General features: G+C 41.9%; 50 protein-coding genes and 3 pseudogenes (2 of these 53 cut by a window edge). 12 read left to right on the forward strand and 41 right to left on the reverse strand.

The genetic code is table 11. The annotated features are described in order from the left end of the window. The 4 genes from CJU60_RS17435 to CJU60_RS17450 form a co-directional block, all read right to left on the reverse strand. Positions 1-855, reverse strand: partial view of an L-lactate dehydrogenase gene (locus CJU60_RS17435; RefSeq protein ID WP_095714450.1) — the 5' portion only. 111 nt of this gene lie to the left of the window's left edge; the window shows 855 of its 966 coding nt (coding positions 1-855); it begins with the start codon at positions 853-855; its stop codon lies beyond the left edge, outside the window. A gap of 367 nt (positions 856-1,222) precedes the next feature. Further along, positions 1,223-3,223 carry an alpha-amylase gene (gene amyE, locus CJU60_RS17440; protein WP_095714451.1) on the reverse strand — a complete coding sequence of 667 codons (2,001 nt, stop codon included), beginning with the start codon at positions 3,221-3,223 and terminating at the stop codon, positions 1,223-1,225. A gap of 265 nt (positions 3,224-3,488) precedes the next feature. Then, positions 3,489-3,980, reverse strand: coding sequence for a DUF6773 family protein (locus CJU60_RS17445; protein WP_024120139.1), 492 nt, complete (start codon positions 3,978-3,980; stop codon positions 3,489-3,491). Between the two features lie 115 nt (positions 3,981-4,095). Next, positions 4,096-5,529 carry a YfcC family protein gene (locus tag CJU60_RS17450; protein ID WP_095714452.1) on the reverse strand — a complete coding sequence of 478 codons (1,434 nt, stop codon included), beginning with the start codon at positions 5,527-5,529 and terminating at the stop codon, positions 4,096-4,098. A gap of 127 nt (positions 5,530-5,656) precedes the next feature. On the opposite strand from CJU60_RS17450, the gene CJU60_RS17455 reads away from it, so the two are divergent. After that, on the forward strand, positions 5,657-6,808 hold the full coding sequence (locus tag CJU60_RS17455) for a M20 peptidase aminoacylase family protein (RefSeq protein ID WP_095714453.1): 1,152 nt from the start codon (positions 5,657-5,659) through the stop codon (positions 6,806-6,808). Positions 6,809-6,845: 37 nt separating this feature from the next. Here the strand turns inward: CJU60_RS17455 and CJU60_RS17460 are convergent, their stop codons facing one another. The 3 genes from CJU60_RS17460 to opuAA are packed head-to-tail and all read right to left on the reverse strand — an operon-like array spanning position 6,846 to position 9,833. Continuing rightward, entirely contained in the window at positions 6,846-7,727 is an 882-nt protein-coding gene (locus tag CJU60_RS17460) for a glycine betaine ABC transporter substrate-binding protein (protein WP_024120136.1), read from the reverse strand. Next, positions 7,727-8,575: a glycine/proline betaine ABC transporter permease subunit OpuAB gene (gene opuAB, locus CJU60_RS17465; protein WP_095714454.1), complete on the reverse strand. Its 849-nt coding sequence runs from the start codon at positions 8,573-8,575 to the stop codon at positions 7,727-7,729. The genes CJU60_RS17460 and opuAB overlap by 1 nt, the downstream gene beginning before the upstream one ends. Position 8,576: 1 nt before the next feature. Further along, a complete protein-coding gene (gene opuAA, locus CJU60_RS17470) occupies positions 8,577-9,833 on the reverse strand; it encodes a glycine/proline betaine ABC transporter ATP-binding protein OpuAA (RefSeq protein ID WP_024120134.1) in 1,257 nt (418 codons plus the stop codon). 290 nt (positions 9,834-10,123) lie between these two features. Between opuAA and CJU60_RS17475 the strand changes: the two genes are divergently transcribed. Beyond that, positions 10,124-10,426, forward strand: coding sequence for an ArsR/SmtB family transcription factor (locus CJU60_RS17475; RefSeq protein ID WP_095714507.1), 303 nt, complete (start codon positions 10,124-10,126; stop codon positions 10,424-10,426). 683 nt (positions 10,427-11,109) lie between these two features. Here the strand turns inward: CJU60_RS17475 and CJU60_RS22225 are convergent. The 9 genes and pseudogenes from CJU60_RS22225 to dptF all read right to left on the reverse strand — a co-directional run bounded on the left by CJU60_RS22225 (position 11,110) and on the right by dptF (position 21,280). Further along, complete coding sequence (locus CJU60_RS22225; RefSeq protein ID WP_483294934.1) at positions 11,110-11,322, reverse strand: glycoside hydrolase family 2 TIM barrel-domain containing protein; 213 nt, start codon at positions 11,320-11,322, stop codon at positions 11,110-11,112. After that, on the reverse strand, positions 11,283-11,453 hold the full coding sequence (locus CJU60_RS22230; protein ID WP_483294935.1) for a glycoside hydrolase family 2 TIM barrel-domain containing protein: 171 nt from the start codon (positions 11,451-11,453) through the stop codon (positions 11,283-11,285). The genes CJU60_RS22225 and CJU60_RS22230 overlap by 40 nt, the downstream gene beginning before the upstream one ends. Before the next feature lie 7 nt (positions 11,454-11,460). Continuing rightward, entirely contained in the window at positions 11,461-11,730 is a 270-nt protein-coding gene (locus CJU60_RS22235) for a glycoside hydrolase family 2 TIM barrel-domain containing protein (protein ID WP_483294933.1), read from the reverse strand. Between the two features lie 64 nt (positions 11,731-11,794). After that, a pseudogene (locus CJU60_RS22240) lies at positions 11,795-12,010 on the reverse strand (glycoside hydrolase family 2 TIM barrel-domain containing protein). A gap of 48 nt (positions 12,011-12,058) precedes the next feature. Continuing rightward, a complete protein-coding gene (locus CJU60_RS22245) occupies positions 12,059-12,214 on the reverse strand; it encodes a hypothetical protein (protein ID WP_483294936.1) in 156 nt (51 codons plus the stop codon). Positions 12,215-12,465: 251 nt separating this feature from the next. After that, positions 12,466-12,795, reverse strand: coding sequence for a sugar-binding domain-containing protein (locus CJU60_RS22250; protein WP_095714455.1), 330 nt, complete (start codon positions 12,793-12,795; stop codon positions 12,466-12,468). A gap of 221 nt (positions 12,796-13,016) precedes the next feature. Further along, the gene (dptH, locus tag CJU60_RS17490; protein ID WP_176471087.1) at positions 13,017-18,143 is read right to left on the reverse strand and encodes a DNA phosphorothioation-dependent restriction protein DptH; all 5,127 of its coding nucleotides are present in this window, start codon (positions 18,141-18,143) and stop codon (positions 13,017-13,019) included. After that, entirely contained in the window at positions 18,124-19,527 is a 1,404-nt protein-coding gene (dptG, locus tag CJU60_RS17495; RefSeq protein ID WP_176471088.1) for a DNA phosphorothioation-dependent restriction protein DptG, read from the reverse strand. The genes dptH and dptG overlap by 20 nt, the downstream gene beginning before the upstream one ends. 1 nt (position 19,528) lies before the next feature. Further along, complete coding sequence (gene dptF, locus CJU60_RS17500; protein ID WP_095714458.1) at positions 19,529-21,280, reverse strand: DNA phosphorothioation-dependent restriction protein DptF; 1,752 nt, start codon at positions 21,278-21,280, stop codon at positions 19,529-19,531. Positions 21,281-21,470: 190 nt separating this feature from the next. On the opposite strand from dptF, the gene dndB reads away from it, so the two are divergent. Genes dndB through dndA form a run of 5 tightly spaced genes read left to right on the forward strand, consistent with a single transcriptional unit; the run spans position 21,471 to position 27,655 of the window. Further along, on the forward strand, positions 21,471-22,565 hold the full coding sequence (gene dndB, locus CJU60_RS17505) for a DNA sulfur modification protein DndB (protein WP_095714459.1): 1,095 nt from the start codon (positions 21,471-21,473) through the stop codon (positions 22,563-22,565). 2 nt (positions 22,566-22,567) lie between these two features. Beyond that, positions 22,568-24,139 (forward strand): DNA phosphorothioation system sulfurtransferase DndC, encoded by a 1,572-nt coding sequence (gene dndC, locus CJU60_RS17510; RefSeq protein ID WP_095714460.1) that lies wholly within the window; start codon positions 22,568-22,570, stop codon positions 24,137-24,139. Positions 24,140-24,157: 18 nt separating this feature from the next. Further along, complete coding sequence (gene dndD, locus CJU60_RS17515; protein ID WP_095714461.1) at positions 24,158-26,152, forward strand: DNA sulfur modification protein DndD; 1,995 nt, start codon at positions 24,158-24,160, stop codon at positions 26,150-26,152. Continuing rightward, complete coding sequence (gene dndE, locus CJU60_RS17520; protein WP_095714462.1) at positions 26,149-26,529, forward strand: DNA sulfur modification protein DndE; 381 nt, start codon at positions 26,149-26,151, stop codon at positions 26,527-26,529. Before dndD ends, dndE begins: the two co-directional genes overlap by 4 nt. 4 nt (positions 26,530-26,533) lie before the next feature. Next, positions 26,534-27,655 (forward strand): cysteine desulfurase DndA, encoded by a 1,122-nt coding sequence (gene dndA, locus CJU60_RS17525; RefSeq protein ID WP_095714463.1) that lies wholly within the window; start codon positions 26,534-26,536, stop codon positions 27,653-27,655. A gap of 186 nt (positions 27,656-27,841) precedes the next feature. On the opposite strand, the gene CJU60_RS17530 is transcribed toward dndA, so the two are convergent. Then, on the reverse strand, positions 27,842-28,141 hold the full coding sequence (locus tag CJU60_RS17530) for a 5-methylcytosine restriction system specificity protein McrC (RefSeq protein ID WP_141243799.1): 300 nt from the start codon (positions 28,139-28,141) through the stop codon (positions 27,842-27,844). Between the two features lie 290 nt (positions 28,142-28,431). Beyond that, entirely contained in the window at positions 28,432-28,716 is a 285-nt protein-coding gene (locus CJU60_RS21950; RefSeq protein ID WP_369679550.1) for an AAA family ATPase, read from the reverse strand. A 29-nt stretch (positions 28,717-28,745) separates the two neighbouring features. On the opposite strand from CJU60_RS21950, the pseudogene CJU60_RS17540 reads away from it, so the two are divergent. Further along, positions 28,746-29,807 (forward strand): annotated as a pseudogene (locus tag CJU60_RS17540) (MFS transporter); the annotation flags it as partial. Between the two features lie 113 nt (positions 29,808-29,920). On the opposite strand, the gene CJU60_RS17550 reads toward CJU60_RS17540, so the two are convergent. From CJU60_RS17550 to CJU60_RS17605, 12 genes are all read right to left on the reverse strand, one after another. Then, positions 29,921-31,274, reverse strand: a protein-coding gene (locus CJU60_RS17550; RefSeq protein ID WP_095714468.1) for an IS1182 family transposase whose coding sequence is annotated in 2 segments (ribosomal slippage) — positions 29,921-30,694 and positions 30,696-31,274 — 1,353 coding nt in all. Because the reading frame shifts where the segments join, the coding sequence is not laid out codon by codon here. A 126-nt stretch (positions 31,275-31,400) separates the two neighbouring features. Continuing rightward, positions 31,401-32,603, reverse strand: coding sequence for a niacin permease NiaP (gene niaP, locus CJU60_RS17555; RefSeq protein ID WP_024120131.1), 1,203 nt, complete (start codon positions 32,601-32,603; stop codon positions 31,401-31,403). A 121-nt stretch (positions 32,604-32,724) separates the two neighbouring features. Next, entirely contained in the window at positions 32,725-33,816 is a 1,092-nt protein-coding gene (locus CJU60_RS17560) for a toxic anion resistance protein (protein WP_010332934.1), read from the reverse strand. Between the two features lie 15 nt (positions 33,817-33,831). Further along, positions 33,832-35,445, reverse strand: a complete 1,614-nt coding sequence (locus CJU60_RS17565) for a YceG family protein (RefSeq protein ID WP_095714469.1) — start codon at positions 35,443-35,445, stop codon at positions 33,832-33,834. A 31-nt stretch (positions 35,446-35,476) separates the two neighbouring features. Continuing rightward, a complete protein-coding gene (locus CJU60_RS17570; protein WP_024120129.1) occupies positions 35,477-36,277 on the reverse strand; it encodes an HAD family hydrolase in 801 nt (266 codons plus the stop codon). After that, positions 36,274-37,383, reverse strand: a complete 1,110-nt coding sequence (locus CJU60_RS17575) for a cysteine protease StiP family protein (protein ID WP_095714470.1) — start codon at positions 37,381-37,383, stop codon at positions 36,274-36,276. Before CJU60_RS17575 ends, CJU60_RS17570 begins: the two co-directional genes overlap by 4 nt. 6 nt (positions 37,384-37,389) lie before the next feature. Further along, positions 37,390-38,700 (reverse strand): phosphoribosyltransferase family protein, encoded by a 1,311-nt coding sequence (locus CJU60_RS17580; protein WP_095714508.1) that lies wholly within the window; start codon positions 38,698-38,700, stop codon positions 37,390-37,392. Beyond that, positions 38,690-39,850 carry an HpcH/HpaI aldolase/citrate lyase family protein gene (locus CJU60_RS17585; protein WP_095714471.1) on the reverse strand — a complete coding sequence of 387 codons (1,161 nt, stop codon included), beginning with the start codon at positions 39,848-39,850 and terminating at the stop codon, positions 38,690-38,692. The genes CJU60_RS17580 and CJU60_RS17585 overlap by 11 nt, the downstream gene beginning before the upstream one ends. A gap of 62 nt (positions 39,851-39,912) precedes the next feature. Beyond that, on the reverse strand, positions 39,913-40,686 hold the full coding sequence (locus CJU60_RS17590) for a TerC family protein (RefSeq protein ID WP_024120125.1): 774 nt from the start codon (positions 40,684-40,686) through the stop codon (positions 39,913-39,915). Positions 40,687-40,737: 51 nt separating this feature from the next. Continuing rightward, positions 40,738-41,316, reverse strand: coding sequence for a TerD family protein (locus CJU60_RS17595; RefSeq protein ID WP_010332927.1), 579 nt, complete (start codon positions 41,314-41,316; stop codon positions 40,738-40,740). Positions 41,317-41,351: 35 nt separating this feature from the next. After that, a complete protein-coding gene (locus tag CJU60_RS17600; protein WP_010332926.1) occupies positions 41,352-41,933 on the reverse strand; it encodes a TerD family protein in 582 nt (193 codons plus the stop codon). A 22-nt stretch (positions 41,934-41,955) separates the two neighbouring features. Beyond that, positions 41,956-42,555, reverse strand: coding sequence for a TerD family protein (locus CJU60_RS17605; protein ID WP_010332925.1), 600 nt, complete (start codon positions 42,553-42,555; stop codon positions 41,956-41,958). Positions 42,556-42,842: 287 nt separating this feature from the next. Between CJU60_RS17605 and CJU60_RS17610 the strand changes: the two genes are divergently transcribed. Next, on the forward strand, positions 42,843-43,838 hold the full coding sequence (locus CJU60_RS17610; protein ID WP_095714472.1) for an LLM class flavin-dependent oxidoreductase: 996 nt from the start codon (positions 42,843-42,845) through the stop codon (positions 43,836-43,838). Between the two features lie 40 nt (positions 43,839-43,878). On the opposite strand, the gene znuB is transcribed toward CJU60_RS17610, so the two are convergent. From znuB to CJU60_RS17640, 6 genes are all read right to left on the reverse strand, one after another. Beyond that, positions 43,879-44,721 carry a zinc ABC transporter permease ZnuB gene (gene znuB / locus CJU60_RS17615; RefSeq protein ID WP_095714473.1) on the reverse strand — a complete coding sequence of 281 codons (843 nt, stop codon included), beginning with the start codon at positions 44,719-44,721 and terminating at the stop codon, positions 43,879-43,881. Next, positions 44,679-45,374, reverse strand: coding sequence for a zinc ABC transporter ATP-binding protein ZnuC (gene znuC / locus CJU60_RS17620; protein WP_024120122.1), 696 nt, complete (start codon positions 45,372-45,374; stop codon positions 44,679-44,681). Before znuC ends, znuB begins: the two co-directional genes overlap by 43 nt. 57 nt (positions 45,375-45,431) lie before the next feature. After that, on the reverse strand, positions 45,432-46,406 hold the full coding sequence (locus CJU60_RS17625; RefSeq protein ID WP_095714474.1) for a metal ABC transporter substrate-binding protein: 975 nt from the start codon (positions 46,404-46,406) through the stop codon (positions 45,432-45,434). A 191-nt stretch (positions 46,407-46,597) separates the two neighbouring features. After that, positions 46,598-48,286: a glycoside hydrolase family 13 protein gene (locus CJU60_RS17630; RefSeq protein ID WP_095714475.1), complete on the reverse strand. Its 1,689-nt coding sequence runs from the start codon at positions 48,284-48,286 to the stop codon at positions 46,598-46,600. Between the two features lie 26 nt (positions 48,287-48,312). Further along, positions 48,313-49,089 (reverse strand): SDR family oxidoreductase, encoded by a 777-nt coding sequence (locus CJU60_RS17635; protein WP_095714476.1) that lies wholly within the window; start codon positions 49,087-49,089, stop codon positions 48,313-48,315. A 110-nt stretch (positions 49,090-49,199) separates the two neighbouring features. Continuing rightward, positions 49,200-50,321: a response regulator aspartate phosphatase gene (locus CJU60_RS17640; protein WP_095714477.1), complete on the reverse strand. Its 1,122-nt coding sequence runs from the start codon at positions 50,319-50,321 to the stop codon at positions 49,200-49,202. A gap of 120 nt (positions 50,322-50,441) precedes the next feature. Between CJU60_RS17640 and CJU60_RS17645 the strand changes: the two genes are divergently transcribed. Beyond that, on the forward strand, positions 50,442-50,945 hold the full coding sequence (locus CJU60_RS17645) for a peptidoglycan L-alanyl-D-glutamate endopeptidase CwlK (RefSeq protein WP_024120117.1): 504 nt from the start codon (positions 50,442-50,444) through the stop codon (positions 50,943-50,945). 5 nt (positions 50,946-50,950) lie between these two features. Here CJU60_RS17645 and CJU60_RS17650 read toward each other — a convergent pair whose 3' ends face one another. Together CJU60_RS17650 and CJU60_RS17655 are read right to left on the reverse strand one after the other, a co-directional pair. Continuing rightward, positions 50,951-52,312: a YcdB/YcdC domain-containing protein gene (locus CJU60_RS17650; RefSeq protein WP_095714478.1), complete on the reverse strand. Its 1,362-nt coding sequence runs from the start codon at positions 52,310-52,312 to the stop codon at positions 50,951-50,953. 185 nt (positions 52,313-52,497) lie between these two features. Then, positions 52,498-53,919: a YcdB/YcdC domain-containing protein gene (locus CJU60_RS17655; protein ID WP_095714509.1), complete on the reverse strand. Its 1,422-nt coding sequence runs from the start codon at positions 53,917-53,919 to the stop codon at positions 52,498-52,500. A 164-nt stretch (positions 53,920-54,083) separates the two neighbouring features. Between CJU60_RS17655 and CJU60_RS21450 the strand changes: the two are divergent. Further along, a pseudogene (locus CJU60_RS21450) lies at positions 54,084-54,214 on the forward strand (hypothetical protein). Positions 54,215-54,237: 23 nt separating this feature from the next. Beyond that, complete coding sequence (locus tag CJU60_RS17660; protein WP_024120114.1) at positions 54,238-55,302, forward strand: DUF4352 domain-containing protein; 1,065 nt, start codon at positions 54,238-54,240, stop codon at positions 55,300-55,302. Positions 55,303-55,339: 37 nt separating this feature from the next. Here the strand turns inward: CJU60_RS17660 and CJU60_RS17665 are convergent, their stop codons facing one another. From CJU60_RS17665 to natA, 3 genes are all read right to left on the reverse strand, one after another. After that, positions 55,340-56,272 (reverse strand): aldo/keto reductase, encoded by a 933-nt coding sequence (locus CJU60_RS17665; RefSeq protein ID WP_095714479.1) that lies wholly within the window; start codon positions 56,270-56,272, stop codon positions 55,340-55,342. A 135-nt stretch (positions 56,273-56,407) separates the two neighbouring features. Further along, entirely contained in the window at positions 56,408-57,568 is a 1,161-nt protein-coding gene (locus CJU60_RS17670) for an ABC transporter permease (protein WP_095714480.1), read from the reverse strand. Beyond that, positions 57,569-57,671, reverse strand: partial view of a sodium ABC transporter ATP-binding protein NatA gene (gene natA, locus CJU60_RS17675; RefSeq protein WP_059292022.1) — the final stretch only. Its footprint extends 638 nt past the window's final position; only the last 103 of its 741 coding nucleotides appear in the window; its start codon lies beyond the right edge, outside the window; the stop codon is at positions 57,569-57,571.

Raw genomic sequence — 57,671 nt, forward strand, 5'->3', positions numbered from 1 at the left:
AGCGATTCCGCCGCGATTGACGACAGCCGGCACTCCGATGTACACGTCATCTGCTCCGTATTGTCCGTCCAAATATGTGCTGACTGTTAAAATGCTGTTTTCATTATGAAGAATCGCTTTTGTGATTCGCGCAAGGCTCATGGCTACCCCGTAATATGTCGCGCCTTTTTTCTCAATGATATGATAAGCGGCGTTTTTCACGTCATCCACGATCTGTTCAAGCTCTTCTTGTTTGTATGCTTCGTTTTTCTCAACCAGTTCACTGACCGGCACTCCGCCGATATTCGCGTGGCTCCAGACAGGAAGCTCAGTATCGCCGTGTTCGCCGATAATATGAGCGTGCACATTGTGTGCTGCTGCACCGAAGTATTCGCTCAGCATGTAACGGAATCTCGCAGAATCAAGTGTTGTGCCGCTTCCGATCACTCGCTCTTTTGGCAGGCCGCTGAATTTCCATGTTGCATAAGTCAGAATATCAACCGGATTTGTCGCGATTAAGAAAATGCCGTCAAATCCGCTCGCCATGACTTCGCTGACGATTCCTTTGAAGATCTTTAAGTTCTTTTCTACTAATTCAAGGCGTGTCTCACCAGGCTTTTGGTTTGCGCCGGCGCAGATGCAGACAATATCAGCATCCTTGCAGTCTTCATATGTTCCGAAAGATGTTTTGACCGGATGCGGCGCAAACGCCTTTCCGTGATTTAAATCCATTACATCGCCCATTGCTTTTTCTTTATTTAAATCAATGACCACAAGTTCATCTGTGATCCCTTGGTTAATTAACGCAAATGCATAACTGCTTCCAACAAAACCCGCTCCGATTAAAGCTACTTTATTTACACGTTCGTTCATCATTTATCCTCATCCTCCAGTGTTTGTTTATCTTTGGTGTTTGTTTGTGAAGTATTTCACATTTATATTGTGCAACATTTCACAAACTTTTGCAAGAGAAAAGATTTGTCTGATTTATGAACAAAAAAAGAAACTATCTATGATAGTTTCTTACCGTTTTCTTGGGTGATTTTCAGCATGAGAATCGCAAGACAAAGAAGGAATGTTTGTTAGTTTCTTTCGCTGCATTCCTCAAAAAGCATTGTATCGGGCAATGTGAATGCTCATTATTTATCATGATTGTGACGCATCGATCTGACATTGCCGGAGTCTATACATGGTGATCTCCAAACAGATAAAGTAAGCGATTGTTCACTTTAGGGTATTGTTGTTAACGAAATGTCCGGACTAAATGGGGCAAAGAACCATTTAAGCCAGAGTCATTATATAAACCATTTTGCACGTAATCAAAACCAGGTTGATTCTGGCCAGGTACTTGGGCGCTGCCGTTGTTAAAAATCACTTTGGCGTTTTTTGTATCAGTATCCGCCGATAACGTCAGAGTGTAAATGCCGTCTGCATTCTTACTCATTGCTTTTCCCGGCCAAGATCCGGTCAATTCTATTGCCTGCCCCCCATTCTCCTTGTATACATATGCATTAACTTGACCCCAATTATTTTGGTTTAGATAGCCTATTCTTTTCTCAGAAGATGGGTCTGTTTTTACAAAAGTGTATTCTTTTGTCCCAGATGCTCCATTACTGTTCGTTCCTTTTAAAGTGATCTTGTATGTTGTATTAAACGGTTCCCCTTTTCCGATCGTTAATTGATCTCCATCCTGAAACTGTGTCTTCTCACCATGATTTATTTGATAGACAGCTTTTGCGGTATGAGCGTCGGCACGCAGAGTTACCGTTAGCTGATCATCATAGAAAGAATGGGTTACACCTGTTTGATAATTCTCGAGGAAGACATTAGGTACATTTGCGGTATCTTCCGCATAAAGCACAACCACACCTCTGCCGCTGATTGTACCTGTCAGTGTGCCATCTGTTACTTTAAAAGAACCATCCCCGGCTTTATTATCGTAGCTGCCATCAGGTAAATCCGTTGAAGTATGAATGGAAACTGGTGATGAAGATGCATTTGCCAAAACAGCACCTTCAGGGCCGCGCTGATTCATGAATATCTGATTGTTTCCATCCGGGTTAGAGAGTTTCTCAGGCTGTCCGGCCATGCCATTATGAAATGTATTGACTGCAGCGATGGCTTGATCTTTAAATAAAGCACTCCCGCGATCACCTAATTGACTTTTCCCAGGGAATCTTACACCATTTCCGCCGCCCTCAGGTCTGGAGAAAAACAAGGGTGTACTTCCTGAACGAGAAGCAATAATCGCCCAGCCTAAACGAATATCATCATCGCTCATCCATGTAGATTCTTCATCATCATTGGCATACGTATCATGCGATTCCACCCATGTGACCAAATCATCCGCAGATACATGAGATGCATAATTGGAGATGTTCGATGTGCTAAAATTGCGATTCTTTAAAGCAGACCTTATGGAATGCCCATAGTTTGATGCTGTGACATTCATATAATTCGCATATGCAGCATCTCTGGAGGCACTGTCTTGTAATATTTCTCCATATTGGAATTCTGCAGAAGTATCTGTGATATTCGGCCAAAAATGACTGCCAAAATCACCGTCATCCGGAAGCTCTATATGCTTGGCCGCATCATACCTAAATCCGTCAGCACCGTCATCCAATGCTCTTTCCAGAAAATGTTTCAGATATGACTGTACTTGTGTATTCTGCGTATTCCAATCATAAAGCCCCAGCAATGAATTCTGCGTGACATCCCTTCGATCGGACCAATTTTTAATTTGTGTGTTTCCATGCGTCCAATTTGAAATACTTTTAATTTCATTTGAAATCGCAGCATAGTCACTGGTTGTGTGATTGATGACGGCATCGACAATAACCTTCACGCCATATTCTTCAGCCGTCGCACACATTTCTTTAAACTCTTCCTCGGAACCCAAGTACCTGTTGCCAATCTGGTAAGAGGTCGGCTGGTAAAGCCAATACCAGTTCCCCATGCTTTTATCTCCATTATTTCCTTCCTTTACTTGATTAATAGGAGACGTCTGAATGGCAGTATATCCTGCATCATGGATATCCTTCATATTATTTTTCAAGGTGTTGAACGACCAATTCCAAGCATGAAGAATGGTCCCGCTCTTTATTGATGGCGCTGTATATTCATTTGATTGGTTCGCGGTCTCTGCATTTACAGCCACCGGCCCTGCCAGAATCAAATGAAACAGCAATAATAATCCAGCGAATAACGGCAGTAAAGAGGTATTTAATCGTTTTTTAGACATTCTGGACACTCCTTATTTCATTTTTCATTTCTGAAGACTTACTGCGGAGTCAGAAATCCCTCTTACTCAATCCTTCCACTTCCTCCTTTCAGACGAATGTGAAGACTGGAGAATTTTGTTAACGCTTGCATTTTAAACTATCATACTCTCTCTATCAAAACAACTTGATAGAGTCATTTCCCAAACAGACATCTCGAGCCATTTTACATTCTTAAACAGCAAGTGGAGATATTGTCTGATTTATGAACAAAAAAAGAAACCATCTCTATGATGATTTCTTCTTAAACTCCTTTTTTACCGTTCTTCTGTAAGACAGCTTCACGATTCCGAATCGAAGCAGAAACAGAACGCCGCCGCAGACGATAAATAGGAGAAACATTTTCAGCCAAGCGAAGAATGTATGGGGAACTCCCCTGTCATACATCGTAAGCACCACTACCGCAAAGGCGACAGCTATTGATTCTATGAACTGCTGCTTCACCCGTTTATGCAGTTCTTCCTCGGTGTCTATTCTCGGCATCAGCATTCCAGAAGCTGATGCCCTGATGCAGTAATATAAGATGATAATGAACAAAAACACAAGGCTCGAGACCCATTCTTTAAACGGAAATTCAAACATAATGCCGCGGATGATCACATCCAGGAGCGCAAACGCCCCGGCTAACTTGCCGATATCCGACCAGATCTTTTGTTCTTTTTCTTTTACTCTCTTATTTTTCCCATTCACGCCTGAAAGTCTGTTATGCAGATTATTCATGACCTTCCTCCCGCACTTTTACGAATGGCTTATGGCTTACATGTTACAATAACAGCCTGCGCTTCTGCAACGAATAAATGAAAAGCCCGCCGTACAAGCCGGCGGGCAGCAATGTTTAAAACGGCCCCCAATTGATCAGGACACCGATACAAATAAACACAAGCCCGATTAAGAACCAAATCAGAGCGAGCGGCAGCATAAACCGAAGCCACTTGACGTACGGAATTCCGCTGGCGGCAAGCACTGCCATCAAAACGCCGGACGTCGGGTTCACACAGTTGACGACCCCTTCTCCAAGCATAACCGCTTCCACCGCGACCTGTCTCGTGATGCCCATCAAATCAGCGAGCGGCGCCAGAATCGGAATGAACACAACCGCTTCGCCCGATCCTGAAGAGATGAGAAAATGAAGCAGAGCGCTGGCGATATACATGCCGATTGCGCCGGCCATCGGACTGAACCCGTCCAAAACCGAAGCCAAAGCATTGACGACTGTATCCAGCAGCTTCCCATTTTCAAGAATGACAGAAATGCTCCGCGCCACCCCGACAATCAGCGCACCGTATACAAGGCTCTGACAGCCGGTAATAAAAGTTTTGGCAATATCGTTTGCCGCAAGTCCTCCAATGAATCCGGCAAGGACAGAAATAAAAATAAACGTCGCAGCCATTTGGGAATCTGACCAGCCGAGCTTCAATGCGCCGTACAAAAATCCGATCAGCGACAAACCCGCCACTCCCAAAATCAGCTTATGGCGAACGGTAAACGGCACAGACTTATCTTCTTCTTGATTCGCATCGCTCAATCCTGCCGCCGGGAACCAGTTTGTGCCTAACACACTGGCATCCTTTGATTTCTTTAATTTTCTTGTATACCAATAGATATAAATAATAGAAGACACCAAAAAGCATAAGTATATGACTACACGAAGGCCGATCCCCGAAAACAGAGGCAGCTCCGCAATCGATTGCGATAAGCCAAGCGGAGACGGTGATAAAATGGTAGAGTTAAACCCGGCATAGCAGCCAATATAAATAACAGCCGCACCCGCGACCGCATCCCATTTTAAGGAGCGTGCGACAATAAGGCCGATGGGGATGAATCCGATCACTGAATTCACGACAATTCCAGTCGTTCCAAGAATAGAAAACAACGCACCGACAATACAAATAAATAATAATTGCTTTGTGCGGAACTTGCTGATGACATTGTAAATCAGTCCGTTGATGGCACCTGTTTTTTCTAAAATAGCGATCGTGCCGCCTGTGAATAAAATCAGAAAAATAATAGGCGCTGATCCGACCATTCCATCCTGAAGAGAAGTGAAAAAGCTGATCAGGCTGACCGGAGACTGTTCAATTGAATGGTAGCTTCCCGGCACCGCAGTGGTAACCTCCCCCTTCGTCACACGGTCAAATTCTCCCGCCGGCACAATATACGAAGCAACGGCGCAAATGAAAGCGATGATAAATAAGAGGACATAGGCGTCAGGCATGTTAAAGGCGGTGCGTTTTTTCTTTGGCTGTGTTTCGGCTGCTGGCATACTCATATTTCGATTCATCCCCTCTTTTAGAAAATATCTATTATTCTGAAAAATATAAATATGTGCTATATTATAAACAGCCTATCTACCTGTTTCAATATAAAAAAAAGGAATGAAGGAGGTTTTTCTTCCCATGCAAAAACTCTCAGAAGAAATGAAACAAACCGTAATGCACATCTTTGAACATCTTCACGCCAACCCTGAAGTCAGCTGGAAAGAATATGAGACAACTGAATTTCTTAAACAAAAACTCGAAGATGCAGGGTGCCGCACGCGCACGTTTCCAGATTGTACCGGAGTTGTCGGCGAAATAGGTTCGGGTTCGCCTGTTGTAGCTGTCCGCGCTGACATTGATGCATTATGGCAGGAGGTCAACGGCACATTTCGCGCCAATCATTCCTGCGGGCATGATTCGCATATGACAATGGCTTTAGGTACGTTAATGCTGCTGAAAAAACAGCCGCAGCTTCCGAGCGGAACGATACGTTTTATCTTTCAGCCCGCAGAAGAAAAAGGCGGAGGCGCTCTGAAAATGATAGAGGAAGGCGTGCTTGATGACGTCGACTATTTGTATGGCGTCCATGTCCGTCCAATTCAGGAAACCCAAAACGGACGCTGCGCCCCATCCATTCTGCATGGGTCAAGCCAGCACATCGAAGGCACAATCATCGGAGAGGAAGCTCATGGCGCACGGCCGCATCTTGGCAAAAACAGCATCGAAATCGCGGCATTTCTCGTCCATAAGCTGGGGCTGATTCACATCGATCCGAAAATCCCGCACACTGTCAAAATGACAAAGCTTCAAGCCGGCGGCGACAGCTCCAACATCATTCCCGGAAAAGCGACCTTCAGCCTTGACCTGCGGGCGCAAACAAATGAAGCCATGGAGACGCTGATCGCTGAAACAGAAAGAGCCTGCGAAGCGGCTGCCGCGGCATTCGATGCGAAAATTGAACTTCACAAGGAACACAGCCTTCCAGCGGCAACACAAAATAAAGAAGCTGAAGGCATTATGGCTGAAGCAATCACAGACGTTATCGGAGCTGATCAGCTCGATGAACCGCTTGTGACAACCGGCGGCGAAGACTTTCATTTTTATTCTGTGAAAGTGCCGAACCTTAAAACGACCATGCTTGGCCTCGGCTGCGGACTTCAGCCAGGACTCCATCACCCGCATATGACCTTTGACAGAAACGCGATGTTTACCGGGATTCACATTTTAGCAAACGCCGTGTTAAAAACGTTCCAAAAAGCCGATACACTCGCATCAGCCAACGCTTCTTAAATCAAAAAAGCAGCCTGCGAACAGGCTGCTTTCTTCATTATTTCTTTAGATCTTCAATTGAGTTGACGTTTTTCATATATTGAGGCACAACAAGACCCATCTTCACGCCAGTTATACTGACGCCTACATCATCATATTTGCCTTTATATTTGACAGCGTATGGTTTATGGGTATTCGGCAGCCATGCGGAAAGGGATGCGTCCGCGCTTCCCGTCGCAATCGCCGTCCACATCGGACCAGCTTCTACCTGAGTGAGTTTCACGTCATAGCCCAAGTCTTCTAAGACTTTGCCCATAACGTTTGTACTTGCAATCTCACTGTCCCACGCCACATAGGCAAGGTTGATTTTGTCTCCCTTGACCTTTTGCACGCCTTTGGTCCACTCCGCGATTTGATCCTTGTGCTTCTTCACATACTCAGCAGCGGCTTTGGAAGGTTTCTCGCCTTCTTCCACCTTGATCATCACTTCACCCATGTCGTCTTGCGTCCATTTAAACTGGCTCAGAAGCTTAACGGCATTCGGCTGTTCTTTGCTGAAGCCTTTTCTGGTGATCGTATGAATCTCCTCAGCACTGCCGTAAGTTTTTTTCGGATCATCGAGATATTTTAATTTATATCTGGAGAACATCCAATGCGGTGTCCATCCTGTGATAATAATTGGTTTCTTACGGTCGTATGACTTTTTGAGCGTAGCAGTCATAGCAGCGCTTGACGATGAAATCAGTGTCCAGTCGTCCAGGTTATAATCCTTCAACGCTTGATCAGTCAGGCTCATAATACCTGAACCGGGGTCAATCCCGATGATCGTCTTATTCACCTGTTCAGCCGCGGACGCATTTTCGTCGTTTTCTTGTCCGCAAGCCGCAAGTGAGAGTGCCAGCATGGCGGAAACACCGATACCGATGATTTTTTTAAACATCAGGCATTCCCCCTGCTTTTCTTCTTCACTTTAATATTTTGTGTAATACGGTCGAGCGTAATCGCAACGATAACGATAGCGATACCTGCTTCTACACCGACCCCTGTTTTCAGCTGTGTAACGGCGCTGTATACTTCTGAACCTAGTCCAGGCGCACCGACCATTGCTGCGATAACAACCATTGATAATGCAAGCATGATACTTTGGTTGATCCCGGCAAGAATGGTTTTTGTTGCAAGCGGAAGCTGAACCTTAAACAAACGCTGAGCTGTTGTAGAACCAAACGCTTCAGTTGCTTCAATCAGATCCGCAGGCACTTGTTTAATACCGAGAACCGTCATACGGATTGTCGGCGGCATTGCGAAGATAACAGACGCAACAACACCCGGCACAACACCGATATTAAAGAAGAAAATTGCCGGCAAAAGATATACGAAAGCAGGCATTGTCTGCATTAAATCAAGGATAGGCGTTACGATACGGCGAACCGTTTCTTTCTGAGATGCCCAAATTCCGATCGGCACACCGACTACAATCGAAATAATGACGGACGTGACAACCAGCGCTAACGTTTGCAGCATTGGGTCCCAATATCCTAAATAGTCAATAACGAGAAAGCCAATTAAAGTAAACAGCGCAATTCCTCTCGTACTGATCCACCATGCAAGAGCTGCGAAAATAATCGTTAACAAAATAGAAGGTATAAATCCAAGCCCGCTTACAATCCCGTTTACAAAAATGGCCAAGCCATTTGCGATTCCATCGAGGAATCCGCCAAACGTTATCGTAATCCAGTCAACAAAACGGTCAATGATGTCTGCTAAAGGTATTCTAGGCAGTCTATCCAATTTACTTCACCTCCCGTACAGAAGGATCTTGTGTTTGCTCAGCAGTGCCTTCAACATTGATATAATCGTTATTGCCCGCAAGTGCGCCAATCAGCGCGCCTCTTACGACAATCCCTTTCATTCTTTGCTTTTCATCTACAACCGCAATTGGAATATTCGCGTCAGACACAACGTCAAAAATCTCAGTCAGATACGTATTCTCTGGTACAGTCGTAAATTCCGTATTCAAGATATCCTGAAGGGATAAATCAGACTCGGCTGCTTTTTTCGCATCTGCTGCGTAAATGACACCTAACAATTGTTTCTGTTTATCGACTGCATAAATAGATGAAATCCCTAGGTTTTTCATCAGTGTTAACGCAACGCGAGGCCCTTTATCAATCCGCACCGTTTCAGCGCGTTTCATAATGTGGCCGGCAGTTAATACTTTAGACAAATCAACGTCCTCAACGAATTTCTCAACATATTCGTTGGACGGATTCATGAGGATTTCTTCCGGCGTGCCGATTTGAACGATGTTTCCGTCCTTCATCAGCGCGATTCTGTCGCCGATGCGAAGCGCTTCATCCAGGTCGTGCGTAATAAAAATAATCGTTTTTCCGACATTATCATGCAGATCCAAAAGCTCATCCTGCATGTCTTTACGGATTAATGGATCAAGCGCACTAAACGCTTCGTCCATCAGAAGGATGTCCGGATTATTCGTCAAAGCGCGGGCAAGGCCGACACGCTGCTGCATCCCGCCCGAAAGCTGGTCAGGGTATTGGTGTTCAAATCCTTCAAGTCCGACAAGTTTAAGCGACTCAAGCGCTTTTTGCTGGCGCTCCTGTTTGTCTACACCTTGAAGCTCCAGTCCGTATTCTGTGTTTTCAAGTATCGTTCTGTGCGGGAACAGAGCGAACTTTTGGAAGACCATACTGATTTTTTTCCGGCGGACTTCCCGGAGCTGGTCTTTAGACATATTTGTTATCATGTCACCATCAATGTAAATTTTTCCGGCAGTCGGTTCAATAAGCCGGTTTAACAGCCGTACTAAAGTTGATTTACCGCTCCCTGATAGACCCATGATGACAAATATCTCACCATCATATACATCAAAATCTGCTTGGTTAACCCCAACGGTTGATCCGGTTGCTTTCAGGATCTCTTTTTTATTTTTTCCGTCGGCAAGCATTTGAACTGCTTTCTTGGTTTGTTTCCCAAAAATTTTAGAGACTTTCTCGACTTTTATCTTAATCGGTTTCTCATCTACACTCATATTTTCCCTCCATATTAAGCAATCTTTATTACCGTACCATTTATGTAACAACACACACAAACCGCATATTCTCTTTTATTCTGTACCATTTCATGATAAACATCCCTGTGACCCCAAGACCTTATTTATGCTTCTAAATACTCGGTAATCCTCCTTTATTATTGTATTTTACAGGTAAAATTAAGCCGTTTTTAAATTGTAAACGCTTTTATTGAACCAAAAATCCTTCTTCCTCTTATGACTTCAAGATCCTTTACTGGAAAAATAAGTTGCTTTTTCATCTCTATGTAATGTATTATAGTTTCATGACTATGAAACAATCAGAAGACCATATCAGAGCTCACATATTCAAAGCATTGTCTGACGAATCCAGGCTTGCAATTATTCGTACGCTTTATTACAGCGGAAAAGAACTCAGCTGCGGTGAAGTAGGTGAAAAATGCAATATCGTCAAAACCACAGCATCTTATCATTTCAAAACGCTGCGTGAAGCGGGATTGACTGCAACGCGAAAAGATTCACGGACAAAATTTGTCAGGCTGCGTGAAGACACCTTTCAAACATACCTGCCTGGCTTTCTGGAGACCCTCTAAAAAGGGTTTTCTATATACATATCTGTTTCATAGTTTTAAAATCAAGAAACTATAGGAGTGTTAAAAGGTTTACCGATTGCTGCGGCACATATTCTTTATGTGCTGAAACAGTTCCATGAATCCATCTTAGCCGCGCACCTTTTGACCGGTTACAGTAATTTTCAACTGGTCCTATCGCATACATGCATGCTGAACTGATCATGGTCAGCTGAGACTTTTAAACGAAAGTGCAAAAATCGGCATATTCGGAAGGCCGTTGCACCTCGGTACGCTGTTATCACATGAATGTTTCCATCTGGATCAACTTTATAACACACGCTTACTTCCACACTCACACTGATCGGGAGCTTGTATGTGAATACTATACTGACAAGCTCTCCTTGTTCTTTTAGCTCTATATGCGAACACTTTCTAGCTATGCTTGCGACAAGCCACCCGCCTGAATGAAATGCCTGTGAATAGCCTTTATCTGCCCAGCTTTCTTCAATAAAAGCTGCACATGAATGCAGTATTCCCCAGGCTGGTTCATTGACCCTTCTGCCCATTAAAATGGGACAAAACGAGTGCTTTGCGCTTAACATAAATGTCAGTTTTGTTTATAAACACTTTTGTGCCTTCATGGTACAAAACATAATGCAGTTCAAGGCCAGACATATCCGAAAAAAGCTACTAATTTTGTATCTTCACTTCATTTTTTTTTCGGCAATATTGATGTTCTGATATAGGAACTTCACTTCCTGCATTTTCGATGACAGCTTCCGGTCCGCCGTTACAATACCGTTTCCGCAGAAATTGTAATCCGTCGACCGGTCCCCAAAATCGCCTCCGTATGCCAGAAACCCCTTGCCGTAGCGGTCTATTTTACCAGTGACTGGTCTATGAAGTCCCGTATTAATTCACCTTGGTACATTGAATATTTATCCTCAAGCTCTGTGTATTTGTGCATGCCGTCGAGCGAGTTACCCATTGCATGTATGTATTCGCAGCTAATGTACGGCTTATCCAGTTTATCCGGCTTGTCCGACAGATAGGCTTCAACGTCCGTCGGCTTTGCAACATCCGGCTTTCCATGTCACTTGTATCATTGTAGTCGCGGTTATGGAAAACCCCTTCGTAATGACAAGGCGCCCCGGATCAACAGACTTAAAGTACTTAGACACCGATAAAATCACTTCACCGACATAAGATTCATTGCCGCACGAACAGTTTAAAATAGACGGATGATTTTTATCCCGTTCAAACATGGAAGTCGCGCGGTCCAGACGATATCCTACCACACCAGCTGATTTCCGGGAATATTCCACGAGGGCTCTACTTCCCCATTTTTCGCCATGACCCGTGCGTTTCAAGGTTCATTTCATCAATGACTCATATTACATATTCATCACAAAGATCACACCATTCACTCTGATTTGGATAATGAGACGTGCGCACAGCATTGATATTATTTTATTTTAAAGTCTTAATATCCCACAGCATATCTTGCTTTGTAATGGCCTTTCCTGTTCTGCAGTTAAATTCGCGGCGGTTAACGCCCTTGAAGATAATCCGCTCACCGTTTAAATACATAACATTTTTAATCATTTCAAACTTTCGGAAACCCACTTTTTGTGGAACGACTTCAACGAGATCTCAATTTTGAGCAAATAGCTTAAAATAAAGTGTATATAGATAAGGGGTCTCCGCACCCCATTTCTTTGGATTAGGAACTGTAAGAGCAAGAGAAGGTTTTTCTCCTAAGGAGGCACCTTCAAAAAGGAAAGATCTTTTATGGTTCCATCTGTATATGACGCATCTAAATCCACCTGAATATGTAAATCACTTACATGGATATCAGGCGATACAAATACACATCACGAAAAATGCCTAAAAACCGTCAAAAATCTTGATCCTCATACCAGCTGCCAATGCTTCTTTGGTACACTGCCAGCTTGTTTTCCCCTTTCTTTAAAAAGGACATGAACTCAAATTCGGCCGGCGAAATGAATCCTCGCTATAACCAACAAATTCACCGTTCAACCAAACAGAAAAAGCCGATTCTACTCCCTGTAATGAAATATATAGGGCCTGTTCTGCATGTTTTCCGGCACTTCAAAGTATTTTACATAACTGCCGACCGGGTTATCGTCTTCTGGAATATGAGGTGGGCGGATATCATGAACACCGTCCCATGGATACATCGTTTTTACAAATTGCGGTTTTCCATACCCTTGCAGCTGAATATGCCCCGGCACAGTGGTATCTCCCCAGCTTAAGCAGTTGAAATCAGTATGATAGAAATACTCCGGACGAATTGAAGGGTTTGTAGCATAATGAAATTTCCAACTTACATTTAGATCATACCTTAATGGCATTAAGGCAAATTCCATTGCTTCCTCCATAGTTTCATAATATGAATGATTGATCAGAGAGTTAATATTAGAGGCACAATGGAAACATGCAACTGAGAAAGATTATGAAGAAAAAATAAATCAATTAGAAGAAAACAGTGAAGGTGTTGAATAATAAATGAATCCCAATAAGCTGCTTTCTTTCAAACGAATAAAAATAGCACTGAACAAAGTGTAATACATTTGTTCAGTGCTATTTTTTAATTTATAAGCTTCCAAAAAGCCATGTCATCCATAAGTTCATACCTATTTTTAGTAACAGAAGTGACTAGACTTTTATGTTTTTGAAGCTGTGCAATCTTGTTTACGATCTGCTCTCCTTCTGCTTGGCTCTCAGGATTAAAGATCGCCTGTACCTCTTTTTTCTTAATGGTAGGCACTCTGTGTATGACCCAAGTTAAGATATACTGTGCATAGTCGTTGCCCGTAGTTGCAAAGTGGTCTAAGAATTGAGTGGACAGAATTACTCCAACACCATATTCCCTTCCCTCTTTCATGATTTTCTTTAAGGAAGAAAAATTTTGACTTAGGAAGTTATCTGCTTCATCAACAAGGATCATTTTTGTTAATTCACGATAATCACCCTGAATCGTACTGTGACCCTTAGTGGACATTTGGGAATAAAAAGTATCTAATGTAATGCCAACGATAAGGTTTTGAATGTTTGGATCGTATCCTGCCAAATGTACTACAGTGACTCCCTGAACCATATCATACAATGATTTTGTATTTTCACTATCTGGTGAAAAAATTTCAAAATCATATATTTGTTTTAAAGCCGCATACATGCTGTCTTCTTTAACATCTTCTCGGTCCATTAGCCGCTCAAAAACACTATTCATAGTAGGAGGCACCATGTCCCAGGTAGACATATTTGCCTTATGAATACCGGCACGTGCATAAGCTTCAATAATTAGGTCATTCAATAATTGTTGTTGTTTTATACCCAAATTAAATGCATTGGCTATTGTTTCTTTTATCGTATTAGCTGTATGAAGAGGCAGTAACGGTTTCGCCTGCTTTCCTCTGTATAAGGCCAATGGATTGAATGGAAGGTGGTAAGGAGCATAAATAGTAGCATTTGTTGCTGCCACAAAGTCATCTTTAATATAGTCACCCTTGTAATCAAAAATCAATATATCAATAGGTGTACCGTTCACGTTAGCGGCTGCACCATCATGCAGCTGTTTGATAAGGGCTTTCGTAAACTGTGTTTTACCCGTTCCCATTGTTCCTATAATCCCCGTATTTGTATGCATGATTTTACTTGTTGTCGTAGGATACCAATTCAATGGTTCATTGTTACTTATAGAGCTTCCAAACAAGATCCTTAAAGGTTCTTCTTCAGGAGATGGATCAAGTACAGGGATTGGTGGTACAGCTTCAGGTTCTGTCTCCTCCTCCCTATCTTTCTCTAGGTTTGTTATATTTTCTCCAACCTCGATAATGTCCTCTAGAAATGTTTTCAATAAGAGTGTTTCTGGGTGATAGTCTTCTTGAGATTCATGGATTCTGCTAAATAATTTATCCATAGGAAGTGTTAAATATTCATACCCATCTTGTTCGGTCAATTTGATAAGCAAAGTGTCCGATTCTCTTCCCGATTTTCTAAAGTGATTATCTGTTTCAAATGATATAACTGCTCCATTTCCAATATAAGATGATAGTTCATTTGAAAATGTATATTCTTCATTTAGTAACTTCGTTAGTACTTTTTCGCTTAGAAAAACATCCCATTCTTGATGCTCTAATACTCCGTAAATCTTCATTTTCTTTACATTCGTAATCGCTAATTGTACTAAGAAATCTTTGTATACAGAACTTTTAAATCTATTTTCTGATAAGTAGGTTTCTAAAGCATCGGCAGTTTGAGACACTTGTTCCTTGGCTTTCTCAATAATTCCTGTCTTATTTTTACCAATTTTAACTTCTATCGGATATAGATGAATTTTAATTTCCCCATCTAGAATCTCAAAACCCATTAATAGTAAATCATCATTTACTGATCCTTTAATACCTAAATTTTTTGCTGAGAATAAACCGTCTTTTTGATTTAACCCTACAGCACCAGAAACCCTTAAAATTTCTTCTAATGATAGTGGTACCCATATAATATTGCTATGTTGTAAATAGGCGAGTGAGAATTTTACAGCAGACAAAATACTGATCTTCTCACGTGGAAACTGTGAGCGGCTTCCAATCATTCGTAGTAACCAATCACCGTTTATGGTATTAAACAAGTTAATAATGTCTCTTGTTGTTTCCGAACTAACTTCCACTGATTTACTTTTCAGCATTTCTTCAATGATTAGTTTAAATTGATCCGACTTTTTTGTAACCGTGATAGCATCGTAACTACTAGAAGGTGTGTATTGATCACTATAATGAATAATTAATACGTCTTCTTCCCCTTTTGCACCAAAATAGTTTAAGTCAAATTTCGGTTCAATGAATGTAACCCAGTAAGAGGATTCGTATAAATGCTTTAGTTTTTTCTCACCTTGATTTGAGAAAGCTGTAACAATAGCTTTCCCTCTTTCAAAGGTATTTTGTCTTCCTGATGCTAATACTAAACTGTTATATAGCTTAATAACATCTAAACAAACGTTTCCTTCTTCTTTTAAATACTTTGTTCCGAAACCTGTACGATAAGAATCTCCTAAATATGTTGAAGTTAAAGAGGCAAACAGTCCAGATAAAGATAGACCTGTTCCAATCTTATCTGTTTGATCAATTGTCTCGTCTACATTTTCATCTGATTCAAAGAAAGAAATATGACAATAGTCGAATTCAGAGTCATGGTAACTTTTTTTATAAAATTCAACTTTAGTTCTGAAAGCATTTAAAATGTCTTCTGCAGCGTAGTTATCGTTTTGGAATTTTAATCCAAAATACGATTCAATTTCTTGTATATCATCATAAAATGATAATTCCTCGAAAGCATTAACAGTATTGAAATTATCATAAATAGTAATTTCAATTGGGGTTAAATCTTCCAAACCGCTTTTTTTCAACTCTACCATGTAATAATTAAAAATCCCTAGTAAGACCTCTTTGCAATCTCCTAAATTAATAATATTAATTTTTAAAGGAGCGTTTTTATTTAACATAAATAAGTAATGATAATGCTGTTTAAACTCTTTTATTTTGTCTGTCACAAGCTTAGAAACAAAAGAAGAAGAAAGATTATTTCGAGGCCCTTTGTAATCGTAATAATAAATCCATTCAGGTGAATGTCCTTGATTGACAGCTTTATATATTTTGTTTTCATGATAAATATAAGGAACCAAGTATGTCGCAGATAACCGTCTTAATATTTCTGGTGGAATTTCTGGATCTGTGACCCGCTTCACCAGAAGATATTTGTGAACTACATTAATTGGATGAAGTGGTGAACACTTCACAGCATGTAAGCTGTCTCTATTTTCCAATACACCTAACTTACTTAAATCTTGATGGCCAGTTGAGAGAGAAAAACCTTCTTCGATCTCATTTAAAATTTCAAAAAACGTCTCAATATATACCCTTGCTAATTCTGTAATTTCATCGTTCCAATAGGTTAAGCTAGGCAGAAGATTCCTTGCTTTGAAATAGCTTAAGTAGTTCAAATAAGCCTTTTCCAATTTTGCCGGTGCGTCTAATCGTTTTTTTGAATATAGTCCATTTTCCTGTTCTAGGCATAAGGCTTCTTCTTCTATGAAGCGCTTTTCCTCTTCTAGGTTACGGAAAAATTCTAGGTCATCAATTATATATTCATCATTCCCTAAAATTACTTTCTTTGTTTCTTGTAAGTAGAAATGTTGCTTCTGTTTCCATTTTAACTGAAAAGCTTTGTTTCCATTAATTTTCTTTGATTCGACTTTCTCACCAAGAAAAGCGATAGGAAATTCTACGTTGTCCACTTTTAACAAGACAATTTCATTATCTCTTTGGAAGTAATCTTCAAGAATATTAAATCTAACTTGTTCATTCAAATTGGTCCGTACCTCTTCGCCTTCACCATCAGCATCCACTTGAATTTCTTTTTCTTGTTCTGCTCCATTATTAAGAACAAGCTTTTCTCCACTGTATAATACTTTAATACACTGTATGTTTCTTTTTGTATCAATTTCAACTAAATAATTTAATCGGATAGAATCTAAAAAATCGCTAGTAAAAGGTACTACTGCTATTTTAAATTCAAAACTTGCTCCCGATTCTTTGTATAGAACTGAAATGAAATTTACTCTTTCAGATTCAAACCGGTGGGAAATTTTGATTTTCTTTCCAGAAATAGCTCCAGCATTACCGAGGACATTCTCCAAATTATCTTTCTTTAAGTACCTATCGAAACTAAAACTCAGCGAGATGTCCGTCACTTGAGAAGGGTTGAAAACAATAATATGTCTTTTTCTTTTCTTGGCTTTGCTCTCTCCTTTTCCTCTCTCCCAATACGCTAAACCCTCTTCTGTTTCTTTGTTGCTTTCTTCTATATATTCCGGCGGTACGACTTTCTTTTTGTTATCATGAAATTGCTTAATCTCTTTAAATTCAATTTTTCTCCAATCATTATTGAGGATTTTATTTATTCCTTCATCATCAAACTCTTTCTCTAAGTCATTAGACAAGTCTCCAAAACTCTCTGTTTCTTGAATAAATTTAAAAAGCTTATAGTTCTCACTTAATCTTTCTTCACGTGCTTTTTTGTCATAGCCCTCTAACGCTGCATCGTAAAATAATCCTAAATCTTGATAAGATTCCGGTTTAACACCAGCCGAAATAGCTGATAGTATATCTTCATATTCAAATATTGAGTAATGAAGATGGTTTATTATCTCTTCAATTTTACTAAAGGCAAACGACAGAACCGTTTTCGCAACGTCATCTAAATCAGATTCACTGATCGCTTTTGAAATAATTGATTCAATTGCTTTTCTTGATAAAGGCATACCAGCACGTTGAAGGTCGACTGATCCGCCCACAATGCTATCTAATGTTGTGTGATGGATAAAAAGGATACATGTTTTTTCAAAGTTGTTTTCCGATGTTCCCACTAAATTCCGTAACTTAGTCAAAAAATCTGGAGTGACCCCATTTAGAGTACTTGCCACAATGACATTAACCTCGTTTTTATGTATAGAAAATGATTGATACGGTTCATCTTCACCCCATACAAACTCATTATAAAGACCTTTTTCAGCTACAACTTTTTTTAATTCATTATATAGGTGTTCTACCTCGCTTAAATGTTCAAACTGTACATGGAACTTATCACCCGGGTTCAATGAGTTATTTTGAAAATAACTAACAATTTGATTCGAAATAAGTTTATAAAATATATTTGACATATTGCGCATCACCACTATCTGATTTTTTCTCTAAAATATTTAAACGCTCATACAGTAAAACTACTTGCTTTCTGGTATCACGATCAAAGTAAATTCCTCTTCTTTGAAGCTCTTTAAATAATTCCTTCAGAGACAGTTTCTCTTTATCCTTTATACAAATTCGAGTCAACAAAATTACAAAGTCTTGTGTTAAATTCAGTGTATATCCTAGAGAACCGCTTTTTTTTAAAAAATATGTTTTAGCTAATTCTTCATACCCTTCGTAATAACCTTCAGCAGCACGACTGCGGTTAGACGCTTTGAATTGGTAAGAAATAGAATGTTGAAGCTTCCTAACTTCTCTTAGTACAGGTGACTCTCCTTCTAAGAAAGGCAGCGGGGGCATCTGCTCCCAAATCACGTCACCTATATAACTTTTATAATCATTATGCCAAGCTTCTATATGGTCTTTTAATTTCTCTTGCTGTTCAACCGTTAGCTCCTGTAAAGAACGCTTAAACGATGTATAAGAGACAGGATAGTCATTTAAACCATTTACATGATTTAACATAATCGTACAGTTAATATGAGAAAATAAATTAGGCAGTTTTGATGAAATCATTTTCCACCCTTGCTTAAAACTATCTCTCGTTTTAGAACGTTTCTCCCACTCTAGGTTGTAATAGACTGGAATCACTTGATCATGGCTATTTTTAAATAACTGATCAAGATTTAAAATAACTTGAGTCGTATAAAAAAAGTAATAATACAGCAGTAAATTTTTAAATGATTTTATAAGTAAATCTTCATGTTTTAATAAAAATAATAAATCCTCTTCAAAAACTTCCACAATTTCTTTCATGTATTTCACATAGCTTCCAGACTTATTATGTTCTTGTTTTAGATCTGGTAAACACTCATAAATAAGTCTTAACAATACATTCTCAGGTTGCTTTTCAAATGCTTTTTGAAATCCTTCTGTTATATTTTCACTTGAAAAAATAATGCTTAAAAACTCTCCGACTTTTCGTTCAGCATTATCCCCTTCTGGGAGATGGTTAAAGAATGAGGGGTGCGATAATACTAATTGATTATTTTCATCAAAAAACAATTCATTTATGATTACATTCAATTTTTCAATAGAGTCAGTTGTCACTTTTGTCTGGATTTTCCGGAAAAGTTCTTCCTTTTCAAAGACAGTATAGCCTTTATCAGTAATAGACCTTGAATAATTACCTAGGACAGCATCGAAGTTAGAAATCTTATTATTTTTTGTTGAGTAAGGAAAAATTCTATAAGGACTTTGAACTTTTGCATGAGTTAGTCTTACCTTTTTTTCTTCATCCTTTTTTACTGCAAATTCTTTCTCAATACTTTCTCTGTTAAGGTTAACTTTTTCAATCATTTTACTTCTCCTTAAATTCATATCCAAACTCGTCCACTGTTAGGATATACTGTTTGGAATCTTGACTGACTTTTTCTCGAATTACAACATTATCTTGTTGTACGTTTTCTTTTATCATGCGGTCAGCAAAATTGGCGAAATTGATAAAGTTGTTTTTGTCCCTGCTATTTGGACGATATCCATTTTTCATTTTGACAATTAACTCAAAAAGATTAAAATCTATACTTATTGAATAAATTTGATCTGACCCCTCCACTTTAAATTTCAATACCATATAATTCAAGAACCTAGATAATCTTTCATCTAAATCCACTTCTTTTTGTTCTAAATGAGGTTTTATAACAATTTTTTGACTGATGGCATACTTTAGCTGATTTCTTCCAACAAACATATTGATTCTTTCTGTTTCCGTTTTTCCGTTCCAGTTGTAAATGGCCTCTATAACATCATAATATAGTGTTCTTAGTTCTTTTACGTTGTGGGTATTCCAATAGAATAAATACGTTAAAAACTTAGGAAATAAAGTACTCTGTTCATCTTCTCTCGCAACTCCAGAAATTGCCCTTAAACGCAGCAGTGTTTTCAGTATTAGTTCTCGACCTTCTTGTTTCTTATCAAATCCACCTACTGAATTGTTTAAATTTAGTTGTTCAAGAAGGCTTTCTGGTACAATATCTTTAGTTAAAGAGCTAATGTTATCTGTAATGAAAAATGAAATGATCCATTTATCTGATAGCTGGTTTCTCTTAGCCAAGGCCCCTAAAGTTTCTATAGGTAGAAAAGCTTCCGACCGTTTTCCAAGGTCAAATAATAAATTAGGCAACAAACTTTTGAGATAGCGTTCTCTTATTTCATCTTTGTTTTTATTATCTAACGCTTTAATAGCAGAGTCTTGTATATAATCAGGTACCAAAATGCGATAAATAAAGTCTAGAAACATACGTGGTGAAACGATCATTTTATACTTAATCATTAGCTCTGCAAGTAAGTAAACAATACTTTTTTGAACATCGCGATTCATCAATAATTCATAGTTTTTTACAACTGGACATTCATCTTTTAATGACGCTTCCTGACTGCATACCAATTTATATTTTTCATAAAACGGATTGTCTGGTGATTCAGCTGTGATTTTCTCAAATAATGCCTCTAAAAATCCTGATTGGACGCCATCCTTTGCTAATTCATACAAATGGTAATCACTCAAGTTAACAAATTGAAAACGCTCCTCGGATTCTTCACCACTTGAAGTCACACCTTCTTCTAAAATCTTCTTATCTTCCACGTATCTCTGTAATTCCATAAATTCCGAGCCGTACTCCGAGTGCAGAAAATTGTTTAGCGTTCCTAAGTTAATAGCCACAACAACATGATTCATATCATTTTGATCAATTGATAAATTATCATCCGTAAAGGGATTCAGTATGCTACGTAATGTTTCAATAGACGTTTTAGTTGGTGAAAAACTTTCTGTTGCATCATTATGAATAGTCACGTTATGAAATAGGCCTGGGTAGTTGTTTTTCAGATATGAAATAAGATGGGACTTCCCATCTCCAACACTGCCACACACCATTACCAAATGTGGACGTTTTTGTTCTCTTATTCTTTCCATTATATGAATAAGGCTTCTTTCAAATGGCCTTTCCACATGCATATATTGTTTAAATTTATTATATGACTCTATATTTTCAACTGCCTCTTTTGACGACTGCTTTAAACGACCTAATTCCTTAATTAGAGAATTTCCCATAAAGCCCACCTTATTATCATTTTAGATAGAAATTTAATAACAAAATTTTATTAATTTAATAATAACAAACTTATTTGTGAGTCATAAACAAGAAAACCCAGCCACATGCTTTTTTAATATATTTTTCATAGAATTTCTGTTATTCTTTATATAACGCATTAATATTACGTACGTAAAAAGGAGAATGAACGTGGAATTTGGGTTTAGTTACAACTTTCCGGCCTTGAGGGGAAAACAGGGTGGGAGTGAATATTATGTGGTCATGTGTCCTTTGCGCCTTATTCCAAAAATATTTCTATTCGATGAAGAAGAAATCTCACCTGAATATAGAGCACAACGCATTTTAAATAAGATAAGGATTCCCGAAATCACAAACTACATTGTTGAAAATCCGAACGATTACGTATTTTCATCTTTAACAGCATCTATTGATGGAGGTATTGAGTTTCATCCTTTTAGTAATAACCTTACAATGCAAGATTTGGGTCAACTCCAGATTTCGTTGGATGCTAAGTTTTTGATTAATGATGGTCAACACCGCCGTGCAGCCATTGAAGAAGCCATTAAGTTATCACCGGAATTAGGAAATGAGACAATATCTGTCGTTTTTTATCACGATTTAGGACTTAAAAAATCCCAACAAATCTTCTCCGATCTTAATCGTCACGCGGTCAATACTACTTCTTCCATTGGGATTTTGTATGATCATCGAGACCATTTAGCACTCGTGACGAAACAAATTGTAGCTGAAAATGAATTACTGACTCGGTATACAGATAAAGAAAGAGTTACGTTGTCAAAGAACTCACCAAAGATCCTAGCTCTTAACCATATATTCAATACCAATTGCCGCTTACTTGGAAAAGTAAAAGGAGACTCTCTGTCTGAAGACGAGATAAGCTTTTTAAAGGAATTTTGGAGTATGCTGTGTGCTACAATTATCGAATGGCAAAGAGTCTTTAACAAAGAACTAAGCCCGAAAGATTTGCGAGAAAATTACATCGTAGGTCATGGTGTCTTTATAGAATCTCTAGGTGTATTAGGCAGATATTTACGTGAATATCATCCTGATGAGTGGAAAGTCTACCTTAAAAATCTTGCGCAGATCGATTATAGCCGGACCAACATAAAAGATTGGCGCGGTAGAGCATTTGGCGCAAACGGCAGAATTCATAAGACGAAAGAGACGGTAACGTTAACTTCAAATAAATTAAAAGAATTTTTAGGTCTTCCACTTACAGAGGCAGAACAAAAAACGGAAGAAAAATTTCAGTTAGGAGTCTGAATATGCTTGATAATTTAATTGGAAATTTATTCGAACAACAAAATAACCAAATAGAGGAAACAAAAAAGCTTATTAAGGAAGTATACCTTTCTGATAATCGTCCTTGGGTAGTAGGATATAGCGGCGGGAAAGATTCAACCGTTGTTGTTCAACTTGTGTTCGAAACTTTAAGCGAACTATCTGTTGAGGAGTTACATAAAAAAGTGTATGTGATTTCATCAGATACTCTTGTCGAAACTCCCTTAATTATTAATTCGATTGATACAACTTTGAGACGTATACAAGAAGAAGCCTTAAAACGTGATTTACCTATTGAAACGCACAAAGTAAAACCACAGTACGAGCAGTCTTTCTGGTCAAATATTATTGGGAAAGGATATCCTTCTCCAAATCAGTCATTTCGCTGGTGCACGGACCGCTTAAAGATTGAACCGGCTAATGCATTTATTATGGACAAGGTTTCAAAGTTTGGAGAAGTTGTCATGGTCCTAGGTGTTCGTGAAAATGAAAGCCAAAGCCGTGATAATGTTTTAAAGTCTCATACAGTAGAAGGAAAAGAATTAATGAGACATACATCTTTAACCAACGCTTTTGTATTTGCACCGATCCGCAAGTTTAGTGTCAACGATGTTTGGGACTACTTGCTCTCTTATCCTTCACCATGGGGAAACGATAACCATGAATTAAATAAATTGTATCAAGATTCTAGCAGTGGTGAATGCCCTCTTGTTGTTGACAAAAACATTAAGGAAAGTGCTGGTTCTTGTGGCAATAGTCGTTTCGGCTGCTGGGTATGCACTGTGGTAAATGAGGATAAAGCATTAAACGGCTTTATTATTAGCGGTTCAGAATGGTTAAAACCATTATTAGCATTCAGAAATTGGTTAGCTTCTATCCGAGATGATCGAGAAATGAGAATGAAGTATCGCATGGGTGGACAAATTTATTTTAATCCGATTAAAACAGAAACTGGAGATGACGGACAAGAGTATGTCGTTATCCCAAAGAAATCACAACGTCCTAAACAATATATTGCTCTAGATAAATACACTATTGTGAAAAAAGAGAATTTAAAATCATATCTCGATGAGAATAATATTGATTTAAGCTCTTCATACGATCCAGCTATCTTAATTGAGGATGAGAACGGAGCTTACGGACAATTAGGTCTTGGCCCGTACACAATGGAAGCAAGAAAAGAAATTTTAAAGAGACTTCTAGAAGTTCAAAAAAACTTGCAACATCCTGAAGAAGAAAATTTTGAACTAATTAAAGAAGAAGAATTGCGCGTCATCCGACGCTATTGGCTTGAAAACGGAGATTGGGAAGATTCTCTCCCACCGATCTTCGAGGAAGTAATGGGTTACACCTTAGACTGGGAACAAGATGATCGGCCTTTATTTGATTCTGAACAACTCACGGATTTAGAGAGCTTATGTCAAAAACATAATGTGGATTTTAAATCGTTAAAGAAGCTTATTTCGTTAGAAAAAAACTATGCAGGATACAAAGTACGACGCGGTCTTATGCAGGATATTGAAAAAGTATTAAAACAGGATTACTTACACCTGTAATGCATCTGGGGGAAACTTATGTTAATTAAGGAATTACATCTAGAAAATATCGGGTCTTACAAGGACCAAAATCATTTTGATCTCTCACACCAATCATCCCAAAAGAATGTCACGTTAATAGGTGGAGAAAACGGAGCCGGCAAAACAACGTTTCTTAATTCGATTAAACTAGGCTTATTTGGATGTTATAGCTATGGTTATAAGACGGAAAACGATGAATATTACAGACGTGTTTATTCTTATCTTAATGCCCAAGCTAGAAAGCAAGAGCAATCCAGCTTTTCGATTACAATTGTATTTAGCGAAACCGAAAATTATATTACCCATACGTACAAATTTAAGCGTTCTTGGAAAACGAAAGGACAAGCTGTAAAAGAATATTTTGAAATTATGAAAGATGGACGCTTTTTGAACGAAGCTGAAACGGACATACAACGTTCCCGTCTTAGAGAACTATTTCCTCCAAAGTTATTTGATTTATGCTTATTTGACGGTGAAGAAATCTCTAGAATTATTATTGAAAACAAATTGGCATCTTACCTTCGAGAATTGTCTACAGTGGTTTTTAACCTAGACTTGTTTAATAGTTTGGAAGGAGATTTATTATCTTACTTAAAGCAGGAAATTGATGAAAAACAACTTTCTGCTCTAGAACAAGAGATTTTCAATTTACAAAATGAAAAAAAAGAAAAAACGCTATACATTATAAAATTGAAAGAACAAATAAATAAAAGTTTGTTAAGAATAGAAAAACTCCAAGAAACCTACGCTTCTATTAAGAAAGATTTTGAAACACACGGTGGGCTGGTAAAAGAAGAAAGAGACAAACTGAATGAGCAAATGCGTGCAATCGAAGCAGTACGCAAACAAAATTCAGAGAAGATCCGAGATTTTATTCAGACACTGTTACCATTGTATCTAAATAAAGATCTTTTAATAGCAGCAAAACAGCAAATTGAAGAAGAAGAAAAACTAGCCTTATATAATCAACTAGTACAAAAATTGACTGTTGAACGCCTTACTGAAGCGCTCCAAAATTCATCAAATAGTTTAATCAAAGAGCAATCTGCTACAGATTTACAGGAATTACTCCTTAATATGTTGAAACCAAATCAATCTGATGTCATTTATATTCATCGGGTCTCCCCTTCTCAACGGGCTGAAGTGGAAATGGTGCTCAATGCGATTGAAAAAGAAACATCAGAAAAATATATTGACCTAATCGACCAAAATAAAGAAATGCTTGTGAAATCGCAGTTATTACGACAACGGATGAATATAAATGACTCAGCTAATGAATTTATCGAAATGTTAAACCGGATGGAACAAATAAAAGCTGAAATCTTCACACTGGAAAAAGCGATCGAAGAAAGTAGAAGTGAATTAGAAGATAAAGAAAAAGAACTCTTAACACTATCACAATTAATCGAAGCAAAACAAAAGGTAGAAGAACAAGGTAATAAAAAACGAAACTCGTTTACCATTGCTCAAAATCTTATGAAGCTAAGTACAGAGTTTCAAAAGTTGCAACACCAAAAGAAATTACAGCAAGTTCAAATAGAAGCGACTCAAATGCTGAACAAATTAATGCGTAAACATCAATATATACCGGTTATCCGAATTAATCCTGAAACATTTGAAGTTACTCTTTATGATCAGGACCGGGAAATAATTTCGAAAGAAACCCTATCAGCTGGCGAGAAGCAGATTCTGTTACTTTCTTTAATCTGGGCTATGTTCAAATGTTCAGGACGGCGTGTACCTTTTATCTTTGACACTCTTCTTGGCCGCTTAGATAAAACACATAAACGAAATGTGTTAGTAGACTTTATTCCTTCTTGTGGAGAGCAAGTTCTCATTCTATCCACCAACTCTGAAGTAGACGAAGATCATTATAAATTACTGAAAAACCACGTATCACATCGCTATCTATTAGAATTTAATACTGAAAAGAGAAAAACAGAGATTTCTCATCAATACTTTAAGTTTCAAGGTGAGGAGCAAATGATATGAGTAATCGTTTAAAGATTTCAAAGAAAACATCTGATAAATTGGCCGAGCTGCAGAGTTATACAAATCATACCCGTAATGTATTAGTTCGCTTAGCTGTAGGGCTATCAACTAGAGAAGCATCAATGCCAGATTTGCCTAATGATAAAGCAGGTGGGGGATTTGAAATCGATCGAAGTGTGTTAACAGGAGATTTTGATTTTGCCTATAAAACGCTTATTGCACAGCACGCTAAAAGAGAAATTTCAGATGAAGAATACTTCCCTATCCTATTTAACGCTCACCTTGAAAGAGGGATCGTTCTTCTTGAAAACGAATATAAACACGCTGGAAATAATGAAAAATTTCAAGTGAATTTACTTCGCTACAACGAGGAGTGAAAAGATGCTTTATTTGGATAACAGTGCTACTACGCAAGTATTACCTGAAGTAAAAGAAGCGATGTTGCCATTTTTACTTGAAGAGTTTGGAAACCCATCAAGCAAATACTACTCCTTAGCTATCAATGCTAAAACCGCTGTTGAGACAGCACGTCAAAACGTCTCTCGACTCGTTGGCTGCGATGAAGACGAAGTGATTTTTACAAGCGGAGCTACAGAAAGCAATAATTTTATACTAAAGGGTGTTGCCCACTCCTTCAAAGAAAATGGAAACCATATTGTCACGTCAAAGGTCGAACATCCTTCTGTTCTCGAAACATGTAAATATTTAGAAAGTATTGGATTTAAAATAACGTACTTAGACGTTGATGCTTTTGGAAGAGTAAGTACCGAACAGATACAGGATATTATCTTGAATGAGAAACCAATCCTTATTTCGATTATGTGGGGCAATAATGAACTCGGTTCTTTGAACCCCATTTCAGATATAGCAGCGATTTGTAAAGAACATGGCGTATTTTTTCATACTGATGCAACACAAGTAATCGGTAAAGTTGCTATAGATTTATCTGAAATTGAAGGGATTAACTTTGTATCGTTCTCTGCCCACAAATTTCATGGTCCTAAAGGAGTTGGGGTATCAGTTTTACGTAAAGATGATCTTGGTTTACCTATTCAGATCACTCCCCTCCTCCATGGAGGTGGGCAGGAAGGTGATATTCGAAGTGGAACTCTGCCGGTCCACAATATTGTCGGTATGGGGAAAGCAGCCGAGCTTGCAACAAAAACTTTAAAGCAAAACATTGAGCAATTACAAAAATTAGAGCAAGAGTTAACTTCTATCCTTTCAAGTAAGTTTGAAGATAAGATAAAATTTAACAATGATACTAAAGACAAGATTCCAGGCATCTTAAGCATTCAATTTAAAGGGATTAATAATGAAACGTTAGTACGTAATCTTGCACCAGTTGCCGCTGTTTCAACTGGTTCAGCTTGCAGCTCCAGTAAACCAAGTCATGTTTTACAGAATATTGGCTTGTCACTTGAAGAAGTACGATCTACTATACGCTTTTCTCTATCCTCCACTATATCACTAGATGAATTAGAAATATTTAAAAGCTTGTAATACACACAGGACATTCTTTCTATTTAGATGAGATGTCCTTTTTTTAGATATAAGAATCTTAACTTCTGAAAAAATACACTGAAATTTCTTTTTGAATCAATACCTTTTCCTATTTCTCTCAATGTTTATTTTAACTTCATTTAAGACTTCAATGTCGAATAAAAAGCTGTATTGTTGTTTTTAAAATCAGATTTTATATGGTATTCTCGAGAAATTCATCATACGGCAAACCATACGCCGCATCATGAGCGTATTTTGCTCCACAGAACCCGTTACATCAATTTTCCCCCGCAAACTGTTCGTAGCTTCCGTTTGAACGAAATAATCTTTGTGTATATCGCGTTTAATCTGATTACTTACGCCTTTAATAAGGATAGCTACCATCAAGGCATGAAAATTTTTAAACTGAATGCTTTTAAAACCTGCTTCATTTAATGTTTGATAAGCATAAGCCATCATATAGTAGATATTTTTGATTTTAATCACGAACAGCACCACGCAGTTTGCCAGCCCAGTGTTCTATTTTCGACTGGTTAATCGAACCAATATTCTTGAATCAACGGTATTAATTCATATTCTACAACGTCTGACAACCAGTCATCTTCCGCATCCCCGCTGGAAGAAAAATAACTGTGGCCAATGAAGAACCTTTTCCTAATGAAGGATCTCCTGCAATAACGTTATTCAAAGCCATTACGGTATTTATCATGCGGTCAAGCTTTTCATTCGCTAGACTTGCTTGCTTAAATTCTTCACTTTCAAAAGTAGGTTCAAACTCAAAAAAGCGAACCGGCGGCGCAGTGCGTAATAAAGCAGGGCAAGACTTCTGTCTGCTTCATCATGCCGATAATATAGACGTTGTCAAGAACGGAAAACTGCTGATCGGAATACAGCAAACGGAGTTCTTTTCCGCGTTTGTGGTTTTCAATTAACATTAATAATTCACCAAAGATCTTGCTCAGGTTACCGCGGTTTACTTCATCAATAATAAAGAAATAGGGCCGGTCATCAAGCTTTGCTTCTTTGCAAAATTGATAGAAATGGCCGTTGAATAAAGAAATCCCTTTTTCGGTAGGGCGGTTCCCCCCGCTGGATGGTCAGTGCTTATGCGCTCGGTTATGCGCTGTTTGCTTTGGCAGCCGGTCCGATCTCTGACCGCTTTAATCGGAAAACAGTGATGCTGTCGGGGCTTGCGGGCTTTATCCTTTCCACGTTTTTATGCGGCATCGCTCCCTCCTTTGCCGCCATGTGTGCATTCCGTTTTGCCGCCGGTGTCAGCGCCGCGTTTGTAACGCCTCAAATTTGGGCATCCATCCCTGTCATCGTCCATGCCTCAAAAGTGTTAAAAAGCATGGGGATTGCAACAGCAGGATTAGCGGCTTCACAAATGCTCGGGCTTCCGATCGGCGGATTTTTGGCTTCCTTCACTTGGCACACGCCCTTTTTCGTTCTGTCAGCAGGCTCGCTGGTTCTCCTGTTCATTTTGGCGGCGGCCATGCCAGATATTCGTCCTGCAGAAGCGGCAGCACACCGTTCATCTATAGTCAGCCCTTATCGTGAGCTGTTTTCACTGCCAAAAACATCGATGATCCTGCTTGCTTATTTTCTCTTTCAAACAGGAAATTTCGCCACGTTCAGCTTTCTCGGCACCTGGCTTTATGCAGATTATCATCTAACCGTATCCCAAATCGGCGCTGCGATGCTTGTACTGGGGCTGGGAAATATGCTTGGAAGCCTTATAGGAAGCAAAATTGCATCAAAGCTCGGAACGTGTAAGACATTAATCAGCGGCATGCTGCTGATGGGCGGGCTCTATTTTTCCCTTCCTTTCTTCCCTACCTTATTTATTGTAGAAACCAGCTTTTTTCTGACTTTCTTTATAGCGGGGATCATTTTTCCGTTAATGATGGGGATATTCCAATCCATTTCACCGAACGCGCGCGGAACGATTGCATCTCTTTCCAATGCGGCTATGTATGCAGGAACCACTGTCGGCACATGCCTTGCCGGACTCTTATATCAAAACACGCATCATTTTGGGGCTGTCACGGCGTTTACGGCGATTTTATTTGTCCTGTCTATGGCCCTTTATCAAACAAGCAGAAAAAACAAACCGCAAGCTGCCGGTTTCCATGTAAAAAGCACCTCATGATGAGGTGCTCAGCTTGTAGAGAAAACGATGTTTTTTCTACAAGCTTTTTTGTTTTGTGCTGTTTCTTTGGGTTTTCAGCTGATTTCAGAAACAGAAAAAGAGCTCCCACATACCTAGCTCTGCTTGGCTAGGTATGTGGCAATCTTCTTCATGTTCTGGCATGCGGCTGTGAGGAGAACTTGTTCGCTCACATTCCGTTTTCCCCTCAACCTGCAATAGCGAAGCCCATGCAGCTGTTTTGAATCTGCAAAGCTTCGCTCTATTTTTTCTTTTCTTTTTTTGTAGAGGTTTTTTCCTGAAACAGTCAAGCGATTTTGCCTGATCTTTTCTTTGTGGTCTTCCCATACATGACGGGTGATGACTTTCTGATGTTTTTTTGATTTTGTACAGTTTTCAAGAAAAGGGCATGAGGAACATGTTTCAGGATTTGATTTATATGACCTGTATCCTTTTCGGTCAGTTGTTGAGTATGTAAGTGTTTGCTGGTTCGGGCAAATATAACTGTCTTTTTCACTGTCATAATGAAATTTCCATTTTGGAAACAAGCCTCTAGTAGGGTGATATCGTCTATGGGCAATGACGCCAAAAATATGACGGTCAGATAATCCTTTACAGATCGGAGTCGTTAAATATCCGGAATCAAGAGCGACGGCTTCTACTAGAAAACCAAATCGTGCGATTTGATGATCCAATCGGTCAAGATAGGGCACAGAATCATGGACATTTCCGGACGTGACAAAGGCATCGGTGATAATGTTGTATTTGATATCCGTTGTGCGGTGATCTAAATAAAAGAAACCCTCCGGTTTATTTTCACGATATAGATATCCACTTTCCGGATCGGTTGTACTGTGGCGGATCTCTTTTTCAGCTTTCACCTCCTCTTTGATTGTTAATGGCTTTTTTTCCGTGTTCCTCCCGATCTTCTTGAATGGCTTCATTTAAATCCTTGATATAGTTTTGGGTATCCTGCGCAATTGTTTTTCTTGTGTATTTATGCTTGTTGGCATTGGCTTTCAGATGAGTGGAATCGGTGAATAGGACACGTCCGCCTACCATGTCATGATTGATGGCCTGGAGAACGATTTCATCAAAAATGTCTTGGAAGATGGTTGTATCTTTAAAGCGTGTGCGTCTGTTCCAGCTGATGGTGGAGTGGTGCGGAACTGGGTCATTTATGTTCAATCCGAGGAACCATCTGTATGCCATATTGTAGTAAATTTCTTTTTCGAGCTGTCTTTCTGAACGGATACCGTAGAGGTAGCCGATAAACATCATTTTGAATAAAATCAGCGGATCAAGTGAGGGGCGTCCTTTGTTTTCACTGTAGTAAGGTTTCACCTTTTCAATGATAAAAGAGAAGTCTATGTATTTATCAATTTTTCGAAGCAGATGATCCTCTTCGACAAGTTGGTCGAGAAGAACAAATTCGGCTGCGTTTTGAGAAGAATTTCTTGTGTGGAACATGAAAAAGACACCGTCCTTTTGAAGTCTTTCTTTTATTTTATTACAGGAGAATGAATATTTTAAGAAAAAGTAAAGGCTGTCGAGATTTTCTCGACAGCCTGAGCACCTCATGATGAGGTGCTTTTGTTATTCAAGCTCAGTTTGTTTCGTTTCTTTTCCCATAATCAAAATACACGCGACCGCCAGTAAAATGGCAATGCAAAAGATTGTAAAAATCACTGAAAACGAAATATGGCGGGCGGCGAGTGTTCCGACGAGCAGCGGGCCGAAAATGCCGCCGATTCTTCCAAACGCCGCTGTGGTTCCTGAACCTGTCGCGCGAATCGATGTTGGATATTGCTCCGGTGTATAGGCATACAGCACGCCCCACGCACCAAGATTAAAGAAGGACAACAGCATTCCAGCCGTCAGCAGCAGACCTAAGGAATCTGCCGTTCCGAAGAAATACGCGCTTCCCGCTGTTCCGATCAAATAAATGACCAGTATCCATTTCCGGCCCGCCTTTTCGATCAGCCACGCAGCCGAAAAATAGCCCGGAAGCTGAGCAAGCGTCATCAGCAGAACATATTCAAAGCTTTGAATCATGCTGAACCCTTTTAACAGCATCACACTCGGCAGCCATAAAAACATCCCATAATAAGAAAAGACAACGCAGAACCAGACGATCGACAGCATTACCGTCGGCCGTACATACTGTTTCGCCCAAACGCTTTTCACGTTCTCCCACACCGATTTCTTTTTCATAGAAAGCGATTCGTACTTTGGCGAATCAGGCAATCCTGTCCGCAAGTACAGCGCATAAAATGCCGACAGTGCGGTTAAAAGCAAAGCCGCCTGCCAGCCGAAGCTTGGAATAACAAAATAGGAAATAAGCGCCGCTGCCAGCCAGCCCACAGCCCAAAAGCTTTCGAGAAGCACAATGACCCGGCCCCGTTTTTCAGGCACAACCGCTTCCGAAACAAGCGTTGAAGCGACAGGCAGTTCGCCTCCAAGCCCCATCCCAATTACAAAACGCAGAATGAGAAATGCCGATAAGCTTGTGACGAAAGCTGATATACCGCTTCCGATTGAAAAGCATAAAAGAGTAATGATAAATACTTTTTTGCGGCCGATTCGATCAGCCAGCAATCCAAACAAAAACGCACCCACAGCCATGCCGATGGAATTTACGCTTCCGATCCATTTCATTTCTTCAGGCGAAAGATTCCACTCCACGTGGAGCGCGGCGATAATAAACGATAATATTCCGACATCCATTGCATCAAACAGCCACCCTAAACCGGCGACACCCAGCAGCTTACGCTGGGATATAGGCTGTTGTTTTCCCATAGCCAACACCTCTGATATGCAAAATGATTACCGTTTAAGTTTACACCTGTCTTTACACATTGTCATTACCTAATTGATGCCAATCAAAAACCCCGCTTATGATTCACAAGCGGGGGTCTTTTTATTGCTGTAATGCTGCTTTTTTAATATTATCCTGCAGCTGGGCAATTCGTCTTGCGCCCTCTTCCCGAAGGCGTTTGTTTTCTTCTTCGATTTGTTTTGTTTCCTGCATGCCGCTGACAATCGTGTTCCAGGAGGATTCGATCGTTTCTATATCAATGCTTGGTCTGCCGGCCATTCTGGCAATTTCAACACTCTGGTTCGAGATGTTCTCCGCATTGCGTTTCAGCATCTCATTTGTCCGGCGGTCAAGCTCGCTCATAGAGTCAGCCACAAGCTTTTGGCGTTTCACCGTAACAGCCTGAATAATGCCGTTTTTGAAAATCGGAATGGTGATGATAAAAGCGGAGTTAATTTTCCCGATCAGCTTAGCGTTACCGCGTTGGAGCAGTCGGATCTGCGGTGCGGTTTGAAGCGCCACCATTCGCGCCATATCAAGATCATACACGCGTTCCTCAAGCGCCTGAATGCCGTTGCGCAGCGTATCGAGCTGCATTTGCGCAAGCTGGTTTCCGCTTGCCGCTTTTTCTTCATATGAAGGTAGGATTGACTGCATCTCTTCCAGCTTCATTTGACCGGCAACAACGTATTTTTCAAGCTCCATGTAGTAGTTGATATTGTTTTCATACATTTCATCGAGTGTGTAGTTTGTTTTTGTCATCTCATCTTTATATTTGGAAATCTCAACGTTGATTTTTTCAATTTCTCCGCCGAGCGTCTGGTACTTTTTAAAGATTTTCTCAATCATGCTGCCGCCGCGTTTGAAGATTTTGGCCATCAGTCCCTTGGGCTCGTCAAAATCATTTTTGTCAAAGCGGTCCATGATTTTTCCAAGCTGAGTCAGCATTGTGCCTGAGTCTGTCACGCTTGTTGTTTTCATCATTCCCAAGATGCGGTCAGAGAACTTGGAAATTTCAACAGCCGGCTCCTTTCCATACTCCAGCAGCTCCATTTGGTTTTTCACGTCAATTTGCTGGGCGAGGCGCTGCACCTCTGGTTCCTGGCGGAGCTGCAGGCGGATATCGTCTGCCTTTTGCTGAGAAATTTCTTCGTTTTTATCGAGAACAAGCGGATTTTGATTTTCTGTTGTCATGCTTTTCTTCTCTCCTTACTTTTGGGTAATCGTTCTGAACAGCCTTTTCACGAGCGAAGGCTCTTTATAGTCCTGCTGAAACACCATGTCGTCCAGCCAGTGGATATCATACTGATCCTCTTCAATATAATGCTCAATGTCTTGATGTCCGGGAGGATTATAAATGACGATATCAATGCCGATTTCATTTAAAAACAGCAGGGCTGCGGCGTCTGATCGTGTGAGCTCACCGTTCATTTCCGTATGATACAGCACCAGTTTCGGAACAGTCTGCGCATAGTCGAACATTTGAATCAATTTCAGCAGGTTAGCGGGAAGGTTTGTTGTTTGTTTAAACAAGTAGATCTGAACATCCTTGACCTGTTCCTGATGCAATGCCTTCAGCCGCGGGTGTCTGCACATTCTCGAGATCGTTTTGGCGATCGCGGTCTGAATGCCTGCCGGAAGCTGTTTGTACTGCCACACATTGCTTGCGATCAGCTTGTCCGGATCGATGTTTCCTTCATGATCAAGCGCGTGGCTGTAATGAAATTGATAGTTTGATTTGATTTCTTCTGTTAACGGAAAGCTTCGAACCATTTCCGTTTCTGGATAATCCGCCATTGTATGAAGTCTGTTCCAATATTCTTTATTGTCCTTCGACACACCCATAATTTTGGCAAACACATTCGGAATATCGATCGAATGTTTATCGGCTTTGAAATTCGGGCGAATAAACGCACGTTCTTTCGCAATTAAAAACAGTTCATCATAGGTCGTTTTCAGCGTCACGGAAACCGGTGTGTGGTCTCTGAACTGCCAAGGCTTGTACAGCATGGATTCCTCGTGATTCAGCACATGCTCAATTTCCTTTGTCGATCGATACGCCACCGTTGATTTACGGTCAGGTTTTTCTTTCGGGAATGGCTGAAGATCTGAAACATCCGGAAGCTTTTCCGTGAAGCTTAGCTCCTGCTTAGGGTCAACGAGCGTCAGCTGATCGGTTCCCGCCGGATGGAACAATAGAACATCACAGCCGACAAGCATCAAATAATATAAGAAATACAGCTGGCTTTTCGTCGCGTCTCCATACCAGACCACCTTCGGCATCTCCCGCTCTATATCGGCTTTTTCCAGCCAAGGATTCAGGTGGTTCAAGGAAAACTTTGAAACATCAAGAAGCACTCTGCGAAAATCAGGATGATTCAGCCCCTGCTCATGATTTTCGGCAAAGGTATGTAAAAGCGTCATCAGTGCTTTTCTTAAATGGCGGTGCAGCAATGAATTGGAATGCTTCGCAATCAGCTGTTCCCCGTCCAGAAAGGCGACAAAGCGGCTGACCGAAAGGCCTTTTTCCTTCTGGTTGATGGAATGAATATGCTGAAGCGCCTGAAAGGTTTCGGGTGCAATTGTTTTATCAAGTGTTTCGCTCAGGACATAAATATGATCGTTTACAGAAAGTTCATACAGCTCGTTAAAGTAGTCGGTCTCATCAATGGGCGTGCCCAGTATTTGCCCGGCAAGCCTCGAAAAAGCAAGACCTTGTTCATTCTCATAGTGATCCCGCTCCGGCAATGGCTGAAACAGCATGCTTTTCCAATCACCATCGGCCGGAACAGCTTTATGAATGATTAGCTCTTCTTGTCTCATCATATCCTCCTTTCTGGTTTGTTTGTGTACATTACACGTGTTTTAATTTGGATATTTGCGATAAAACTGACGCTGTGATTTCTTCACCCGCCAGCATGCCGCTTGCAATCGTTTTGCGTAGTTCCGGATCGTGACTCAATACCTCGCCGTGCGCGGGTGCGATGCCAAAATCGGCTTCCCGGATCAGTTCAAGATCAAGCAGCGAGTCTCCAGCCGTATAGATTTCATCAAGAGAGAGCCTGGATTTCAGGTATTCAACTGCTTTCCACTTATTAAGCGGATTGGGAATAAAGTAAAGCTTCCGCCCCTGCAGAGATACTTGCCAGCCCTTATCGGCGCCCCACTCTTTCACAGCGGATATATCGATATACGGTATTTTTTCCTCATGTAAAATGAGATACACGAAATAGTGATGGGCGATTCGGGTTCTTTTTACCGCCTCTGATAAAGAGAGACCTGCGATTTCCCTCAGCATGGCCTCGATCGGCAGACACGACGCCAGCTCCTCTTTCATCAGCTCGTCCCACTCTTTCAGAGGCTCGCCGTCTTTTAAGATGCACCCGCCATTTGTTGTCACCGCATATTCCGGCACAATGTCCTGCTGGAAACATCCGATTCTCTTATACTGTTCGTTTGTACGCGTGGTGACGGGGATAAAATAGTGATCCTTCTGAATCTGATTTAAGTGCTCTTTTACGGCTGAGGAAATATAGGAAAGCTCCCGCCCATTTAATGTTTCAATCAGCTCAATCCCGGCTTCCTTATCGGGCGTGCCGATCATGTGCCTTGAATAAATTAATGTTCTGTCTAAATCGCTGGCAAACGCGTTCATAGGCTTTTCTCCGCCGGACGAATCAGCCCGCAGCAGCTGTAAGACATGTTCTCGTATTCTTCTACAGGCACTCCCCGATCCTTTGCCAGTAAAAGAATATGTTTCAGCGTTTCTTCAGCGCCAGGCTGAATCAGTATTTTCCAAGGCACTCTGCGAAGAAGCACACGGGTCGTTTCTCCGACACCAGGTTTAATCAGGTTCGTATTGCTGATGCCAAATTGCATTCGGATCGTCTCAATGGAAGCCAAGCCGTCCCAAGCCGGTTTCATACGTACGCGCTGCAAGCCAATCGCCAGACGTTCTGCTTCTTTAAAAATAGACGGAAATTGCTCGGCTATCGTTTCAATATAGAATACAGAAACATCCTCTTCGCTCAGCTCACGGTAATATTTCGCCCCGTGAAAATCATCCGGCCCGATCCATTTTTCATTTAAGACCGTGCGGCTGACAAGACCCGAGACCGTAGAGTTCAAGCAGGCACTCGGAATCAGAAAATCCTCCTTCGTTCCGTAGATGTCCGCGCAATCACCCGGATCGGCAAGCACCGCAATTTCTGAGGAAAGTCTCGTATTCCAGCGCTGGTTAAACTGTTCGATGGATCGATTCAGTTCTTTAGTAATAGCGCCTTTGCCTGTCCAGCCGTCGATAAAGGCGATTTTTCCGTCTGGATGATGCTTCAGCATATACTGCAAGGCGTTTTCATCAATTCCCCTGTCCCGAATAATCGATATGCTGTAGTGCGGAACTGAGACGTGATACTTCATCTTGATGTACCGTTTGATCAATACACCGATCGGCGTGCCCGCCCTTGCCAGACTGCACAAAACCATATGCTCACCGTGTTTGGCGAAAAGCTGCTCCGCTACAGCTCCGGCCGCTAACGCAACCTTCTGTTTACTATCTTCAAGCGAGGCATAAAACAGTTTCATATATTCATCTGTCGGCTTATATTCGATCGGCAGCATCTCTGAGTAATGGGTGCCGCTTTGGATCGAGCGTTCCCGTTCTTCCGTGCTTTTTTCAATCGAAACAGCGGACAAATCTTTTAATAGAAAGGTGACATCCTCCTTCGGATAGCTCCCAATCTGGTCAATTATCTCAGTCAATTCAGATCACGCCTTTCCTGAAAGGGTTACAATGTGGATATGCGGCACTTCTTTTTCTTTGAATATATGAAAAATTGGCTGTAACGCCTCATCCGAAACGGTCTTTTCAAGACAGAAAAAGACCTCGTCATACGCTCCGGCGGGGAGGTTATAGATAAAATGGCGAACCGCCTCATCTTCGGGATTCATAAATGAATAACCGTTTTGCACAGCATAGCCCGCTTTGACAACAGGGTGAATCGGGCTGCGGGTAGTAGAGTGATAGGAAATGGAGCCCTGAAGATGCGCTGCGATTTTCATAGGAATGTACATCAGCTCTCCCGTTCCAAGCACAAGCGTTCTTCTCCCCTTCCGATACTGTTCCACATGCTGCGCAGCTAGGCGGCAGGCCTCGTGAACCGCCTGCCTGTCACTCGCCTTTAAGCCAAACCGCCCTGTTTCCTTCACATAAAAATGCTCGTCTGCGAATATGGCCGGCTGATAGGGTAAGGATGCAAAGAAGCCGGACAAGTCGATGTCTGTTCTGTGTATTGCTGATTCCTGCGGCTTCGGTCTGTAATCATAGGAGGACTCTGACAAAAGCTCTCCTTTAAAGGAAATGCGCCCAGACAGTAAAGCTGTTGTTGATATGGTAACCCCTAATTCCCGTTCCGCTTCAGCATAAGCTTGTTTGTGCTCCTCAGTGCGCCAATCCAATAAAGACAAAACAGCGTATTCTTTGCGGGGGAACTTCGATTGTATATCCCGAATGATATGCAGTGCGGTTTTTCCTGTTGTGATTTCATCATCCACGAGAATCACCGGGCAATCGTTGTTGATCATATGAGGTTCCGCATAGCATAGCTGGTCGGTCGCATGGGAGTGCTCCTCGACAAAGGTAATGGAAGGCTCGTTGTTCCGTATCAGTTCACGTGTTGTATGGACATACGACGCATTCTCAATGCAGTCATAAACCGCGTGTCCAAGGGCTGTCGCCGTTTCCGCAAACCCGATCACAAGCGGCGCTTCCTCTAGTGCAATACGCTGCTTTTGCAACGTTCGATAAGCAGCCCGAAGCCCGCTGTCCGTTCCTGAAAGAAACCCGTTCAGAATGTCGGCCTTCTCCTTCAGCTCACGGCCCGTTTTTCGTTCAGCGTACTCCAAAGCAAGCAGCCCTGACGCCAAAAGCGGCTTCAGCGGATGAACTGGAATATGCTTTCCCAGCACTTTGCTGACAAATAAAAAACCCCTTTTTTTGTTTACACGCGCCGCCATTTCAAATAAGACTTGCTCCGGAATAGAAAGCGGATTGTCAGTGACCGACAGATCAACCGCCATATTGTCCAATATTTGAAGTGTTTTGCTGTTCGTTGAGCAAATCGGAGAAAGATCGGTTTTCATGATACACCCCATAGATTTCTGATTTTATTATGATGTTCTCAGCCCATTTCATATGGGGCTTCATCTCATTCATTTTGTTGGAAAAATGGCTTTTCATCACACCGATTGAACCGTTTCCGTGATGAATAATGCTTAACGCATCCATATAGTCTTCCTTTGATACAACATACAGGCTGTTTACCGCTTTAAGCTGAGACGGGTGAATGACTGTTTTTCCGTGAATCCCGTTAGCGATATCAAGCTCTGTTTCCTTCACCAAACCTTTGACTTGCTCATTCAGCTCAGAAGGCTGGTGCGCTGACAGAAGGTGAGGCTTTTGCGCTGTCTGGAAATATTCCCAGACCGGTCCAGAAACGACAAACGTCCGGCCGAAATAATTGATGACATCCGCCATAAAATCGGAAATCAGGCGAATATCATAGATGGTTTGCCCCGGCTTTCTCCGGATGCCGTATAACCCGCACAAATCAGTCGCACCGATTCGCACATTTAAAATCAAGTCCTGATATTGATGCAGAACCGCACTCAGCTCTCCGAAAGCCTCCGGCCGCGTCTCTTTAGAAAGCAAATCGGGCGTTTCTAAAATCGGCATTCCATAAATCGGCGCTCTCATATCGCGAGAAATGTTTTCCAGCGTTTCCGCATAGTCACGGGCGTTCACTCCCGAACATTTCGGAAACACAAAACCGGTTAACAAATGAAGAAAGCGCTTCAAGCGGCCCGCCAGCTCCTGCAGCTGCTTCGGAGAACGCACCCTTACAAACATGAGCGGAAGATTATCCGGTTCTATTTTGTTTTGCTGAATCGCCTGTTCTATGCGCTCAAGCTGAATATTGAGATTATGTTCAGCCTGCTCGACTTCATGATCCCCAATCGCATCCTCTAAGCAGAAAACAACGGACGTTAGATCCTCGTACTTTTGTTCAGTAATCATAGCGGCTATGTCGTGGCGGGTTGCAGGCATATATAATAGGGCTCCCAGCGCTTGTTCAAGCCATTTTTTAGGCGCCTCTTTCGTGACCTGTTTCGGCACTTGATAAAATACATGCTCTTCTTGACGCGCTGATAAATAGTGGAAATACCGCAAACCAGTCACCCTCTTTTCTGTAACAAAAAAGGAAGGACATGAAACTCCCTCCTTGTTTTGTTTTATTCTTCTTTTGACGCAGCTGTTTGTTCGCGCACCTGCTTTTGTTTGTTGATATAGTGAATGATAAATGTTACCGCAAATGCAGCGATAATGATAATGAAGAATACAGAATGCGGCATTTCATAATGGAAAGCGCTCCCTGCCATTTTCAGCGCGATAATTCCGATTAACACGAATGCTGTGTTTTCAAGCTCAGGGATTTTATCGATCAGCACAAGGAATACTTTTGCGACTGTACGCATCATTAAAATACCCAGCATACCGCCGATCAAAAGAACCCATACTTTTTCAGACACCGCAAACGCGGCCAAGATGCTGTCCACAGAAAAGGCAAGGTCCATCAGCTCAACTGAAATAACAGTTGCCCAGAAGATACCGAATGTACGGACCATCCAAGAGTTTTTCTTAATACCGTCTGCTTCCTCTTCTTTTTCGCCGATCCAGAAGTGCTTAATGACGAGCCAAGCCAGGTAAAGTGCGCCAAGCACTTTGATCCACCAGAATTTAATGAGAAGCATACCGAGTCCGATGAATATAAATCGGAAAATGTACGCTCCGAATAAACCATACGTTAACGCTTTTTTACGCTGTTTTTCCGGAAGATGTTTTACCATAACCGCAAGAACTAACGCGTTATCGGCCGATAAAAGGCCTTCCAGTACAACAAGGGAACCGATCAGACCCCAAGAAACCGGATCAGTCAGAACTTCCCCCCACATTTTCCAATCGAAAAATGAAGCATACGTAGACATGATGTGATGTAAAAATTCCAAGTTTTTTCCTCCTATTAATTGAAAACGGTGACTGCTTTATTTGTCACTCGCTTACACCTGCAAACCGTAGTTCCGGCATAATGAAGCAAGGCCGCCGGAAAAACCGCTGCCGATCGCATTGAACTTCCACTCGTTTCCGTGTCTGTACAGCTCACATACGACAACGGCTGTTTCAATGGAGAAATCTTCTCCCAAATCGAAGCGAAGAAGCTCATTTTGAGTCTCTTCATCTGCAACGCGTACAAACGCGTTTGACACTTGTCCAAAGTTTTGGCTGCGTGCTTCCGCGTCATGAATTGTAACTGTGATGCCGATTTTCTCAATGTGAGCAGGGATTTTTGAAAAATCAACGATGATCTGCTCATCATCTCCGTCGCCTTCACCGGTGCGGTTGTCACCCGTATGGATGACACCGCCGCTCGGATGCTCAAGGTTATTATAGAAGACGAAATCGAGATCATTCACACAGTTATCATGCGCATCCACTAAAAAGGCTGAAGCATCCAGGTCAAAATCGTGTCCGCCTGAGTACTTATTTGTATCCCAGCCTAAACCGATCACCGCTTTTGTGAGTCCCGGATTTGTTTTCGTTAAGTCAACACGCTGTCCTTTTGCTAATTGAATGGCCATACTGCCTCTCTCCTTTCTGCTCTTCGTAATATGTCTTAACCGACTTGCAAGCCGTAGTCTGTTGCGATGCGGGCAAGACCGCCTTGGTAGCCTGAGCCGATAGCAGAGAATTTCCATTCGCCGTTGTGTCTGTAAAGCTCTCCAGCGATAATTGCCGTTTCAATAGAGAAATCTTCCGCAAGATCGTAACGAATAAGCTCTTCATTTGTTTCTTCATTGACAATGCGTACAAACGCGTTTGACACTTGTCCAAAGTTTTGGCTGCGCGCTTCCGCTTCGTGAATCGTGATAACAAATGAGATTTTGTCGATATTCGCAGGTACGGCGCTGAGATTGACTTTTACATTCTCGTCATCACCCTCGCCAAGACCTGTCAGGTTATCGCCTGAATGAACAACTGAACCGTTTCCGCCTTCAAGCTGGTTATAGAAAATAAAATCATTTTGACTTGCGCATTTTCCAGACGCATCTAAAAGAAATACACTTGAGTCAAGGTCAAAGTCATGTCCGCCGTCATACTTATTCGTATCCCAGCCTAAACCGACAACAACCTTTGAAAGACCCGGATTTGTTTTTGTTAAATCTACTTTTTGTCCTTTTGCCAATGAAATTGCCATGTTTCATCCACTCCTTTTTCTTTTATACGTACCGGTTGACAATATCTTCTAATCTCGTATCGTTTGTGCCTTCGCCGACCGCCGCGAATTTCCACTCGCCGTCCTGGCGGTAGATTTCAGCCGTAATTAGGCTTGTTCTGCCGGCATAATTGTCTTTCAAATTGTATTTGAGCATTTCTTCATGATTTGATTGATCAACAACACGGATAAAAGCATTTTGAATCATGCCGAAATCCTGTTTTCTTCTCACGCAATCATAAATATTCACAACAAATACAAGCTTATTAATGTTGGCAGGCACTTTCGCCAAATCAATTAAAATCTGCTCATCATCGCCCGCTCCGTCGCCTGTCAGGTTGTCACCTGTGTGCTTGACACTGCCGCAGCGGCTTTTCAGGTTTCCAAAATAAATGACATTTTTCTTATCAGTGAATTTGCCGTTTTCCAGCATCAGCACTGATGCGTCACAGTCAATATTTGGTCCGCCTCCGCCGAGCAGCTTTCCAAAAAAGCCGCCGCCTGATGAAACCGGGTCCCAGCCGAGACCGACCATCAATTTTGACAGACCCGCTTTTCCTTTTGTTAAATCAATTCGCTGACCTTTTTCTAAAGAAATTGCCACACGATTCACTCCTAATCATCGAAATGTGAATATAGTCACATTTATTTTTACGTACAAACGTAACTTGAGTATGCCGTAAATTATTAATATATACGTTTTTTATTATATCAAAGTTTCGTAAAAGTTAAGAATAATTGACGAAAATCCTCGAAAAAAATCTCCCATATTTGATATATGTTTTGCAAATCATATGAATGGCGGATCTTAAACAAACCATTTGACGTGAGCGAGTCATTTTGCCTATTCTTGTATCACATTCTAAAAAGCAACGGAAAGGAAGCGGCCTTTTGATTCATTTAAGCATACTTGATCAGGCACCTGTTTCTAAAGGAGAAAGCCCCGTGACAACCCTTCAGCATTCGGTCGAGCTGGCCGGACGAAGTGAAGAATGGGGCTATAAGCGTTATTGGTTTGCCGAACACCACAGCACGAAAGGACTGGCAAGCACGGCACCGGAAATTATGATCGCCCGCATCGCGGCTCACACAAACAAGATTCGTGTCGGGTCTGGCGGTGTGCTTCTGCCTCAGTACAGCCCGTTTAAGGTGGCCGAGACCTTTCGCCAGCTTGAGGCCTTGTATCCGAACCGGATTGACCTTGGCCTCGGGCGTTCGCCGGGCGGAACGACGAAAACCCGGCTCGCACTAACCGACGGCATCAAAAAAAGCTTAACCGATTTTAACAGACAGCTTCAGGATGTCTCTTATTTTCTGACCGATTCGCTTCCCGCCGGGCATCCGTATGCCGGGATCAAAGCGGCTCCTCTTATTGACACAGCACCGGAGCTTTGGGTGCTTGGATTAGGGGAGAACAGCGCAAGGCGAGCGGCCCATCAGGGAATCGGATATGTGTTTGGGCATTTTATCAACCCTGAACGAGGGGAAAGCGCGTTTCGTATCTATCGTGAAAACTTTCAGCCATCAGCCCATTTCACATCTCCGGCCGCACTGTTTACGATCTTTGTCATTTGCGCAAAAACAGATGAAGAGGCAGAGGAGCTCGCGTTAAGCCAGGATTTGTGGCTTCTTCGCGTCGGGAAAGGCTTGGACAGCAGAGTGCCAAGCATTGAGGAAGCGAAAGCATACCACTATACTGAATCAGACAAAAACCAAATACGAGAAAACAGAAAGCGCATGGTCATCGGTTCTCCAAGCACTGTAAAACAGCAGCTTCTAGAGCTGGCGGACCGCTATGAAACAAATGAAATCATGGTTCTTTGCAATGTGTTTGATTTTGAGGCGAAAAAAGAATCGTATGAACGTCTTGCCGGGTTATTTCTATAAAAAAAGCAGTTTTTCCCAAAGGAAAAACTGCTTTTTATTTTTATCTGCTCCCTTTTTTACGCTGGGTTTCTTTTTTGATAAACGTCCATATCCCCTGAACTGCAAATCCGATCAGGAGCAGAACAATTAACAGCAGGGTAATGGAAGGCCCTGGCGGTGTGCCGAGCTGATAAGATGATGTCAGTCCCATAAATACACTGAATAAGGAAATGAGTATGGCTGACATAAATACCATGTTAAAGCCTTTTGCGATTCTAATGGCGAAAGCTGCCGGCAATACGAGCAGTGCCGATACGAGCAGTACGCCGATAATCGGAATAATAACTGAGATCGCAAGACCAGTGACAATGCTGAATGACATCGACAGAATGTTTGTATTGATTCCGGACGTTTTGGCTGTTGCTTCATCAAATGTCAGCAGGTAGAGCGGCCTTTTCAGCACGATAAAATAAAGCAGGATCAACAATGTAATGATGCCGATAATATAGACCTGCTGCTGGTTAACCGTCACGAGCGACCCGAATAAGTACTGATCAATGCTCATATTGGCGGCGCCTTTCGAAAGGCTGATTAAAAACATCGCAAAGGACAAACCCGCCGCCATTAAGATGGCAATGGATACTTCCGAGTATGTCCGGTATGCCCGCCGCATGTATTCAATTCCGACCGCGCCGACAGTCACAACGACTATGCTCGCCGCGGTAATATTGGTGCTGAGGAAAAAGCCGATGGCAACACCCGACAGTGAAATATGCGAGAGTGTGTCAGCCATTAAGGCCTGCCTTCTAAGCACAAGATATACCCCTAAAATCGGGGCCATGATGGCGATCATGCCGCCTGCTAGAAAAGCTCGTCGCATGAATTCCAAGTCAAACATTTCCATCCGCCTTTTTCTCCTCTCTCTAATCGAATCACTTTATCTAAAAATTGCTGGACTTCATTTTGTTCATGAGTGACCATCACAACTGTGCGGTTGTGATTTTTCACCAAGTGGTGCATGAATTCGTAAAACCCTTTTCTGCTGTCATAATCAACCGCTGTGGTCGGTTCGTCCAGCATTAAGAGATCGGGATTGCTGGCAAGCATTCTGGCAATACAGATTTTCTGTTTCTGGCCGCCCGACAAGTCACCGATTTTCCGGTGGCGAAGCTCCCACATTTCCACCATTTTCAGGGCTTTTTCTACTTCGATATGATCTTCTTCATTCAAACGTTTAAACCATTTCCCTTTTGTGTACCGGCCGGATTGGACAAGCTCAAGCACGGTGCTCGGAAAACCTGCATTAAATGAAGAGATTTGCTGCGGGACATACCCTATAGTCAGACGTTTTCCTTCTGCATTCTTTTTACTGATTGTTACCTTGCCTTCCCACGGTTTCAGCATGCCGAGCATCACTTTTATCAGCGTTGATTTAGAAGCGCCGTTTGGACCTGTGATGCCGACAAACTCGCCGCTTTCAATATCAAGAGATACTTTATCCAACACAGGCGTGTGGGAATAGCCAAAAACGATATCTTTCAATGAGACGAGATTCATGTCAATCTTCCTTTCTCACAAAGAAATAGTGTGCACCCTCCGGCGCACACTATCTTTTTATTTATCCAATAGTGAATCTTTCAGGGCATCGAGGTTTTGCTTCATGATGTCGATGTACCCTATACCTTTATCCTGTTCTTCTTTGCTTAAGCCTTCCAGCGTATTCAGCACTTCTGTTTTCGCGCCGATTTCACTGGCCAGTGTATCTGCAACCTTGGAAGATGCAATTTCTTCAAAATATATAATGTTCACGTCATGCTCTTTGGCATACGTTTTCAGTTTTGCTAAGTCAGCTGCACTCGGCTCTTGTTCAGGAGAAAGCCCCGCAATCGGAACCTGAGTCAGGCCGTATTCTTTTGCCAAATAGCCAAAAGCTGTGTGCTGTGTGATAAATTCTTTTTTCGCCGCTTTTTTTACGGTTGTACGATATAGTTTATCAAGATCCTGCAGTTTTGCAATATATTCTTTACTATTTTTCTCATAGTATTCTTTGTTATCCGGGTCTTGCTTCACGATTTGCGCAGTAATATTTTCAACTTCCTTTTGCGCTAAAACAGGGCTGAGCCATACATGAGGGTCCATTTCATGGCTGTGTTCATGCTCTTCGTGATCTCCGTGTTCATGTTCATGTTCATGTTCGTGTTCTTCTTCAGAGCCCTCCATTAAATCGATGCCCTTGCTCGCATTTACGAAAACCGCATGATCTTGGCCCATGCTTTTTTCAGTTGAAGGAACCCAAGTTTCCATGTATTCGCTATTATAAACGAACAAATCTGCGTCCTGAATGCTTGCAATATCCTTCGGCGTCGGCTCCCAGTCGTGCGGTTCGACAGAAGACGGAATTAAAAGATCCACATCGCCCTTATCTTTCACAATTTGTTTCGTAAATTCATACATCGGGTAGAACGTCGTGACAATGTGCAGTTTATCACCCTTTGAATCCGCTGACCCTTTTGTTGATGAGTTGCCGCATGCCGCGACCAATAAGAAGCACGCTGCAATCACAAACAAACCGCTCCATTTTTTAAACATAACGATATCCCCTCTTTTTCACAATGACTTTAAATCAAAATGATAACGATTTTGTAATCCTTAATAATAATAAACCGAAGTCATTACGTTTTGCAAGATTAATTTTATGTTGACGCTATGTTTTTATTCTTCCCGCGTGCAGCGCGGATATATGTACTGAAAAACCCGGCAAACTGCGCCGGGCTGACTTCTTATTCTCTTGTGTTCAAAAGATATACTCTGCTCTCGTAAGGCTGAAACACCATTTCATCAGCAATATCACCGTTGTTTTTATAATTGCTGAGTAAAAGGGACGCCTGATCCTTGCTGCAGCGCTCAGGCCATTGGAATACAGCCTGCTCTTTTGAAAAATTATTCACCGCCAAAAGCTTTTGCCGGCCGTTCTCTCTGACGTATACAAACAGCTGCGGATCATCTGGAAGCAAGAGATCGTAGCTTCCTTTTATGAGATCTGCATACTGCTTTCTCAGGCTGATCACCTTTTTGTAATAGGCTAAAATGGAATCGGGGTCGGCCTCCGCTTCCTCGGCATTGATGGATGCATAGTCCGGATTGACCTTCAGCCATGGCGTTCCGTCCGTGAAACCGGCATTCTTCCCGCTGCTCCATTGCATCGGCGTCCGGGCGTGATCCCGGCTTTTGGCCAAGATAGAAGTCATCACTTCTTCAGGATCATAGCCGTTCTCAAACACCCGTTTATGATACATATTAATCGTTTGGATATCTTTGTAGTCCTCAATTCTCGTAAACGGCGCGTTTGTCATGCCGATTTCTTCTCCTTGATAAATATACGGCGTGCCTTTCATAAAATAAAGGACAGTGGCAAGCATTTTCGCAGATTCATTGCGATATCTCCCTTCATCTCCGAAACGGGAAACGATCCGCGGCTGGTCGTGGTTGCACCAAAACAGAGTATTCCAGCCTTTATGTTCAAGCGTCTTCTGCCACTTTGTTAATACAGATTTTAAATCAGAAAGCTCTAAGGGCTTCAGATCCCAATTTTCTTTTCCCGGCTGCTGGTCAAGCTCCATATGCTGAAAGTGAAAAATCATATTCAGTTCATGCTTATCCGTTCCCGTATATGTCAAGCCTTCCTCCGGTGTGACAGAGCCAACCTCGCCGACCGACATGACATCGTATTGTGAAAATACTTCGTCTGTCATCTCTTTTAAATAGTCATGGATGCGTTCGCCATTCGGCTGGAAGGGTTTCGGTTCTGCACACTGATTGACGTAGTCCTCATATGAAGGAAGGAACTCTTTCTTTGAGATCAGATGAAGCTGGTCTATACGCAAGCCGTCGACCCCTTTATCGAGCCAAAACTTCATCATGTCATATACCGCTTGGCGAACGTCAGGGTTTTCCCAGTTTAAATCAGCTTGTTTGACGGCATTCATGTGCAGATAATATTCGCCAGTGTGCTCCTCATATTGCCAAACCGGACGCCCGTAGTCTGACACCCAGTCTGTCGGCGGGCCATCTTCGGTTCCGGGGCGCCAAAAGTAATAACTGCGGTACTTGCTGTTTTTGTCCAGCTCTGCTTCTTTAAACCACGGATGCTCGACTGAGGTGTGATTTAGGACAAAATCCATGACAAGCTTTAAGCCGCGCTGATGCACCTCGTCAAGCAGATCATGAAAATCCTCCATCGTGCCGTAAGACTCCATAATCGTCTTATGGTCAGTCACATCATAACCGTAATCAACATTTGGAGAAGGGTAGATGGGACATATCCAAATCACATCTGCCCCAAGCTCCTTTATGTAGTCCAGCCGGGAAATCATTCCCCGCAAATCCCCGATCCCATCTCCATTACTGTCCTGAAAACTTCTTGGATATATTTGATAAACGACTGCATCCTTCCACCAGTCTTTTTTCATCCCGCACTCCCCCTGTTTTTTTCTTTCTACTCGAGCTGAGACGGATAAAGTGTCATTCCTCCGTCTACAAACAGTGTTGTGCCGGTGACGTAACTCGCTTCTTCCGATACGAGCCAAGCCGCTGCAGCCGCCACTTCTTCCGGTTTTCCGAAGGCTTTCATCGGAATTTTTTTCAATTGCTTTTGTCTGTTTTCTTCTTTTTTCGTGTCGACGTTGGACTCTGTGGCGATAGTGCCCGGTGCTATCGCGTTAACGCGAATTCCCTTGTCTGCATAGTTAAGCGCCAGCGTTTCCGTCATCATCTTGATGCCGCCTTTAGAAGTTGAGTATTGAACATTGACTGGGCGCGGAATCTGCTGATGAACACTTGAGATATTGAGCACGTTTCCTTTGATATTGTTCTTCATCATGTGATTGAGCGCGGCTTTTGCCCCCATAAAGGTTCCCGTTACGTTTACATCAATGACCCTTTGCCAATCTTCAAGGCTCATCTCATGCGGCATGGCTTCTGTGCCGTTGAAGCCTGAATTGTTCACCATTACATCAAGCGTGCCAAAGTGTCCTAAAGCGGCATCCATCAGCGCCTGAATCCCTTCTTCCTTTGACACGTCCGCTTCGACTGCGACGGCTTTCCCTCCATTTTGCTTAATGATGTCCACTGTTTCATCGGCTCCTGACGGGTCATTGTGATAATTCACCACCACATTCATTTTCTCGCGGCCAAAGCGTTCCGCAATGGCTTTCCCGATTCCTTTTGAAGAGCCTGTTACGATGGCTGTTTTTCCAATTAAATCTGTATACATAAATGATGTCCTCCTCTGATTTTCCATTGTGTATCTGGAAAATACCCCATTTTTCCGGGTTGAAAACAGCATAAAAAAAGCAGAGAACCTTTTCGGTTCTCTGCCATCTCTTATTGGAAGCGCTGCTCGGCAAGTGTCTTTTTTATGTCCATCAGCCTGCGGTAAAAGAAAGCGGCTGACTCATAATTTTGCTGCTGATTGAAGCGTTCTGCCGCATCCAGCAGCAGCTCCTCTGCATCAGCGAGAAGCTGGCGGGATTCGAGAAGGTCAAAGCATTCTTCGAGTACCTTCCTGTCGCCGCTGCCCAGATAAAGCTCGTGAATAAGGCGGAATTTTGTTAAGTACATGTCATCCGCCCATTCTGCCGCGCATTTTACCCCGTGTTGATACGTCTCTATTGCTTTCTCATATTTTTCTTCTTTACAGTAGATATGTGTCAGTGAAAATACAGCTTGAACGGTCTGCTGAAATTTGTGCTCTTCAAAAATGGCGGCGGCCTTCTTGAAATAGCCCTCCGCTTCGCTAAGATCTCCCAAGCTGTACTTACAGTGGCCTACGTTATAATGAGCGGCGGCAATCATATATGCTTCCTCAAGCTGCCTTGCATGATCCAAAGCGCTGCACAGGTGCTTGAGCGCCTTTTCATGATGGTAGACATCCGTCAAATTTCCGGCAATGATAAATTCACACTGCACACGGCGGCGGCCGTACAGTTCGTATTTCGTATAGATATCAAGCGCCTGGCTTGCATAATTCATCGAAAAATACGTTTGTTTGATGTGATAATACACTTCTGCGACCTTAAAAAGAAATTCAGCTTTTTCAATCTCATCTTCCACATACTCCAGCTTTTCCTCGGCGTGCTTATAATGATCGATGGCTAAAATGAAATTTTTCTGCTTAAATTCGTACATCCCTCTGAAATAGTAAAAATAATATTCTAATAAGCCCGTCAGTTTTTGCTGATTGCTTTCAATTTCATTCAGCATGTCAGAGAACGGAGGCTCGGTGTCGCTGTCTTTCACCGGCATCAGCTTGTCCAGCATAATCCGATGCCGAAATTCCATCAAAGAAAAATATAATAGTAAATCCTGATTTTCTTCCATATCTTCTAATTCGTACTCGATCTCCTGCTTTAACGCTTCTGCTTGATCTGCTTCAAACGCACGAATGTGTTTGTACCATTCGTTTAGTTTTACCGCCACTTCTTCAGATGGAATCTTTGCTCTCAATGATCTGCCTCCTTCCTCCTGCTACTATTTATGTTATATTTTATCATAGCTATTCTCTTTTAGAGAGAGTCAATGGCTTAAAACATAACATTCAGCACCTCATGAGAAAGTGAGACCGGTATGAAATTAATAGCAAAAACATCCTTCATCTTATGCCTCCTGTTTGTGGCGGACCTTTGTTTTTCATATGTGCGGCACGCATGGCACGCTCAAACCGCTCTGCAGGACAGGCCTGTTCCTTCCGCTCTTGATCCGATTGTGAAGCAGAATGCCGACACCCTCAAGGCTGCCGCATCAAATAAAGGCATCTCGATCGTGATTACTGAAGGATTCAGATCCTTCAAGGAACAAGACGAATTATATAAGCAAGGACGCACAAAAAAAGGGAATATTGTCACCTACGCAAAAGGAGGGGAATCGTATCATAATTATGGTTTGGCGATTGATTTCGCTCTTCAGAAAAAGGATGGCAGCATCTTATGGGATATGGATTACGACGGCAATCAAAACGGGAAATCAGATTGGCTGGAGGTCGTCACCATCGCTAAAAAACTCGGATTTGAGTGGGGCGGGGATTGGGAACGGTTCAAGGATTACCCTCACTTGCAGATGATTCCTGACTAAACACCTCACAGCCTCTTCTTTTTTCTTTTATGCGCATCAATATATGAAGGATAAATCGGCTTATACACAAGCTTATAATGCTGATGGCTGCCTGCTGAAAAATCAGGCTGCCACTCCAGCTTCACATCAAACGCTGATAAAAATGCTTCTCTCGCTTCGTCAGCTGAAACATCCGGTTTGTGGTTGATTGTTTCTAATTGCTCTGGGTCTATATCCGGAGCCATAAAAGCGTCAACTTTTCCTGTTTCCGGGTTGACGATGATGCGGGCAGCGCCGAACCGCAGCGGTATTCCTTTATACCAGACAGAAAAATGATTGCGGACCCTGCCTCTTTCGTCGATTCGGATTGGATTCACTCTGAAAAACTCATCAGCTCTCGGATAGAGCGCGTACAAAAACTGAAGCGCTGTCTCTTGGCATTCTTCCATTGAGTAATGTGCAGAACCCTGTAGTTCCATAAAAGAAATAGCTGCTTTTAATTTTCCTGTTTTTTTATCAGTCTTCATTTTGATTGTATTTTTATTTCTCGTCGCAAAATAGCTTCCTATGCTTAAATCCTTTCGCTCCGGCGCACTGCCTTTGCGCCAAGTGCTTCCAAGTTCCTCTCCGAAGTCCTTTTCACCGACTTTTTTCATATCAGGGGTAAATCCCAGCATTCCATATATATCGGTTCCTTCTTTTTTTTCAAGCGGCGGGAGAGGCGCCCCGTTTTCCGTTCTTTCATCCGATATATGCTGGTCAGGCACGATTTCATCTACATCCGCTGGATAGCTGTAACCGGGCAAAATCGGTTCATAGACGAGTCTGGGCGACTGTTCATCATCAATGACGTCATACATGAGCCGTAAAGACATGGTATTGACGTAATGGGAAATGACCTTCTCTTTCTCTACGAATTCCTTTGGGATGTCGGCTTTGTTCCCTTCTCCGTAATATAAAAAATGGACAATCTGTCCGCTGCGGGTGATATCTATTAAAAATCCTGAATTAGGAAGTGAGAGGCCCAGCTGTTTTTTTGTATAAACAAACCGGATGTGATGCCCTCGTTCTTCCTTGGCTTGAAAATGAAATTTCATAAATGTGGCCGGATGGTGGGCTGCGGCAAACTGAAGAGCTGTCAGCTTCAGCTCGGCATCTGGGAGCTTTTTGTCCTGCTCGAGGCCGGCGGCTGTTGAAAATGTGAGCAAAGCGCCGTCGTTCGAGAGTTCCACGATAATTTGCTTTTCCGGATCTTCGGGGTCCTTCCAAATGAAGTATGCATGCCCCTTCTTCTTTTGTTTTTGAGCATAATCTTCGATCTCAAGCTCATAATGCGGCGGTACATTTCCGATCTCTTGCGCCTTCTTTTTCAGCTGTTTGTTTACCAATGAAGTCATCCTTTCAAAGAGTCTACGACAAAGAGAACCTTGTTTATTATATAAAAAGACCCTTCTTCTTTTAAAGTGAAGAAAGGTCCTTTTCTATTAAGGAAACTGGGTTTCCATATCCTTTCTATTACTTTTTTCATACATCAGCCAGTACACACGTCGAAAATGTGTGACTTTTGACTGTTTTACAATGCACTTATGACAGCCTCACCAGTATGGGCATCAATCAATCTCGGATATACCGGGTTGTAGACGAGCCGGTAGCTGTTTTCTTCATCTTCTTCGTATTCTCTCTTCCAGCCAAGCTCGACTTTAAAATGGCGCCAAAAGATAGACTTGGCTTGTTCCGGTGAAATGGATGGAACAGGGTCAATCGCTTGGAGCACTTCAGGGTCAATGTCCGGTCCCATGTAAACGGTAATAAGTCCTGTCTGGCGGCTGACGCAGATTTTGACCTGCCCAAACCGAAGCGGAACTCCGTTACAGTGCACGTCAAACGTAAAGACGGCTGACGAGCTTTCTTCATCCTGTTCAGCGTATTTGATCTTAAAATATTGATCAGCATTCGGAAACAACGCAAACAGAAAACGAATGGCGATTTTTTCGCACTCTTCCTCGCTTACGGTATACGGCCTTTTTTCGTCTATAAACGACATAACACCTTCAAGTTTTCCGGTTTCTTTGTTATGGATGGTTTTCAGCATTTGGTGAATCCGTCCTCTTAACCAGCTGTCCATGCTTTTATCCGCCGGTTGATACACAGGATTATCCGGATTCCGCCAGACGATCCCGATTCTCCCATCCCCTAGATCCGTTTCCCGCTCTTTGACTAAGCCTTTTTCGACCCCGATCATGCTGCCAGGATCGGCCTTTTCGTGAATGCCCTCGAATAAAGGGAGAGGAAAGCTTTCCCGCTCCCTGTAATCGTCATTATCAAATTCTTTTTCTTCTCGAACCAAATCAGCAGGCACAGCAATGCCCGCGTTTTCAAACTCATACACCAAATGCGGCTGATCGTCTCCGTTTTTGTAGACAGAGCGATGAAGGATCTCAAACAGGAGAGTGACATCTACATCTTTCTTGAAATAAGCCAGTGCTTCTTTTTCATCTGCGACCTGTTCCGTCTTGATTATATTGCACGCTTTCCCGTAATACCGAAAATACACCACCTCCCCTGATAAGGAGACATCAGCCATAAATCCGCTCATAGGAAGCGGCAGCCCATCTTCCATTTGAACATATGAAAACCTTACTTTATCATCATACGCCTCATCATTTTCTTCACGGACAAATGCAGACGGAGCTTCAGGATAATGAGAGTTCACGAACTGAATCAAGATATCCTCTATTTGGTCTTCGGACAGCTTCTCATCGCTTTCAAGCTCAATATCACGAGAAAGCCCTTCCAGCTGTCCGTCCGGTCCAAGCTCTACGATGATCCCTTTGTGTTCATCCTGCGGATCTATCCAGCAAAAATACGACCTTTTCCGTTCATCACCATAATCTTCAATTTCCAGCTTTAAGTGTGTCGGCACACGGCCGATTTCCAGTGCTTTTTGTTTCAATTCCTCTTTTTTCACCAAGGCGGCCCCCTTCTTCGTTCGAATGTCACCCTTCGACTGATCACAAAGTAATAGTCTAATATACACAAATTTCTGTGTTTTCCAGTTTTACCAGAACATTTTTCACCAAAAATAGTATGATGAACCTATTCAATATAAAAGCTAATAATCTTAAAATTAATTCCGTTGCAACTTTTTATAGGTCATCAATCGCAAAGAAGGACGGAGTTTCCAGAAATCTGGGTAAAACCGTGAGAAAAGAACCGATTTTTTTGGCTGCATGATGTCAATCCATTCAAAAAGATCCAATTCTCAAAGACAAAAGGCTCCCCTTTCCTAAAACCATTTGAGGAGGAAAAATGAATGTTTCAGAAAAAAACGTACGCTGTTTTCCTTGTTCTCCTGCTGATGCTGTTTACAGCTGCTTGTTCCGGAAGTAAAACAAGCGCGGAGAAGAAAAATTCAGAAACAGAAAAAAGCGCAGATATAGCTCAAGTTAAGATCAAAGATGTCTCTTATACACTTCCGTCTCAGTATGATAAGTCAACTTCAGATGATCAGCTCGTGTTAAAGGTAAATGTCGCTGTGAAAAACACAGGGAAAGAACCGCTTAATGTAGACAATATGGATTTCACTTTGTATCAGGGTGATACCAAAATGTCTGACACAGATCCTGAAGACTATAACGAAAAGCTGCAGGGCAGCACGATTAACACTGACAAATCCGTTGAAGGAAATCTTTTCTTCGTTGTAGATAAAGGCGAAAAATACGAGCTGAATTATACGCCGGAATCTTACGGTGATAAGAAGCCAAAATCAGTTACATTCAAAATTGATGGAAAAGACAAAAAAATCCTTGCGACAGCAGATCAGCTCCAAGACTCTGCGAAAGCTTTATCGGCATATATAGATGTCCTTCTTTTCGGTAAAGATAACAAAGATTTCGAAAAAATCACCGGCGCTAACAAAAATGAGATTGTGAACGACTTTAACGAGTCAGCAAAAGACGGCTACCTCTCAGCATCAGGCCTTTCAAGCACATATGCGGACAGCAAAGCGCTTGATAATATCGTGAACGGTATTAAAGCGGGATTAAGCAAAAACTCTTCCATTCAAGCAAAAACAACTTCAATCTCTAAAGACGAGGCAATTGTTGAAGCCACAGTTAAACCTGTAGATGCATCTTCTCTTTCAGACCGTATCGAAGACAAAGTGAAAGACTACTACAGTAAAAACTCTAGTGCTAGCTATGAAGAGGCAGTGAAATACGCGCTTCAAGTCTATCCAGAAGAGTTCAAAAAGCTTGGCCCGGCTTCAAGTGAAAAAACAGTTGAAGTGAAAATGAAGAAAAATGACATCGACCAGTGGCAGCTTGATATGGACGATTACAGAGCAGCAGAATTAGTTGAAGCATTCATTAAAGAATAAACATCAAAAGGAAATAGCCCCAGGGCTATTTCCTTTTTTATTTAAAAATCCTGCTGATGAACTCTGCTTCATCATCCGTCAGTTCAACATCTAAGGTTTTTAGGTTAGCCTTCAGCTGTTCCGGGCGCTTAGCACCTGGAATGATGGCGTCTACAGCCGGTCTCGTTAACAGCCAAGCCAAGGCGACATGAGCCGTTTCCGCATTCTTTTCCTCAGCTACCGCTTTGAGCTTGTCCACTTTTTTCAGGTTTTGAATAAAGGTTTCTCCCTGGAATTGCGGCTTGTCCTTTCGAATGTCGTCAAAGGCATCATCTTTTGTAAACTTTCCGGTCAGCAGCCCGGATGCGAGCGGGAAGTACGGAATAAAGGAAATCCCGTGTTTTTCACAGTATGGGAGCAGCTCCTTCTCAGCATCACGCTGAATTAAAGAGTATTCTGACTGAAAGACCTCCAAATAGCCGTCCGCATTAAATTCCTGCAATTGCTGATAATTGAGATTCGAAGCCCCGATCGCTTTGATTTTCCCTTCATCCTTCAGTTCCTTCAGCGTGCCCGCGACTTCCGCAAGAGGTGTCTTGCCATCCGGAAAATGAACATAATACAGATCGATGTAATCTGTCTTCAGCCGCTTCAGGCTCTTTTCCACCTCGCCGCGAAGAAAGTCCCGGCTGTTGTCTAATTCAATGCGGCCGTTTACTTCTTTATGGGCTCCTTTAGAGGCGATAATGAGCTGATCCCGGACACCGCGTTCATGAACGACCTCACCGATTAATTCTTCGGATCGCCCCAATCCATATATAAAGGCGGTATCGATAAAGTTCACGCCGCCGTCCAATGCCGTGCGAACCAAGTCCTTGCCAGTTTCATCATTCAGATTCGGAAACAGATTATGCCCGCCGACCGCATTTGCGCCGAATCCAATCCGTTTCACCTGTAAATTCGTTTGCCCAAGTGCACGTGTTTGATCCATTGTCCCTTCTCCTTCCGAAATGATTTGATGAAAAATAGCGCAGGTTCCACTTTCTGTATTAGATATCCTTTTTCTATTTTCCTTCTTTTTTCAGCATACACAAAAAGGAGAAAGTGTATTTCTCCTTTTGCAAGTTTATTTTGGCAGAACCCATTTGTCTTTTAAGAAGCAGGCTCTGGCCAGTAAAAAGAAAATGGCGATGAGCACGACGATGGTTCCGCACGTGTATAGAATGGCAGCCGGACTTATCATCCCGAATAACAGCTGTTTAAATAAGGCGTGCAGGTTTAGGAATGGGATGAAAAAGTAGGATAGATCGATTTGATTCGGCGCCTTATTGAAGATGAAAAACATCGGGAATATAGGCAGAAAGACGACAAGAGACATATAGCTCTGCGCTTCTTTTACCGTGCCGGAAATGATGCTGATCATAAGCTCCATTGCGGCGATCAGCATTGCAGAAAGCACGATGATCAAAGCTGAAGCTCCGATAATGACCCATAAGTGATCTCCCAGCTGAAAGGCTGTTCTTAACTTTTCCGTAAATAAGACGGTGCACAGAATCAGAAAGATCAGTGACAATACGCCAGAGGCTATCCCGAAGGTAGAAACCGCAAGCCACTTGCCGACTAACACTTTGTTTCTGCTGACCGGGGTTAACAGCAGCGCTTCTATGGATTTCCGGTCCTTTTCTCCGGCAATAATATCAAGAGCGATCGGCATGGCACCGGAAACGATTGATGTTAAAAGCAGCATCGGAAGAATGGCGGAAAGCATGATCGCGGAAACGCCTTGCTCTTCATCTGCTTCTTTTTGCTGAACCGAAAACGGCTGGATCACCGAGTGGTCAATATGTTTACTCGTTAAACGTTCTTGCACAATTTCATTTTTGTACTGCTCTAAGGCAGATTGCACAAGCTGCATAGCATTTGATGAACCTTGATCGACCGAGCTGCCGTAAACGTCAATCTCAAAAGATGTCATACTGGTGATATAAGAATCAAACTCTTTCGGGACGTTCAGATACACATCCGCTTTGCCGTCATCGACCGCCTGTTCAGGTTTTGCGAATGTCTTTACACTGATTTCGTCAATCGCATTCAGCTTATGTTCCAGCTCAGACGGCAGGGACTGGCCGACAGCGATCGTGTACTGCTCCCCTTTGTCCGAAAGCATGCTTTCGTAGAAAAACACAAGGCCCAGCATCGTAATCATCGGAACCAAGATCGTCAGTAAAATTGTTTTTCTGTCCCGTAATGCGTCGATCATCTCTTTTTTATAAATCTGTCCTACCATTTATGAAATCCCCCTGACCAGCTTAGACATAAAGATGTAGTTCAAATCGTCGCTGCGTTCGCTCTCGTATAGTGTTTCAAGTGCTCCTCTGTAAATGACCTCT

This window comes from Bacillus sp. 7705b (assembly GCF_002289525.1).
Classification (GTDB): Bacteria; Bacillota; Bacilli; order Bacillales; family Bacillaceae; genus Bacillus; species Bacillus halotolerans.

Excerpts from the sequence above, each read along its gene's own strand:
- amyE (WP_095714451.1), bottom strand. The coding sequence starts at position 3,223 with ATGTCTAAAAAACGATTAAATACCTCTTTACTGCCGTTATTCGCTGGA.
- CJU60_RS17445 (WP_024120139.1), bottom strand. The coding sequence starts at position 3,980 with ATGAATAATCTGCATAACAGACTTTCAGGCGTGAATGGGAAAAATAAG.
- CJU60_RS17450 (WP_095714452.1), bottom strand. The coding sequence starts at position 5,529 with ATGAGTATGCCAGCAGCCGAAACACAGCCAAAGAAAAAACGCACCGCC.
- CJU60_RS17455 (WP_095714453.1), top strand. The coding sequence starts at position 5,657 with ATGCAAAAACTCTCAGAAGAAATGAAACAAACCGTAATGCACATCTTT.
- CJU60_RS17460 (WP_024120136.1), bottom strand. The coding sequence starts at position 7,727 with ATGTTTAAAAAAATCATCGGTATCGGTGTTTCCGCCATGCTGGCACTC.
- opuAA (WP_024120134.1), bottom strand. The coding sequence starts at position 9,833 with ATGAGTGTAGATGAGAAACCGATTAAGATAAAAGTCGAGAAAGTCTCT.
- CJU60_RS17475 (WP_095714507.1), top strand. The coding sequence starts at position 10,124 with ATGTATTATAGTTTCATGACTATGAAACAATCAGAAGACCATATCAGA.
- CJU60_RS22250 (WP_095714455.1), bottom strand. The coding sequence starts at position 12,795 with ATGGAATTTGCCTTAATGCCATTAAGGTATGATCTAAATGTAAGTTGG.
- dptH (WP_176471087.1), bottom strand. The coding sequence starts at position 18,143 with ATGTCAAATATATTTTATAAACTTATTTCGAATCAAATTGTTAGTTAT.
- dptG (WP_176471088.1), bottom strand. The coding sequence starts at position 19,527 with ATGATTGAAAAAGTTAACCTTAACAGAGAAAGTATTGAGAAAGAATTT.
- dptF (WP_095714458.1), bottom strand. The coding sequence starts at position 21,280 with ATGGGAAATTCTCTAATTAAGGAATTAGGTCGTTTAAAGCAGTCGTCA.
- dndC (WP_095714460.1), top strand. The coding sequence starts at position 22,568 with ATGCTTGATAATTTAATTGGAAATTTATTCGAACAACAAAATAACCAA.
- dndD (WP_095714461.1), top strand. The coding sequence starts at position 24,158 with ATGTTAATTAAGGAATTACATCTAGAAAATATCGGGTCTTACAAGGAC.
- dndE (WP_095714462.1), top strand. The coding sequence starts at position 26,149 with ATGAGTAATCGTTTAAAGATTTCAAAGAAAACATCTGATAAATTGGCC.
- dndA (WP_095714463.1), top strand. The coding sequence starts at position 26,534 with ATGCTTTATTTGGATAACAGTGCTACTACGCAAGTATTACCTGAAGTA.
- niaP (WP_024120131.1), bottom strand. The coding sequence starts at position 32,603 with ATGGGAAAACAACAGCCTATATCCCAGCGTAAGCTGCTGGGTGTCGCC.
- CJU60_RS17560 (WP_010332934.1), bottom strand. The coding sequence starts at position 33,816 with ATGACAACAGAAAATCAAAATCCGCTTGTTCTCGATAAAAACGAAGAA.
- CJU60_RS17565 (WP_095714469.1), bottom strand. The coding sequence starts at position 35,445 with ATGAGACAAGAAGAGCTAATCATTCATAAAGCTGTTCCGGCCGATGGT.
- CJU60_RS17570 (WP_024120129.1), bottom strand. The coding sequence starts at position 36,277 with ATGAACGCGTTTGCCAGCGATTTAGACAGAACATTAATTTATTCAAGG.
- CJU60_RS17580 (WP_095714508.1), bottom strand. The coding sequence starts at position 38,700 with ATGGCGGTTGATCTGTCGGTCACTGACAATCCGCTTTCTATTCCGGAG.
- CJU60_RS17595 (WP_010332927.1), bottom strand. The coding sequence starts at position 41,316 with ATGGCCATTCAATTAGCAAAAGGACAGCGTGTTGACTTAACGAAAACA.
- CJU60_RS17600 (WP_010332926.1), bottom strand. The coding sequence starts at position 41,933 with ATGGCAATTTCATTGGCAAAAGGACAAAAAGTAGATTTAACAAAAACA.
- znuB (WP_095714473.1), bottom strand. The coding sequence starts at position 44,721 with ATGGAAATGTTTGACTTGGAATTCATGCGACGAGCTTTTCTAGCAGGC.
- znuC (WP_024120122.1), bottom strand. The coding sequence starts at position 45,374 with ATGAATCTCGTCTCATTGAAAGATATCGTTTTTGGCTATTCCCACACG.
- CJU60_RS17625 (WP_095714474.1), bottom strand. The coding sequence starts at position 46,406 with ATGTTTAAAAAATGGAGCGGTTTGTTTGTGATTGCAGCGTGCTTCTTA.
- CJU60_RS17630 (WP_095714475.1), bottom strand. The coding sequence starts at position 48,286 with ATGAAAAAAGACTGGTGGAAGGATGCAGTCGTTTATCAAATATATCCA.
- CJU60_RS17635 (WP_095714476.1), bottom strand. The coding sequence starts at position 49,089 with ATGTATACAGATTTAATTGGAAAAACAGCCATCGTAACAGGCTCTTCA.
- CJU60_RS17645 (WP_024120117.1), top strand. The coding sequence starts at position 50,442 with ATGAAATTAATAGCAAAAACATCCTTCATCTTATGCCTCCTGTTTGTG.
- CJU60_RS17660 (WP_024120114.1), top strand. The coding sequence starts at position 54,238 with ATGTTTCAGAAAAAAACGTACGCTGTTTTCCTTGTTCTCCTGCTGATG.
- CJU60_RS17665 (WP_095714479.1), bottom strand. The coding sequence starts at position 56,272 with ATGGATCAAACACGTGCACTTGGGCAAACGAATTTACAGGTGAAACGG.
- CJU60_RS17670 (WP_095714480.1), bottom strand. The coding sequence starts at position 57,568 with ATGGTAGGACAGATTTATAAAAAAGAGATGATCGACGCATTACGGGAC.